At 33.9% G+C, this 57,671-nt stretch carries 54 protein-coding genes (2 of these 54 only partly in view); 30 read left to right on the top strand and 24 right to left on the bottom strand.

What is annotated here, in order from left to right; translation table 11 throughout:
• The 3 genes from ACUN3A_RS13230 to ACUN3A_RS13220 form a co-directional block, all read right to left on the bottom strand.
• Positions 1-287: the start of an RloB family protein gene (locus ACUN3A_RS13230; protein WP_445551757.1), read on the bottom strand. The gene continues 319 nt to the left of window position 1, outside the view; only the first 287 of its 606 coding nucleotides appear in the window; the start codon lies at positions 285-287; its stop codon lies off the left edge, out of view.
• Positions 288-289: 2 nt separating this feature from the next.
• Entirely contained in the window at positions 290-1,504 is a 1,215-nt protein-coding gene (locus tag ACUN3A_RS13225; protein WP_445551756.1) for an AAA family ATPase, read from the bottom strand.
• A 75-nt stretch (positions 1,505-1,579) separates the two neighbouring features.
• A complete protein-coding gene (locus tag ACUN3A_RS13220; protein WP_445551755.1) occupies positions 1,580-2,599 on the bottom strand; it encodes a 2-hydroxyacid dehydrogenase in 1,020 nt (339 codons plus the stop codon).
• A gap of 491 nt (positions 2,600-3,090) precedes the next feature.
• On the opposite strand from ACUN3A_RS13220, the gene ric reads away from it, so the two are divergent.
• The 3 genes from ric to ACUN3A_RS13205 all read left to right on the top strand — a co-directional run bounded on the left by ric (position 3,091) and on the right by ACUN3A_RS13205 (position 5,477).
• Complete coding sequence (ric, locus tag ACUN3A_RS13215; RefSeq protein ID WP_445551754.1) at positions 3,091-3,840, top strand: iron-sulfur cluster repair di-iron protein; 750 nt, start codon at positions 3,091-3,093, stop codon at positions 3,838-3,840.
• 233 nt (positions 3,841-4,073) lie between these two features.
• Positions 4,074-4,553: a hypothetical protein gene (locus ACUN3A_RS13210; protein ID WP_445551753.1), complete on the top strand. Its 480-nt coding sequence runs from the start codon at positions 4,074-4,076 to the stop codon at positions 4,551-4,553.
• Positions 4,554-4,736: 183 nt separating this feature from the next.
• Complete coding sequence (locus tag ACUN3A_RS13205) at positions 4,737-5,477, top strand: DUF3667 domain-containing protein (protein ID WP_445551752.1); 741 nt, start codon at positions 4,737-4,739, stop codon at positions 5,475-5,477.
• 105 nt (positions 5,478-5,582) lie between these two features.
• Here ACUN3A_RS13205 and ACUN3A_RS13200 read toward each other — a convergent pair whose 3' ends face one another.
• Together ACUN3A_RS13200 and ACUN3A_RS13195 are read right to left on the bottom strand one after the other, a co-directional pair.
• A complete protein-coding gene (locus ACUN3A_RS13200) occupies positions 5,583-7,100 on the bottom strand; it encodes a hypothetical protein (RefSeq protein ID WP_445551751.1) in 1,518 nt (505 codons plus the stop codon).
• Between the two features lie 275 nt (positions 7,101-7,375).
• On the bottom strand, positions 7,376-9,190 hold the full coding sequence (locus ACUN3A_RS13195) for a hypothetical protein (protein ID WP_445551750.1): 1,815 nt from the start codon (positions 9,188-9,190) through the stop codon (positions 7,376-7,378).
• A 258-nt stretch (positions 9,191-9,448) separates the two neighbouring features.
• Between ACUN3A_RS13195 and nadA the strand changes: the two genes are divergently transcribed.
• Both nadA and nadB read left to right on the top strand, forming a co-directional pair.
• The gene (nadA, locus tag ACUN3A_RS13190) at positions 9,449-10,375 is read left to right on the top strand and encodes a quinolinate synthase NadA (RefSeq protein WP_445551749.1); all 927 of its coding nucleotides are present in this window, start codon (positions 9,449-9,451) and stop codon (positions 10,373-10,375) included.
• Positions 10,376-10,377: 2 nt separating this feature from the next.
• Positions 10,378-11,919, top strand: coding sequence for an L-aspartate oxidase (nadB, locus tag ACUN3A_RS13185; protein WP_445551748.1), 1,542 nt, complete (start codon positions 10,378-10,380; stop codon positions 11,917-11,919).
• A 436-nt stretch (positions 11,920-12,355) separates the two neighbouring features.
• On the opposite strand, the gene moaA is transcribed toward nadB, so the two are convergent.
• The 7 genes from moaA to ACUN3A_RS13150 form a co-directional block, all read right to left on the bottom strand.
• A complete protein-coding gene (moaA, locus tag ACUN3A_RS13180) occupies positions 12,356-13,363 on the bottom strand; it encodes a GTP 3',8-cyclase MoaA (RefSeq protein WP_445551747.1) in 1,008 nt (335 codons plus the stop codon).
• On the bottom strand, positions 13,353-14,288 hold the full coding sequence (gene moaCB / locus ACUN3A_RS13175) for a bifunctional molybdenum cofactor biosynthesis protein MoaC/MoaB (protein WP_445552838.1): 936 nt from the start codon (positions 14,286-14,288) through the stop codon (positions 13,353-13,355). The genes moaA and moaCB overlap by 11 nt, the downstream gene beginning before the upstream one ends.
• Before the next feature lie 129 nt (positions 14,289-14,417).
• Positions 14,418-14,864, bottom strand: a complete 447-nt coding sequence (locus ACUN3A_RS13170; RefSeq protein ID WP_445551746.1) for a molybdenum cofactor biosynthesis protein MoaE — start codon at positions 14,862-14,864, stop codon at positions 14,418-14,420.
• 162 nt (positions 14,865-15,026) lie between these two features.
• Positions 15,027-16,094: a ThiF family adenylyltransferase gene (locus tag ACUN3A_RS13165; protein ID WP_445551745.1), complete on the bottom strand. Its 1,068-nt coding sequence runs from the start codon at positions 16,092-16,094 to the stop codon at positions 15,027-15,029.
• Between the two features lie 169 nt (positions 16,095-16,263).
• On the bottom strand, positions 16,264-16,506 hold the full coding sequence (locus ACUN3A_RS13160; RefSeq protein ID WP_445551744.1) for a MoaD/ThiS family protein: 243 nt from the start codon (positions 16,504-16,506) through the stop codon (positions 16,264-16,266).
• Positions 16,503-17,072: a molybdenum cofactor guanylyltransferase gene (gene mobA, locus ACUN3A_RS13155; RefSeq protein WP_445551743.1), complete on the bottom strand. Its 570-nt coding sequence runs from the start codon at positions 17,070-17,072 to the stop codon at positions 16,503-16,505. Before mobA ends, ACUN3A_RS13160 begins: the two co-directional genes overlap by 4 nt.
• A 65-nt stretch (positions 17,073-17,137) precedes the next feature.
• Positions 17,138-17,467 carry a winged helix-turn-helix domain-containing protein gene (locus ACUN3A_RS13150; RefSeq protein ID WP_445551742.1) on the bottom strand — a complete coding sequence of 110 codons (330 nt, stop codon included), beginning with the start codon at positions 17,465-17,467 and terminating at the stop codon, positions 17,138-17,140.
• Positions 17,468-17,693: 226 nt separating this feature from the next.
• Between ACUN3A_RS13150 and ACUN3A_RS13145 the strand changes: the two genes are divergently transcribed.
• Entirely contained in the window at positions 17,694-18,509 is an 816-nt protein-coding gene (locus tag ACUN3A_RS13145; RefSeq protein WP_445551741.1) for a DUF5995 family protein, read from the top strand.
• Between the two features lie 124 nt (positions 18,510-18,633).
• Here ACUN3A_RS13145 and glgA read toward each other — a convergent pair whose 3' ends face one another.
• The gene (gene glgA, locus ACUN3A_RS13140; RefSeq protein WP_445551740.1) at positions 18,634-19,860 is read right to left on the bottom strand and encodes a glycogen synthase; all 1,227 of its coding nucleotides are present in this window, start codon (positions 19,858-19,860) and stop codon (positions 18,634-18,636) included.
• A 271-nt stretch (positions 19,861-20,131) separates the two neighbouring features.
• Between glgA and ACUN3A_RS13135 the strand changes: the two genes are divergently transcribed.
• Complete coding sequence (locus tag ACUN3A_RS13135) at positions 20,132-21,241, top strand: AI-2E family transporter (protein WP_445551739.1); 1,110 nt, start codon at positions 20,132-20,134, stop codon at positions 21,239-21,241.
• A gap of 262 nt (positions 21,242-21,503) precedes the next feature.
• Here ACUN3A_RS13135 and ACUN3A_RS13130 read toward each other — a convergent pair whose 3' ends face one another.
• A complete protein-coding gene (locus ACUN3A_RS13130; RefSeq protein WP_445551738.1) occupies positions 21,504-22,163 on the bottom strand; it encodes an HAD family hydrolase in 660 nt (219 codons plus the stop codon).
• 138 nt (positions 22,164-22,301) lie between these two features.
• On the opposite strand from ACUN3A_RS13130, the gene ACUN3A_RS13125 reads away from it, so the two are divergent.
• The 5 genes from ACUN3A_RS13125 (at position 22,302) to ACUN3A_RS13105 (ending at position 25,242) form a co-directional block, all read left to right on the top strand.
• Entirely contained in the window at positions 22,302-23,384 is a 1,083-nt protein-coding gene (locus ACUN3A_RS13125) for a DNA alkylation repair protein (protein ID WP_445551737.1), read from the top strand.
• Positions 23,385-23,518: 134 nt separating this feature from the next.
• On the top strand, positions 23,519-23,911 hold the full coding sequence (locus ACUN3A_RS13120; protein WP_445551736.1) for a DUF1801 domain-containing protein: 393 nt from the start codon (positions 23,519-23,521) through the stop codon (positions 23,909-23,911).
• Between the two features lie 24 nt (positions 23,912-23,935).
• On the top strand, positions 23,936-24,298 hold the full coding sequence (locus tag ACUN3A_RS13115; RefSeq protein WP_445551735.1) for a DUF2200 domain-containing protein: 363 nt from the start codon (positions 23,936-23,938) through the stop codon (positions 24,296-24,298).
• 25 nt (positions 24,299-24,323) lie between these two features.
• Positions 24,324-24,839, top strand: coding sequence for a GNAT family N-acetyltransferase (locus ACUN3A_RS13110; protein ID WP_445551734.1), 516 nt, complete (start codon positions 24,324-24,326; stop codon positions 24,837-24,839).
• Between the two features lie 16 nt (positions 24,840-24,855).
• Positions 24,856-25,242: an RDD family protein gene (locus ACUN3A_RS13105; RefSeq protein WP_445551733.1), complete on the top strand. Its 387-nt coding sequence runs from the start codon at positions 24,856-24,858 to the stop codon at positions 25,240-25,242.
• A 3-nt stretch (positions 25,243-25,245) separates the two neighbouring features.
• Here the strand turns inward: ACUN3A_RS13105 and ACUN3A_RS13100 are convergent, their stop codons facing one another.
• The 5 genes from ACUN3A_RS13100 to ACUN3A_RS13080 all read right to left on the bottom strand — a co-directional run bounded on the left by ACUN3A_RS13100 (position 25,246) and on the right by ACUN3A_RS13080 (position 30,187).
• Positions 25,246-26,415, bottom strand: coding sequence for a molybdopterin molybdotransferase MoeA (locus ACUN3A_RS13100; protein ID WP_445551732.1), 1,170 nt, complete (start codon positions 26,413-26,415; stop codon positions 25,246-25,248).
• A gap of 141 nt (positions 26,416-26,556) precedes the next feature.
• Positions 26,557-27,843 carry a glutamate-1-semialdehyde 2,1-aminomutase gene (gene hemL, locus ACUN3A_RS13095; RefSeq protein ID WP_445551731.1) on the bottom strand — a complete coding sequence of 429 codons (1,287 nt, stop codon included), beginning with the start codon at positions 27,841-27,843 and terminating at the stop codon, positions 26,557-26,559.
• An 87-nt stretch (positions 27,844-27,930) separates the two neighbouring features.
• Entirely contained in the window at positions 27,931-28,344 is a 414-nt protein-coding gene (locus tag ACUN3A_RS13090; RefSeq protein WP_445551730.1) for a hypothetical protein, read from the bottom strand.
• A 108-nt stretch (positions 28,345-28,452) separates the two neighbouring features.
• The gene (locus ACUN3A_RS13085; RefSeq protein ID WP_445551729.1) at positions 28,453-29,268 is read right to left on the bottom strand and encodes a glucosaminidase domain-containing protein; all 816 of its coding nucleotides are present in this window, start codon (positions 29,266-29,268) and stop codon (positions 28,453-28,455) included.
• 28 nt (positions 29,269-29,296) lie between these two features.
• Complete coding sequence (locus tag ACUN3A_RS13080; RefSeq protein ID WP_445551728.1) at positions 29,297-30,187, bottom strand: 1-aminocyclopropane-1-carboxylate deaminase/D-cysteine desulfhydrase; 891 nt, start codon at positions 30,185-30,187, stop codon at positions 29,297-29,299.
• Between the two features lie 438 nt (positions 30,188-30,625).
• Here ACUN3A_RS13080 and ACUN3A_RS13075 point away from each other — a divergent pair, with 438 nt between their 5' ends.
• The 5 genes from ACUN3A_RS13075 to ACUN3A_RS13055 all read left to right on the top strand — a co-directional run bounded on the left by ACUN3A_RS13075 (position 30,626) and on the right by ACUN3A_RS13055 (position 35,929).
• Entirely contained in the window at positions 30,626-30,802 is a 177-nt protein-coding gene (locus ACUN3A_RS13075) for a DUF5522 domain-containing protein (protein ID WP_445551727.1), read from the top strand.
• 248 nt (positions 30,803-31,050) lie between these two features.
• Entirely contained in the window at positions 31,051-33,030 is a 1,980-nt protein-coding gene (locus tag ACUN3A_RS13070; protein ID WP_445551726.1) for a urocanate hydratase, read from the top strand.
• A 380-nt stretch (positions 33,031-33,410) separates the two neighbouring features.
• Complete coding sequence (locus ACUN3A_RS13065; RefSeq protein ID WP_445551725.1) at positions 33,411-33,956, top strand: DUF4136 domain-containing protein; 546 nt, start codon at positions 33,411-33,413, stop codon at positions 33,954-33,956.
• Between the two features lie 263 nt (positions 33,957-34,219).
• The gene (gene ilvA / locus ACUN3A_RS13060) at positions 34,220-35,464 is read left to right on the top strand and encodes a threonine ammonia-lyase IlvA (protein ID WP_445551724.1); all 1,245 of its coding nucleotides are present in this window, start codon (positions 34,220-34,222) and stop codon (positions 35,462-35,464) included.
• 72 nt (positions 35,465-35,536) lie between these two features.
• On the top strand, positions 35,537-35,929 hold the full coding sequence (locus ACUN3A_RS13055; protein ID WP_445551723.1) for a group III truncated hemoglobin: 393 nt from the start codon (positions 35,537-35,539) through the stop codon (positions 35,927-35,929).
• A 72-nt stretch (positions 35,930-36,001) separates the two neighbouring features.
• Here ACUN3A_RS13055 and ACUN3A_RS13050 read toward each other — a convergent pair whose 3' ends face one another.
• Entirely contained in the window at positions 36,002-37,099 is a 1,098-nt protein-coding gene (locus ACUN3A_RS13050) for a pectate lyase family protein (RefSeq protein ID WP_445551722.1), read from the bottom strand.
• 460 nt (positions 37,100-37,559) lie between these two features.
• Between ACUN3A_RS13050 and ACUN3A_RS13045 the strand changes: the two genes are divergently transcribed.
• Entirely contained in the window at positions 37,560-39,317 is a 1,758-nt protein-coding gene (locus ACUN3A_RS13045) for an aromatic amino acid hydroxylase (RefSeq protein ID WP_445551721.1), read from the top strand.
• A 165-nt stretch (positions 39,318-39,482) separates the two neighbouring features.
• On the opposite strand, the gene ACUN3A_RS13040 is transcribed toward ACUN3A_RS13045, so the two are convergent.
• Both ACUN3A_RS13040 and ACUN3A_RS13035 read right to left on the bottom strand, forming a co-directional pair.
• Complete coding sequence (locus ACUN3A_RS13040; RefSeq protein ID WP_445551720.1) at positions 39,483-40,103, bottom strand: DUF4230 domain-containing protein; 621 nt, start codon at positions 40,101-40,103, stop codon at positions 39,483-39,485.
• Positions 40,104-40,105: 2 nt separating this feature from the next.
• A complete protein-coding gene (locus tag ACUN3A_RS13035) occupies positions 40,106-41,053 on the bottom strand; it encodes a GSCFA domain-containing protein (protein WP_445551719.1) in 948 nt (315 codons plus the stop codon).
• Between the two features lie 233 nt (positions 41,054-41,286).
• On the opposite strand from ACUN3A_RS13035, the gene ACUN3A_RS13030 reads away from it, so the two are divergent.
• Positions 41,287-42,135 (top strand): hypothetical protein, encoded by an 849-nt coding sequence (locus ACUN3A_RS13030; protein WP_445551718.1) that lies wholly within the window; start codon positions 41,287-41,289, stop codon positions 42,133-42,135.
• A 155-nt stretch (positions 42,136-42,290) separates the two neighbouring features.
• Here ACUN3A_RS13030 and alaS read toward each other — a convergent pair whose 3' ends face one another.
• A complete protein-coding gene (alaS, locus tag ACUN3A_RS13025; protein WP_445551717.1) occupies positions 42,291-44,921 on the bottom strand; it encodes an alanine--tRNA ligase in 2,631 nt (876 codons plus the stop codon).
• Positions 44,922-45,326: 405 nt separating this feature from the next.
• Between alaS and ACUN3A_RS13020 the strand changes: the two genes are divergently transcribed.
• From ACUN3A_RS13020 to ACUN3A_RS12995, 6 genes are all read left to right on the top strand, one after another.
• A complete protein-coding gene (locus ACUN3A_RS13020) occupies positions 45,327-46,304 on the top strand; it encodes a M23 family metallopeptidase (RefSeq protein ID WP_445551716.1) in 978 nt (325 codons plus the stop codon).
• Between the two features lie 102 nt (positions 46,305-46,406).
• A complete protein-coding gene (locus tag ACUN3A_RS13015) occupies positions 46,407-46,748 on the top strand; it encodes a MerR family transcriptional regulator (protein WP_445551715.1) in 342 nt (113 codons plus the stop codon).
• Between the two features lie 35 nt (positions 46,749-46,783).
• Entirely contained in the window at positions 46,784-47,377 is a 594-nt protein-coding gene (locus tag ACUN3A_RS13010; protein WP_445551714.1) for a LemA family protein, read from the top strand.
• A gap of 87 nt (positions 47,378-47,464) precedes the next feature.
• Positions 47,465-47,902, top strand: coding sequence for a TPM domain-containing protein (locus ACUN3A_RS13005; protein ID WP_445551713.1), 438 nt, complete (start codon positions 47,465-47,467; stop codon positions 47,900-47,902).
• Complete coding sequence (locus tag ACUN3A_RS13000) at positions 47,902-48,750, top strand: TPM domain-containing protein (protein WP_445551712.1); 849 nt, start codon at positions 47,902-47,904, stop codon at positions 48,748-48,750. Before ACUN3A_RS13005 ends, ACUN3A_RS13000 begins: the two co-directional genes overlap by 1 nt.
• Before the next feature lie 225 nt (positions 48,751-48,975).
• Positions 48,976-49,752: a tetratricopeptide repeat protein gene (locus ACUN3A_RS12995; protein WP_445551711.1), complete on the top strand. Its 777-nt coding sequence runs from the start codon at positions 48,976-48,978 to the stop codon at positions 49,750-49,752.
• 138 nt (positions 49,753-49,890) lie between these two features.
• Here the strand turns inward: ACUN3A_RS12995 and ACUN3A_RS12990 are convergent, their stop codons facing one another.
• Positions 49,891-51,090 (bottom strand): geranylgeranyl reductase family protein, encoded by a 1,200-nt coding sequence (locus tag ACUN3A_RS12990; RefSeq protein ID WP_445551710.1) that lies wholly within the window; start codon positions 51,088-51,090, stop codon positions 49,891-49,893.
• Positions 51,091-51,716: 626 nt separating this feature from the next.
• Between ACUN3A_RS12990 and ACUN3A_RS12985 the strand changes: the two genes are divergently transcribed.
• The 5 genes from ACUN3A_RS12985 to pstA all read left to right on the top strand — a co-directional run.
• A complete protein-coding gene (locus ACUN3A_RS12985) occupies positions 51,717-52,130 on the top strand; it encodes an RrF2 family transcriptional regulator (RefSeq protein ID WP_445551709.1) in 414 nt (137 codons plus the stop codon).
• Positions 52,131-52,383: 253 nt separating this feature from the next.
• Entirely contained in the window at positions 52,384-54,972 is a 2,589-nt protein-coding gene (locus tag ACUN3A_RS12980) for a TonB-dependent receptor (protein ID WP_445551708.1), read from the top strand.
• A gap of 82 nt (positions 54,973-55,054) precedes the next feature.
• Positions 55,055-56,005 carry a PstS family phosphate ABC transporter substrate-binding protein gene (locus ACUN3A_RS12975; RefSeq protein ID WP_445551707.1) on the top strand — a complete coding sequence of 317 codons (951 nt, stop codon included), beginning with the start codon at positions 55,055-55,057 and terminating at the stop codon, positions 56,003-56,005.
• A gap of 148 nt (positions 56,006-56,153) precedes the next feature.
• Positions 56,154-57,167 carry a phosphate ABC transporter permease subunit PstC gene (pstC, locus tag ACUN3A_RS12970; RefSeq protein ID WP_445551706.1) on the top strand — a complete coding sequence of 338 codons (1,014 nt, stop codon included), beginning with the start codon at positions 56,154-56,156 and terminating at the stop codon, positions 57,165-57,167.
• Between the two features lie 5 nt (positions 57,168-57,172).
• Positions 57,173-57,671 carry the 5' portion of a phosphate ABC transporter permease PstA gene (gene pstA, locus ACUN3A_RS12965; protein ID WP_445551705.1) on the top strand. 347 nt of this gene lie beyond the right edge of the window, so only the first 499 of its 846 coding nucleotides appear in the window; the start codon lies at positions 57,173-57,175; its stop codon lies beyond the right edge, outside the window.

The raw sequence follows: 57,671 nt of genomic DNA, 5'->3' as shown, positions 1-57,671 counted from the left end.
CTTGATGCTAACCTGAAAGCTTCATCTCTTTTTGCTTGATTATCATGATCGAAAACGACGAATATTTCACCAAATCCATCTCGTTTAGCTTTTTTTATTGCTTCTTCAACAACTCCTTTGCAATCTACTTTATTACTTTGAAAAACATCCACACCAATAGTTTTAGGCAAACGAAAATCCTCTTTCATTGCATTAAAATAATTCTTCTCTGTCAATCCTTCACAAAGAATCAAAACTTTAGTTTTAAATGCTCTGGCTTTAAAAGTATTATTAGGTCTTTTAGCCATAATTATGAATTTATAAAATCAATTAATTCATGTCTAAAAGTTTCTCTAGCGATGCTAGGCACTGCACCCAATCGTCCTTCTAAATACCATTTTTCATAATTCCCTTCTCGAATTCCTTTTATATCTGAAACTGCAAACATTTCAGTTTCGCCTTTTTCATTCTTCTCTACCAAATTGATTTGATCCCTTCTTAATTTATTTTCCGGGCTTAATAAAGTGGTGTCGTGAGTAGCAAAAATAAATTGTGCACCTTTTGTATTCACTTCTGGATCATTAAATAAACTCAAAATATATTGCGCTATTTCAGGATGTAAACTTCTCTCAAATTCATCAACAATAAATACACCTCCATAACTTAAAGTTAAAAAAACCAACGGAATAAATGCAATAACTCTTTGTGTTCCAGAGGACTCATCATCAAACTCAAATTCTATCTTCTCTCCATTCGCATCCAAATGAAAGGTCTTAAGTTTTCCATTTTCCTCCTCAAAATCAACAACTTGGGTATCAATCTTTTGAATCAATGATTTAGATAATTTCAAAATTTCATCATCCATAAAAACAGAACTACTTTCTATTTTATTAAAATCATCGGAATGAAGAGTATCAGTTGTAAGTGTAAGTAATTGTACAATTTCCCAATAAACTTTTCTAGCAATTACATTGTTCTCTAAAGCCACTTTACCCAAAAATAACTGATTTTCTGTTGTACGCTGTTTTATCGTCTCAAAAATTCCTTCATAACCATTTCCTTTACTAAATTCTTTACGATTTCTCTCAAACACTTTTACCTGCATTCCTTTCGGATAAAACAACAGTGATTCTTTTAGGATTTCATTTCTAAAAACCTCAACAGAATAAACATACAAAACATTATCAATTAATATATCAATTGAAAAAGATGAGGGTTTATTAATATTTTTTTTATTAAGTTTAAACGGATTAAACAATGTAATGGAATCATTAGGCTTATTATCAGTAGAATTTTTTACAAACTCTTTGAATTCATATAAAGCTCTAATAATATTACTTTTTCCACTTGCATTTGGTCCATATATAGCCGCAGAAGTAAGACCATAATAATCTTTATTCTTTGTTGCATTGGGATTTGTCTTTATGATTCTGTTGACTGGATTTTTCAAATCACTAGGAATCATAGACAATTCGACCATTTCATTGATTGACCTGAAATTTGCTATTCTGAAGTTTAACAACATTAGCTAAAGGTTTAATTTGTAAATATATTGCAAATATACACTTTAATTGATTCAACAATACACATATATTAACTTTCAAATCAACTGTGCAGCTTTGTTTTCAATTTCCTTATTCTTTAGTAAGTCTTGAATATTTCCTAATGTTACCAAAGCAATCTGAGTTAAAGCTTCGTTGGTAAAAAAGGCTTGATGCGCCGTTACCAAAACATTTGGAAAACTCATCAATCTTTGTATATCATCGTCCTGAATTATATTTTCTGACAAATCTCTGAAAAACAATTTTTCTTCCTGCTCGTAGACATCAATGCCCAAATAACCAACTTTGCCTTTTTTTAGTGCCGCAATAATATCAGAAGTATCAATTAAACCACCACGGCTCGTGTTAATAATCATTACATTATCTTTCATTTGAGCCAATGAATTTTTATTGATAATATGACTCGTTTTATCATTTAAAGGACAATGAAGCGAAATAATATCACTTTCCTTAAAAATGGTTTCTAAAGTAACGAAACGAACGCCATCAGCTTCCATTTCAGGATTTACAACAATATCATACGCTAAGATTTTACAACCAAAACCTTTAGCTATTTTAGAAAAAGCTTTACCAATATTTCCCGTTCCAACTATTCCAATTGTTTTGCCATGCAAATCAAAACCTAATAATCCATTGAGAGAAAAATTTTGTTCACGCACTCTATTGTAGGCTTTATGAATTTTTCTGTTTAAAGTTAAAATCATTGCCATAGCATGTTCGGCAACAGCTTCGGGCGAATAAGCCGGCACTCTACAAACTCGAATTCCATGTTTTTTCGCTGCCTCTAAATCAACATTATTAAAACCGGCACAACGTAAAGCGATTATTTTAACCTGTTTTTCAGCCAATGCTTCTATAACGGTAGCATTTACTACATCATTCACAAAAACACAAACTATAGTAGTATTTTGAATAAGATTTATCGTAAGGTCGTTTAATTGCGTCTCAAAAAATTCCAATTCCAAACCAGTATTGTGTTTTTCAAAAAATATCCTATCGTAGGGTTGTGTTGAAAAAAAAGAGATTTTTTGCTTCGATAAACTTATATTTTCTTTCATATTTATATTTCTTAATAACTTTTCTTAAAATTTTATTGGTAAATGATACAACCTATAAAGTCGTAAAATCACACACTAGTATATTATCATTTAAAACTACGAATAAAAACAAATCTTACCCAATAATATTAATAATTAGCACAAAAAAAATACTGTCAAAATCTAACGATAAAGAACTAAAAGCATGATAAAGGTTTATTTTAAGATTAGTAGAATAAATCAAAACATTATATAAAAAAGAAAAAGCTGTGTAAATAAAGTTTTTTTGGGGCTTATAGATTTTTGTTTCTTTTTCAGTATTATAAAATAATGTTAATATGATAAAAATCATGTTTACCGTTTTTAAAAAACAATAATTTTACATTACAATTAATTACTACAACCTGATTAACAACTATTTAATCAAATAACAAATTCAATTAAATAAAAAATATTTCTAATTAAAATGAACATTAATTTTTGCAGTCTAACTTTTAATTTAAACGAAAAACATGGAGATTTTAGAAAAAACAACAGTAGGAGAATATGTTGCAAAAGATTTTAGAACCGCAGCTTTATTTTCAAAATATGGCATTGATTTTTGCTGTAAAGGAAACAGAACTATAGAAGAGGTTTGTGATAAAAAAGAGTTAAATCCAGACAACTTATTACATCAAATTGAAACAATTTTGAATACAAAAAATGAGTCAACGATTGATTTTAATTCATGGCCAATCGACTTATTAGCAAATTATATCGAAAAAAAACACCACCGATATATTGCCGAAAAAATTCACATTCTTCTTCCTTTCCTGAGCAAATTATGTAAAGTACATGGTCAGCAACACCCTGAGTTATTCGAAATCAACGAATTGTTTATTGGTAGTGTAGAAGAACTATCTCAACACATGAAAAAAGAAGAAATGATTTTATTTCCTTTTATCAAAAAACTGGTTAATGCTATTATTGTAGATGAGCTAATGGAACAACCTCATTTTGGAACTGTCGAAAACCCAATTGACATGATGAAGCACGAGCATGATGCCGAAGGGGAACGTTTTAGAAAAATAGCCGCATTAAGCAATAATTACAATCCTCCCGCCGATGCTTGCACTACTTATAAAGCAACTTTTGCAATACTTCAAGAATTTGAGGAGGATTTACACAAACACATTCATTTGAAAAACAATATTTTATTTCCAAAAGCAATCAGACTCGAAAAAGATTATTCAGCACAATTTATAAACAATCTCAAAAATTAAAATTAAAGCTAATTTGAGCAATAAAAATAGTAGATTATAAAACTAAAAAGGAACTTCATAACGGAGTTCCTTTTTTAGTTTTTAGGCTATAAAACACACGAAAAAACATGTGCTATTTAAATATTAAAAACTCGTAATCAATAATTTAAACAAATAAAAAAGTGATAAATTATTATTAACAATTAAACCTTAAACAATATCACAAGTCTTAACTTAAAACAAATCTATTTACTATGAAAAATTTAATTACTGCTGCATTAATCGCTTTTATGAGCGTAACCGGTTTTGCACAAGAAAAACAAGATGTGCAAAAAAAACATCAAGGACACCAAGGAAGTCCGATGGAAAAATTCACCCCTGAACAACGCAATCAATTAATGTTAAAAAAAATGACATTAGAACTTGATTTGACTGCATCACAACAAAAAGAAATGGGTACTATCATTGCTGAACAAAGCGCAAAAAAAGAAGCCTTTTTGAAGAATAAAAAAACTACAACAGAAAAACCAACTTCTGATCAGATTTTTGAAATGAAGATGAAAATGCTTGATGAACAAATTGCTACGAAAGCAAAAGTTAAAAAAATTCTTTCAGCAGATCAATATAAAAAATGGGATGAATTAAAAGAGCATCACCGTGAAGGTATGAAAAACCATTACCGTCAAGAAATTAAAAAAGATACGACGCATAGAAAAGAGCAAATAAAAAAATAATTGCATCTCAATCCCAATGATAACAAACAGGCTGTCTAGTTTTAGATAGCCTGTTTTATTTTCAGCCTAGACTAAATTTATTATTTCAATTTACCTAAATTTCTTTCATAAAAGCATAATACTCGACCTTTTTTTGTTTTTAAAAAAAAGTTATATTTACTAAAAATAGCTTAAAATCAAAAAATGGAAATTATTTGTAAAAACTGCCATCAATCTTTCAAAGGTCATTATTGCGGTAATTGCGGACAAACCGCAGAGACTCATCCTATAAATTGGCACTTTTTATGGCATGATATTCGAAAAACACTTCTCCATTTTGACGATGGGATAACCTATACTGCCAAACAACTATTTACTAGACCTGGTCATTCGATTCGAGAATTTATAGAGGGAAAAAGAGTGCGCTATTTTAAACCTATTTCTCTAGTGATGCTATTAGCAACAGCTTATGTCGCTTTAATTCATTTACTTAATATTGAGACAATCGTAAACGCAAACCATCCGGATCCCAGTACCGGTATTGATGCTAGAAAAGTTGCAGAATGGCTACAAGAACATTTTGCTTGGATTACGCTAGCCTTTATCCCCATACATACTATTGGCACTGCTATTACTTTTAGAAAACAAGGCTATAATTTTTTCGAATATTTTGTTCTCAATACTTACAAAGCGTCACAAAAATTATACATCTCAATACTTTTTATCCCCGTATTTTATTATTACAGTGGAACCCCAGCTATTAATACAATAACCAAAATAATTCTTCTCATTGATTTTGTGTTGTATTTTTGGACCAATCAGCAATTTTTTAATCATTTATCAAAAACAAAAACATTCTTTTTGACACTATTAACTCATTTGATATTTTGGTCTTTTATCTTGATAATTGCTTGCATTGGAATATTTATTAATAATCGTCTCTAAAAAAATTCCATCATACAAAAAAGGCTTGATGAAAATCAAGCCTTTTATTATTTTAAGTAATACAAACGTTTTTAGTTTACATTCATCCCCACTGCTATAAGAAGTTTAGCGCGCTGATAAAAGCGAAAAATTATAATTAATACCAAAATTTACAAATGTGTTATTTAAATCTCCTCCATGGGTTTTTACATAACCAACTGCTGCATGCAAATTTAATTTATCACTTACTTTAAAATTCAAGCCAGTACTTGGTTTTATGACAAAACCCTCTCCAGTATTTATATCACCACCTCCAGCTGCACCACCTAAAATTTGCGCAAAAACAGTTGTTGTTTCATCAAAAAACCTATTGGTTTCAACACCTAAGCCAACAGTACCTTCTGCGTATGCACCTGCATTACCAAAATTAGCAAAAGAAGTCTGACCTGCTGCATAAATATTCTTATTTAAAAAGAAGTTAAATTCTACAGAAATCTGGTTCATGTTTTGTGTGTGCTTACCGTACATTCTCTGTACATTGAAATAGATTTCTTCTGCAATAATAACTTCTACCCCTTTGAATTCAGCTGTGGCCTTTGTATTTCCTTCGGATGAAATACCATTTATATCTTCCAAATATTTCAATCCAAAACCAAAAGTTGATGCATTAAAACTTTTATCAAAATTCAACATAAAACCCTTATTTACTGTAAGATAAATGTTTTTCAAAACCTTTTGTTCTAAAGAGATATCGGGGTTAATTAAAAATCCTCCCTTGGTATCAACACCACCACCACCACCAGCACCAACACCAAATTTTGCTAAAATATTGGTTCGGTTTTTATTCATTGACAGATGATAACCAGGTCCTACAAAAACATCCATATAACCCGAAGGAATTCCGCTATAAGCTCCATCAGCTTTTATAAAATAGAACCAATTTTTTCTAAAGTAAGACTGTATTTCAAAACCTGCTAACCGTATTGTTGTGTTCTGCTTAAACTGAGAATTTTCATCAAACGATAAATTATCAAAATGAACAAACAAACCGAAACGATTACTTGGCTGATTCCAAGCAGTTTCTTTTAAGCCTTCAATAGAATAATCGTTTCCATTTTCAGTAAAATCAGCATAATCAAACGATAAAGGAATTTGGATAGCAGCATTGAATTGATGACTTTTTATTTTTCCGTAATCAAAAAAGTTGATGTAACTATACCCTAAAGTAACATCAAAAGGTTTAAAATGATATCCTAAATTTGCATGAGGTATTATGTATGCTCCTCCACCATCTGGCGTAAGGGCTCCTCCACCTCCTCCAAAATGCAAACCAGCATCAACAAATAGATGATTGGTAATATTTTGTTTTATACCAGCATTAATTCCTAATCCAAAAAAACCACCGCGTTCACCACTAACTGCACCATATAAACCTACACCAGCATAGCTGTATTTATTAAGCATTACGTTATAATGAATACCCGTAAGAGTCATGTTTTTTTCTTCAGGATCAGGCATTTTTACCGATAAAAAATCTAGTTGAGCAAATCCAAATTGGGATTTTTTAAGAGGAATCTCTTTTTGCTCTTGAGAAAGAACTATTGAAACATTCAGTAAAAGGATAACTAAAATCAGGTTTTTCAAAACTACTTTTCTTTAATATAAATAATTATTGCTTTTTGAATTGGTGTGTTTTACACTTCATTCTTGCCGCCAAAAATAGTTGAAAAATAGTTATAACGAAATGATTTCACATTTTATCACAATACAAAAGAGCGTATGCCAATGTTTTTCAAATAGTTAAAAAAGCACAATACACCAATAAATAGCCCAATTACTTCATTTGATAAAAAAACTTCACAGATTTTAAAATATTTAAAAAATCCGTGAAGCTTTAGTAAAAAACAAACCCCTTTAATTTAGACTACTTTTAATTCAGGGATACAAAGCTCAAACAGCTCATTCTTATATTGATTTAATTGATTCTCGATATTTTGTTTGCTCTTTTCAAACCAATTATTGGAAGAAATTAATGATTGATAATAGTCAACTCCATCATTCAAATTACTTTTAAAAGCCTTCAATTTCTTTATCTGAGGTGCTGTGATTTGCTCTGAAAACTCATTGATTTCATTTTTCAGATAATCCATATACATTTTCAATTCATTGATAAGCACATTCGGACGGTCATTATTTCCAAGTACCGAAGCATTTCCGTAAATATGTTTTACCATATTTGAAAGAGAAACTTCTTTATCGAAATAAGCTAAATTGGGACCTGGACAAATAACAACACCTTGGGATTGTCCTTTAATCTTAATGTTATTTTCAAGATAAGAAGCATTGGCTAAACCTACGCATAAACATGATTTCTCAGTAATGCTGTTTTTCTTTTTATCGAAAGCCTCTTTAGACAATGAATCTTTTAAAGCATCCAATTTGTCTAATTTTAAATCTTGATAACTTTTAGAAGCGGGGCACATTCCTTTTGGACCATATTCTTTGCTCAGTGCCAAGAACTTTTTCGGACATGAACTTCCTGCTTTCTCTTCTTGAATGCGTTTTTGTTTAAAATATTCATTGGTTGTTCCTTTCACTGCATTAAACGGAATTCCCAAAGGCGAAATATGACTCAAATAAAAATCGTCTTCTTTTGCTTTTTCCAATAACCTCCTTGTTTCCAAATCTACTGAAGTTGCTTCGGGAACCAATAAAAATGGCGAACCCCAACCTACAGAATCTACTTGGTAGTGTTCTAATAAAAAATCATGCTCTTCAGCCGTTCCCACGCCGCCTTGTACAGTTATCTTTAATTCTAATGGGTTTTGCGGAACTGGAAGTCCTTTTATTTCTAAAGTTTTTATCATCAACTCATGAGCCGATTGGATTAATTGTTCTTTCTTTTGTTTGAATTCTTCCAAAATTGGTCCTAATAAATAACCATCGGTAGCAAAAGCATGACCACCACAATTTAACCCTGATTCTATACGATATTCAGAAACCCAAAGTCCTTTTTTTGCCAAAAAATTCCCTTGGATCATCGCCGAACGAAAATCACTTACTTTCAGAATAATTTTCTTTTGCAGCTTATTATTAGCATCCGGATAAAAAACAGGAAAATTTTCAAAATAAGCATACAATCTAGGATTCATTCCCGCCGAAAGCACTACCGATGAAGACAAATTACTATTCGCAAAACCACGAAGCGAAGCATGAGCATCATTAAACTCAACTGGCAATTGTTCGTTTTTATTAAAATTATCTTTATCGACTTTGGTCATGATATTCACATCAATCTCACCTGGAGAGAGATTTTCTTCAAGGTAATTTTTGATAGTTTCTTTAAAAGCTATTCCATCGTCAATAAGGTTTTGAAGCCCTTTTTTAATTTCTGATTTATTGGGTAACATGGCTACGTAATTTTCCAAAGCCTGTTTGCTTTCTGCTAATTCTGTTTTGAATTTTTCAAATTTATCTTTTACAATTGTATCCATTAAATTCAAATATGAAGTAATGCGTTCTGCTCTATAATCATGTATCTTTTCTGTGATTTCCTGATAAGGCATTTTGAATTTTTCGCTATAAAAAGCATTCATTTTTTCAATCAAATCGTCATCTATAATAGAAACAACAGAAGATATACCATATTGCGCCACACGAATTGGGCTATCAATCGTATAGGCTAATCCCATTACAGGAATATGAAAAGTGTGAAGTGTTTTTTTAGTTTTCATAAGTTAAAAATTGGTCTATTACATTTTGTACAAATATCTCTATCCTAATTAGCTTAAAAGCTGATAATTATCATACTATCAAAAAACAGATAAGAATACATTTGGAGGTTACCAAAACCCTAACGTCATTTTTTTAACAAAAACATCTTTTTTGATAATTTTAGAAAGCTTGTGAAAACGTGTAGCTTCAAAGTTTTACCTTATATTTGCAAAGAATTAAACTTCAATTAAAAACAACACTATTAAAGTTTTTACAAAATGAAAAGTCTTAAAGAGCGTATATTGGAATTAAAAAAAGAAAAAAATGCAGTTATTTTAGCGCATTATTATCAAGAATCCGATATACAAGATGTAGCTGATTATGTAGGAGACAGCTTGGGATTATCTCAAGAAGCAATGAAAGTTGATGCCGATATTATCCTTTTTGCAGGAGTTCACTTTATGGCCGAAACAGCCAAAATATTAAATCCCACTAAAAAAGTAATTTTACCAGATTTAAAAGCGGGTTGTTCCCTTGCCGAATCATGTCCTCCTGAAGATTTTAAAAAATTTACAGAGGCACATCCTGATCATATTGTTATCACTTATGTAAACTGTTCTGCCGAAGTAAAAGCATTAACAGACATCGTAGTTACTTCATCAAATGCTGTTAAAATCGTAGAATCTATTCCAAAAGACAAGCCTATTATTTTTGCTCCAGATAAAAATTTAGGTAAATATGTAATGGAACAAACCGGTAGAGAAATGCTACTTTGGGACGGATCTTGTGTGGTTCACGAAGCATTTTCGTTAGACAAACTGATTGCTTTGTACAAACAAAATCCAGATGCTCAAATTATTGCACACCCAGAATCTGAAACCCATATTTTAAAAACTGCCAACTATATTGGTTCTACCGCAGGAATGATTAACTATGTAAAAACCAATCCAAGCAACAAATTTATTGTAGCTACAGAAGCTGGTATTTTGCATAAAATGAAACAAGAAGTACCTAGTAAAATTCTGATTCCTGCTCCATCAAACGAAGACAATACTTGTGCTTGTAGCGAATGTGGATACATGAAAATGAACACTTTACAAAAAGTATACGATTGTTTATTGAATGAAACTCCTGAAATTAATGTCCCAGATGACATTAGAAGAAAAGCATTAATCCCTATCGAACGTATGCTCGAATTATCTTAAGAATGATTACAACCAATTATTTAATTATAGGTTCTGGAGTAGCAGGTTTAACATTTGCACTCAAAATGGCCAATCGTTTTCCTGAAAGAGACATTACCATTGTAACCAAAGCAAATGCTGACGAGTCTAACACCAAATATGCACAAGGTGGTATTGCTATTGTTACCGACAAAACCGAAGATTCGTATCAAAAACACATAGAAGACACGCTCATTTGCGGTGACGGATTGTGCGACGAAGAAGTAGTTAAAATGGTTGTAACCGAAGGCCCTAAACGATTAAAAGAATTAATTGAATGGGGAGCTCAATTTGATAAAAATGCCAAAGGAACTTTTGACTTAGGCAAAGAAGGCGGACATTCTGAAAACAGAGTAGTGCATCACAAAGACCAAACTGGTCATGAAATTCAGCGTGCTATTTTAGAACAAGTAATGCAAAAAGAAAACATTACCGTTCTGGATCATCATTTTGCATTAGAATTAATTACACAAGACAATCGTTGTGTTGGTGCTTATGCGCTTGATGAAAAAACTAACGAGATACTCACGTATCAATCTGATTTTACATTACTGGCTACTGGCGGTATTGGACATTTATACGGACACACCACCAACCCAATCATAGCAACAGGAGATGGAATAGCCATGGCGTACCGCGCCAATGCTGTCATTCAGGATATGGAATTTATACAATTTCACCCAACGGCTTTATTTGATAAAGGCAGCGGTTCAAAATTTTTAATATCTGAAGCTGTTCGCGGTTTTGGTGCTCGTTTGAGAACCAAAAAAGGCGATTTTTTCATGGAACATTACGATTCAAGAGGTGATCTAGCTTCGAGAGATATTGTTTCTCAAAGCATCGATTTGGAACTCAAAAAATCGGGGGACGAATGTGTTTATTTGGATTGTACCCATTTGGATATAGTAGGTTTCAAAAACCACTTTCCAATGATTTACAACCATTGTAAAAAAGTAGGTATTGACCTTGAAAAAGAGTGGATTCCTGTAGTTCCTGCCCAACATTATTTGTGTGGCGGAATAGTGGTTGATATTAATGGAAAAACATCTATTAAAAATTTATTTGCTTGTGGCGAATGTTCTCGAACAGGTTTGCATGGTGCTAATAGACTTGCTTCAAACTCTTTATTGGAAGCTTTGGTTTATTCGGATAAAATATATCATTATTTGGCCGCAAATCCTTTTATAGAACCAAAAACTACCAACGCCATTCCAACATGGCCTATTCAATCTAAAGAAAAAATATCTCCTGAATATATTGCACAGACTAAAGCAAAACTGCAATTGTTGATGCGTCAAAATGCGGGTATCGTTCGATTTGATTCGGATTTATTAAAAGCCAACGAAGCTCTTAAAAACATGCAAAGCGAAATCGATAAGGAGATTCAAAATCATATCGCCAGCACCGATTTATACGAACTGAATAACATGATTGACATTGGGAAACTTATTGTTCAGCAATCCATTAACCGCAATGGCAATTGTGGTGGATTTGTGAAATATGATTCAAAAGATATTACAAAGTAAAGAGTTTAAAAAAATAAATACTAAAGTCCCTTGACAGAAATGTTGAAGGACTTTTTGTTTTACCAAAATCTTCCTTAAATAAAAAAAACTATTTACAACTATTACTATCGTTGTCTTCTATTCCCTGTTGGTAAATAGCCAATGAGTTTTTTTAACCGAAGAAAAAAGTCATTTTATATTATTTCTTTATTAAAATTTTACTTCAACTTGGCATAATAGAAGTATTTATATACCAGTAAATTTACAACAGGAATACAAGTTTTCTCGTTTCCCTTAAAGTTCTTGTGTGTGCGTGAGGGATAGAAATAAGCTACCGAAGTAGCATGGATAGCCCGACCCCCGATAGAGAAAAGGGCAATGACGACAAAGTAACTAGCCCTTTTTTCTATCGGGGGTCACGCCCAAATTATTTTTATAAGTTTAAAATAAGAGGTCGTTATCCGCCAATTTTAATCATACTTCTGTTTTTAGAAAACAGTTCTGGATTTTGAAATTTAATATCATTATCCATTCCGCCTCGCATGGCGTGTTTGGATTTTATATTTTGAAAAATAAGTGGTTCAATTGGTTCTCCTGCTCTTAAAGTATCGAGCAAAGAGGTTTCGGTATTCGAGAACAGGCAGTTTTTTAGTTTTCCGTCAGCAGTTAAACGGATGCGGTTACAGGTGCTACAAAACGGATTCGTCACCGAACTAATCACTGAAAAACTACCTTTATACGATTCAATTTTGTGATTTTTGGCTGTGTCGTTTGGTTTGTCCTGAACACGTAATACATTTTCATTAAAATAAAAATTTTCTACTTGTTCTATAATTTCGGCATAAGAAACTAATTTTTCTTTATTCCATTGATTGCCGTCAAAAGGCATAAATTCTATGAAACGAATTTGGATATCTCGCTCTTTGGTTAGCTCAATAAAATCGACGATTTCGTTATCATTAAAGCCTTTAATTACTACAACATTTAGTTTAACATTAAAACCATTGGCGTCAAGCAAATCTAGATTTTCTATTAATTTTTCAAAATAATTTCTACGAGTAATACTATTGAATTTGTCTTTTTGCAAGCTATCAATACTTACATTCAGAGTTGTAATTCCAGCTTCCTTAAAAGTATCTATAAAATCGTGAACCAAAATTCCGTTGGTTGTTAAAGTCAACTCAACATCTAGTTTTCCTAAACGTTGAATAATGTCTTTGGCATCTTTACGTACCAAAGGCTCACCGCCAGTTAATCTAATTTTGGTCACACCCAAGTTCACAAAAGTTTGGGCAATGGTAACAATTTCATCTGCAGTCATCAGGTGCGCTCTTGGTGTGAGTGCAATCCCTTCGGCAGGCATACAATATGTGCATCTCAAATTACAATGTTCTGTAATCGAAATGCGGAGGTAATTGTGTCCTCGACCGTGAGTATCCTGCATTTGAATTGTTTTATTTTCCATGGTTGAAACCATTAAGTATTTTGAATAAATGCAATATTGACGGAAAAACAGCATCCATAGATTCGCTGGCTCCTGCGGTAGAACCTGGTAAAGCCAAAATCAATGTATTTCCTTTGAAACCTGCTACACTTCTGGATAACATCGCATAAGGCGTTCTGTCCTGACCATAAGATCGAATGGCTTCCTCGATACCTGGAATACGTCGGTCTAACAATGGAATAACCGCTTCGGGAGTAACATCTCTATTCGACAATCCTGTTCCTCCAGTAAGAATAACCAAGTCTTTATTCCCATCACACAACTTATTGATCGTTTCCTGAATATCGCTTACCTCATCTGGAATAACTGTATAATTTGAAACGCTTAATCCAAGGTTTTTTATTTTATCAGAGATCACTTTTCCAGCTCTATCTTGTTTTTTACCGCTTGCTACACTATCCGAACAAACAACTACCGCTACCGACAAATCGAGATCTTTTTTGACCCCATAATCTGATTTTCCACCTTTTTTGTGAAGCAGTTTTATTGTCGAAATTTCTACTTGTTTGTCAATTGGTTTTAGCATATCATACATCGTCAGAGCTACAATCGAAGCGCCGTGCATAGCTTCGACCTCAACACCAGTTCTGTAAATTGCTTTAACGGTTACCTTTATCAATACTGAATCTTCTAGTAATTCGTATTCAATTCCAGTAAACTCAATCGGCATTGGGTGGCAATCCGGAATAGAGTTCGACGTGTTTTTAACCGCAAATAAACCTGCAGTTCTTGCCACTTCTAATACATTTCCTTTTGGAACAGTGTTATTCAAAATAGCTTGCATCGTTGCTGGAGAACCAACTTTTACGATTGCTTGGGCTGTTGCTGTGCGTTGTGTAATTATTTTATGGGTGATATCTACCATAGAGATTTCAGATTTACTTATTTTAGATTTTAGATTCGTATATGTTTTACTAATCTATTTTTTTGCCAAAGATTATAATGATTAACTCAGATTTACCAAATAATAAAAATAAAATCTGTGTTTATCTGTTCCATCCGTGACCAATATTTTTTATGTGTTTTTTTTCCAGGTATAACTTTCGTCTTCAAAAATTTCTTTTCCAAAAACAGCTGTCTTTTCTTTTATTTCTTCTACCAAAAATTCCAAGGCTTTATAAACCACTTTTCGTCTTGGTGCCGAAACAAAAACAAACAAACAAATCTCTCCTGTTTTTACCGTTCCCAAACTGTGGTAAATATGCAAACAGGATAATTCATATTTGGCGAAAGCGGCTTCTCTAATTTCATAGAAAGTCTGTTCTGCCATTTCTTCATAAGCAGTATATTCAATGGCGGCAACTGTTTTTCCGTCGATTACATCGGCACGAACTTGTCCTAAAAATATATTGTGAGCACCGATAGTCGTTTTACTTTGATGCTTGGCAATCGAATTCCCAATGAATTCTGATGTTATTTGTCCCTGAATAAAGGAACTTTTCTTTGGTTTATCTGTTGACATATTTTAGTTTTTCAGCCACTGATGACACGGATTAAACGGATTTTCACTGATTGTTTTTTAATTGATTTATAAAATTTTATAAATCCGTCTTTATCTGTTCAATCCCCATTGTCTGTGGGTTATTTTATTATTTTATTGAAATTGTCATTGCTATTGACATTGTTATTGAATTTGATCTTTTAACGATTCAATCCCTTTTCCTAAATGAAAGACACCTACAAAGCCTGATTTTTGCAAATAATTCATCGCTGCCAGGCTTCGTTGACCGGTTTGACAAAACAAAACAATCTCTTGATTTTTATCTAATTTCTTACTGTATTTTTCTAATTCGCTCAACGGAATCTGAATGACATTTTCCCCTTTAAACTCAGGCAATTCATCCGATTCCCGAACGTCAATAACAACGATTCCTAATTGATTACATTTTTCTAAAAAAGCCTCAGGGCTTAGGTTTTCTATTGCTTTTTTATGATGCAAAAGCGTACTTCCGTTTATAAATCCTTTTTCGATTGCTTTTGGATTTCTGGCAAAATCAATGATTTGAGTTTGAAAATTCAAAGCATCATAAATCAATAATTTCCCCGATAATACTGTGCCTATTTCTAAAATTATTTTTAGCACTTCGGTAGCTTGCAAGGCACCTAACGTATTAGGCAAAACTCCCAAAACTCCAGATTCCACACAATTTGAAACTCCATTTAAACCTTCTTGTTCTGGAAACAAACAACGGTAACTAGGTCCATTTTTATAATTAAAAACCGAAACTTGTCCTTCAAATTTATAAATCGAAGCATAGACAACCGGAAGCTTTTTAACCACAGCCAAATCATTTATCAAATAACGAACGGCGAGCGTATCTGTACAATCCACAATAATTTGATAGTCCTGAATAATTTCTAATGCATTTTCTGTACTGAAAAATTCAGGAAACACATTTGCGTTCAATTCTGGATTGAGTTCTAGAATGGCGCTTTTAGCTGTTTCTGCTTTACTCTTTCCACAATCTTTTAATGTATAAAGCAATTGTCGATGCAAGTTAGTTTCATCTACCACATCACCATCGACAATTCCAATGGTTCCAACTCCTGCAGCTGCTAAATTTTGCAAAACAGGACAACCCAAACCTCCAGCTCCAATTACCAAAACACGAGCGTTTTGTAATTTAAGCTGACCTTCTTCTCCAATCTCTTGAAGAGAAATTTGTCTGGAATATCTAGTTGTGTTAATCATTGTATTTTTTTTTATTAATACTGTTGTTTTGCGTGAGGGATTGCAGTGGAGCTCTTTTTTGAGGCGTTTTTTTCGCCTCAAAAAAAGCGGGAACGAAAAGCCCGACCCGTAGTTTTTCACGGAGGGTCACGCCCACACGAGCGATAGCGAACTGACGAAGTAAATAAAATTATCCCCCAGCAAAAGGTGGCAAAAAAGCAATTACATCCTGATCTTTAATGGTGTTATCCAAACTACTCATCGCTTGATTTACTGCAATAGAATAGTTGGTGTTTTTCAATTTCTCGTAAGTCGTTTCCATTTTGGATTTCAAAAAAGAAACTGACATCTTATTTTCTTCCATAGAAAAAATCTCCTCTTTTTTCTGGGTAATATCTACGAGAGAACCAAAATATTTTAATGTTATGGTCATTTTATTAAATTTTGATATTCTTCTTGTGTATTTATATTTTGAATTTGATCACTCCATTTCTCTGGAACAACAATCGTTTGGTGTTTTACATCTTCAATTACAGTTCTTAATTTCAATTGTTTTCCTGCGATATGCTCGCCAAAAACAACTCGCATAGAACGATCGTAAATTGCAATAAGCGGACTGGTTTTCCCTTCGATTGTTGTTTGCGTAACCATCAAAGTCTCTTCGTGACTTGCTACCAGCCATTCTAATAATTCAGTAGAAACCAATGGAACATCAACACTTAAAACCAAATTGACTTTGGTCTTAGACGAATTCAAAGCAGCATAAAGCCCACCTACTGGGCCTTTGTTTTCTATAATATCTTCGACTCTGGTAAAGCCAAAAGCATCATACTCCTTATTCCCTGAAACAATTAAAATATTAGAACCAACAATAGGTTCCAAAGCCTCACAAATATGTTTAATAAATGGTTTCCCATTTAAATCTAACAATCCTTTGTCAGTCCCCATGCGCTCGCTCTTTCCGCCGGCTAATACAATCGCTGTAATGTTTTTTTCCATCTTCTTATTCTACTTGGTTATTTTGGTTTTGGTTAGTTAATTTAGAAATTATAGTATTCAAATATTTATAACGAATGTTTCTCTAGTTGCATATCCAGAAATTTCCAACAAGCACTATTGATTTCTTCAAAAGATTCAATAAGTAACTTACCATAAGGAGTAAGAACCGTCCCTCCACCTTTATTTCCGCCAATTTGAGTCGCAATTAATGGCTCTTTCGAAGCCTTGTTGGATGCATCCACTAACTTCCATGCTTTTTGATAGGAAATATTCATTTCCTTAGCAGCTTTGTTAAGCGAACCTGTAGATGCTATCAGCTTTAATAACTGAATTCGTCCTTCACTAATGACAATTCCTTCATCAGTTTCAATCCATATTTTACTTTTGATTTTCAAAATTGATTGTTTTCGTTATACTAATGCAAATATAACGAAATGATTCTTTCTAAGAAACAAAAAAAGGTATAAGAACCTGTTTTTTTGTTATAAACCTAATCTGGTTTTAATAGCAAAAAAAGAAGCAAGACACACTAAACCACATCATTTTAAATTCTATTTAATATCAATAAATTATTAAAAATTAATTACATTCGCTTCCTTTAACAACCATAACCAATTAAAAATGAACACCAAACAAGCCACAACCATAAATGAAGTTATACAATGTTTAGACGAAATTATTGCAGCGTCAAAAATAGAACAATGTGCCATTGGCTTGTTTACCACTTTATATAGGGAAGTTACGATACAAATAAAAAACGGTATCGAAACGGGTTTATTCCAAAATCCGGAGCGAATGGAAAAACTGGATGTAATTTTTGCCAATCGCTATTTAAGAGCTTATTACCAGTTCAAAGCCAAAGAAAAATGTTCAGAATGCTGGGGATTTTCGTTTACGAAAGGCGAAGAATATTGGCCTATTGTAGTACAGCATTTATTACTTGGAATAAACGCTCACGTCAATTTAGATTTAGGAATTGCCTGTGCACAAGTCAGTACTCCCGAAAGTATTTTTGACTTACATTCTGACTATAATAAAATCAATGAAATTTTAAGCAATCTAGTGGAAGGAGTTGAAGAATGTTTAGTTGAAATTTGGCCAACGCTAACCTATATATTGAAATTATCCGGCAAAATAGACAATTTCTTTATTGATTTTAGCATGAAAACCGCAAGAGATGGTGCATGGAAATATGCTACTGAATTTGTCCTTCTTCCAGAAAACGAAAGAGAAGCTTCCGTACAGCAAAGGGATATTAAAATCACTAAAATAGCCAAATTAGTTTCAAATCCTGGTTATTTTGTAAGCGGCATTTTTAGGCTCATTCGATTATTTGAAAGAGGGAACGTAGCTCAAAAAATTATTGAATTAAGCAAAGTAAAATACAACCCAGTGACAGAAACTGTGGCAACCCCTGAATGTGCTGTCTTAGTTTAGCCTATAACAACAACTCAAATTATTGTAATGCAAAGTTCACAAAGAAAAAACCGCAACGTTCGCAAAACTTTGCGAACCTTGCGGTTAATTATCTAATTTTCAAATTACCTAATTATCATATTATCTAAGCCTGTTCTTTTTCGAATCTAGCTATTACTTCCTGATAATAGTTAAATGTGGTTTTTGCAATCGATTCCCAACTGAATTTTTCTAAAACTCGCACTCGGCCTGCTTTACCCATTTTTGTAGCTAACTCTTCATTATCTAACAATGCATTCACTTTCGCAGCTAATGCTTTTTGGAAAGCTGTCGGATCTAACGGATTGAAATTAGTTCTGGAAATACTTTCCAACGGAATCAAATATCCTGTTTCTCCTTCAACAATTATCTCTGGAATTCCACCCACGTGACTACCTACAACAGGAGTTTCACAAGCCATCGCTTCGAGGTTGATAATCCCGAAAGGCTCATACAAAGAAGGACAGGCAAAAACTCGTGCATGACTGTATAACACTTTGACTTTTTCACGAGGCAACATATCAGAGATCAAAATCACGCCTTTTCTTTTAGTTTTCAGCTCATCAATAAGTGCTGAAGTTTCCAGAGCAATTTCTTCGGTATCGGGAGCGCCAGCGCAAAGCACAATCTGGCAATCTTCATTAAAATATTGAGCAGCTTCAATCAATCCTGAAATTCCTTTTTGGCGGGTAATTCGACCCACAAAAAGTACAAACGGAATATTTGGATCGATTCCATATTCTTTCAATAAAGCTTCGTCAAAAGTAGGTTTGTAAAATTCAGGATCAATTCCGTTATGGATTACAGTAACTTTTTTTGGATCCACGCCATAGGCTTCTACCACATCGGTTTTCATTTGTTCGCTTACGGCAATAATACCATCGGCAGATTTATATGCGTTGGTTTCAATCCATCGGGACATAAAATAACCATTCCCTAATTGTTCTACTTTCCAAGGACGATGCGTTTCTAAACTGTGTGTGGTCAATATCAACGGCACTTGTAATAATTCCCTAGTAAAAACACCAGCCAAATGTGTGTACCAAGTATGGCAATGAACAATATCGGCTTTCGGAGTGGCTTGAGCCATTTCTACATTTCGACTTAAATTATGAAACATCTTAATATGTTCATTTTCGGGATCAACCATTTTGGTCAAACAAGAATTTATGCCTTCTACATGCATAGAACCCTTATCTTCATTTTGATCTCCAAAACATCGAACTTCGACTTGCGCCAACTTAGCCAATTCATGGCTTAAAAAATCAATATGTACTCCTGCTCCTCCATAAATATTAGGTGGAAATTCATTACTATAAAGCGCTATTTTCATTTGGCAGCTAATTAAAATTTAAAAAATAATTTAAGTGCAACTCATTAAAACTTTGAAACACACTTTGACTCTCAATTTAGTAAAAATACAAAACGACAATGTATTTTATACAGAAACTGTTCATTATTTTTTTGACATTTTTTTAGCTTCATCTACAAAAAACATAAACTTTTCACAAAAGACATTATTATTTAATGATAATAATTACTACATTTTAACTAGTTTAGCATAATAATACTGTTTCTTTTTTATTTAACTAAAAAAATCAAAAATGAATCAAAACGACTCACATTTCTACGGATATAATTTTGAAAAAATTGCAGATACACTTATTCGCCTTGGCGTACTCTTTCTGTTAATTGGTTGGTGTTATGACATCTTAAAACCCTTCGTTTTAATAATAATCTGGGCGATAGTTATTGCCATAGCCTTTAGTCCAATTTATGAAAGGGTAGTTCGATTATTTAAAGGTCGAAAAGTATTAGCCACCATATTTGTCGCACTGATATTGCTTACTATTATAGTCTTACCCAGTGTACTCATAACCCAATCTTTATACGAAGAAATCAATAATTTTGCCCATTACTACCAGACCAATGAGCACCTGATTCCGCCTCCTGGTGAAACCACCAAAAATTGGCCAACCATAACAAAACCAATAGTAGAAATTTGGACAGCCGCCTCCGCTGACATTTCCAAAGTAGCTCTTAAATATACTGATGAATTAAAAGTTGCTGGTGCATGGCTACTGCTCTCTTTAGCAGGAATTGGCAAAGGTATTCTACAATTTATAGTATCGATTGCCATTGCAATGGGCTTGTTATTATATACCGAATCATTAGTCAAAGTTTCTAAAAACATTTTTATCAAACTAATAGGTTCCAATGGTGAACATTATGCCGAAGTTACCGTAATTACTATTCGTAATGTTGTAAAAGGATTCTTGGGCGTAGCGTTAATTCAGTCGTTAATGATTGGAGTTGGATTCTTTTTGGCAGGAGTGCCTTTTGCTGGAATTTTTACAATTATCTGTCTTTTTCTTGCTATAATACAAATAGGAATTGGTCCAATCGCCATCCCGGTAGTCATTTATATGTATTCTGTTACCGATGCCACAACCTCAACCATACTGGCTGTTTGGGTAGGAATCACTTTAATTTCAGATAATATCCTAAAACCAATATTCCTAGGAAGAGGCAATCCACCTGCACCCATGCTTGTAATATTCTTGGGAGCCATCGGTGGTTTTATTTTCAACGGTTTCATTGGATTATTCTTGGGAGCAGTGATCCTAACATTAGGTTATAAATTCTTCCTTTCGTGGATAGACATCAATGAAGAACCTCAAATAGAAGAAACGCCAATAGAGGCAGAAGAATAATTTACTTAATCAATTTGCCAAACGTCATCTGGGCGTGCCACCATAAAGAAAAGGGAGCTACTCATCACAGCGGTGAGTTGCTCCCTTTCCTTTATACTGTCGGGTCATCCGTGCTACTTCGGTAGCTTACTCCTACCCCTCACGCAAAATTTGTCATTGCGAGGAACGAAGCAAACTCACTATCACAATCAAATTCAGTAAATAATCAGTCAGAATGGAAGTACAGAGAGAGATTGCTTCGTTCCTCGCAATGACACACCTATTAACTATTCAATAATTCCAAAATCTTGTCCACATTTACTTCACTGTAATCGTTGATGTAAAAGTCACAAGGAGGCAATTGCTCTTTTGTATGTGAGCTCAAAACGCCAACTACTTTCATTCCTGCATTAAGACCTGCCGTAACTCCTGAAAAAGAATCTTCAAAAACAACACAGTCAGACGGAGCAACACCAACACGCTCTGCCGATTTTAGGTACACTTCCGGATTGGGTTTATGATGCTGAACGTCCTGACTTGCCATCATAGAATCCATTTTGTCTCCAATTTTTAAGGCATTAATAATCAAGTCGAGATTGGCACGCGGAGCTGATGTCGCAACGGCAGTTTTAAAACCACGAGATTTCAGTTCTTCCAAAAACTTCAGATAATTCGGAATTGTCTCTACTTTATCTTTATAAATTTCGCGAAACATCAATTCTTTTTCGTCTTCCAATTTTTTAAGTTCCTCTCCAGCAATGGGACGCTTAAAAAAATGCGTCATGATATAACCATTGTGTTTTCCGTACATATGTTCTTCAAACTCTTTTTGGGAATGAGAAATTTGGTACTTATCAAAAAATGCTTCAAAAGCCTTCCCATGATCTGGATTGGTGTGACAGATTACACCGTCCATATCAAAAATTACACATTGCTGTTTCATTATATTTGTAGTTATTTTAAAAGACTGCAAGATACAATCATTTGCATTTTATTGAAAGCTAAAACAAAATTTAAACAATTCTTTAATTGAAGAAATACTACTTTTACAGAGACAATTTCTAATCCTTAAAGATAAAATATGGCAACAGAACTGAAGGAGATGTTCAATACAAAATTCTACGAGCATTTGGCAACCCAATTTAATAAAGCGGATGCCCGTTTTAACATTCAACAATTTGTTGACTCGGTTACAAACGGATTAGAAAACAGGTCATTAAATGAACGATTACGATTTACAACGATAACACTCAAAAATCATCTTCCAGCAGATTTTAAAGAGGCTGTAAAACTATTAAACGCTGTAATTCCAAACAGCCCCAGAGGTTACACATCGCTTATCTTTCCTGATTATATTGGGCAATTTGGCATTCACGATTTTGAAACTTCAATGGAAGCATTGGCTTATTATACACAGTTTGGTTCTTCTGAATTTGCCATTCGTGAATTTTTAAAACATGATTTTGACAAAACCCTCGCAGTAATGCAACTATGGGCCGAATCTCCCAATCATCATATTCGAAGGCTTGCTTCCGAAGGTTGCAGACCTCGTTTGCCTTGGGCGATGGCAATTCCGGAGCTCAAAAAAAATCCGAATCCTATTTTGCCTTTATTAACGATTCTAAAATCAGATTCATCCGAATATGTGAGACGAAGCGTTGCTAATAATCTTAATGACATTGCGAAAGACAATCCACAAATTGTAATTGAAATTGCCAGTAAATGGAACGGTCACGCCAAAGAAACCGATGCGATTATTAAACACGCTTGCCGGACGCTTTTAAAACAAGGAAATACTGAAATTTTAAAACACTTTGGACTTGACAGTTCAAAAGTCGCCGTTGCCAATTTCAAAATAAACACACCAAAAGTGGCCATTGGTAACCATTTGGAATTTTCATTTTCTATTCAAAACAATGATGAAAAACCACAAACCATAAGACTTGAATATGCTGTTTATTATCTTCGACAAAACGGGCAGCTTTCAAAGAAAGTTTTTAAAATCAGTGAACGAATTTATCAGCCAAATCAATCTTCGCATATTAACCGAAAACAAAGTTTTAAACTGATTACCACCCGAAAATTTTACATTGGACAACAAAAGCTTTCTATCATCATAAACGGAGAAGAAAAAAATAGCATTCCATTCGAACTGACAAACTAAAAGAGTCAAAATTTCAAATCAATCCAAGCAAACGAAACAAATATTCATAAGGATTTATTAAGCTTTTATTATATTTGAAGTAAATAAACTGAGAACCTTCACTGACTGACATTATAAACAATATTCAGAAAGACATGAACGAAGAAATCAAATTATACAATGCCAAACAAAATTCAGGCGACAAGGAAATTTGCGATCAACTTGCTACAATCATTTGTAACGAATTGCCTGAATCCGAAAATAAAATTTGGCACGCACATCCTGTTTGGTTTTTAGACGGAAACCCAATTGTTGGTTACAGCAACCAAAAAGCTGGAATACGACTAATGTTTTGGAGTGGAGCTGACTTTGAAGAAGAAGTTTTAAACGTTCGAGGTCAAAAATTCAAAGATGCTTCTATATTCTACAATGCTATTTCTGAAATAGAAGCCAATGATTTAAAACGCTGGCTGAAAAAATCAACAGAAATACAATGGGACTATAAAAACATCGTAAAAAGAAAAGGTGTATTAGAACGATTGAAATAAAGTGCGAGATTAAATTTAAAAATCATGAATAACACAAGCCATCACGATGAACGAATTGCAAAAATGATATTTGCTTCCGTATACCCCCATTATGTTGCAAAAGTCGAAAAGAAAGGCAGAACTAAATCAGAATTACATCAAGTAATCGAATGGTTAACTGGATATAATGATGTAAAAATACAAGCGCTAATTGAAGAAAAAGTAACGTTTGAAAAATTCTTTCAAAATGCTACATTACATCCTAATGCTCATCTTATCACTGGTGTAATTTGTGGCTATCGAATAGAAGAAATCGAAAATACATTAACACAACAAGTAAGATACCTAGACAAACTGGTTGATGAATTGGCCAAAGGAAAAGCCATCGAAAAGATTTTAAGAAGTTAATTAAACAAAATTAAATATTTGTAAAATGAATTATTCATTTAGAAAAGCTACGGCTACCGAAATTCCTGCAATATGGGACATTTTACAACAGGCGATAGCACGCAGAAAAGAAGATGGAAGTGACCAATGGCAAGATGGATATCCCAATCCCGAAGTGATTAAAAAAGACATAGATGCAAATCAAGGATTCGTTTTAACCGATGGAGAAATTATTATAGGATATACAGCCGTATTGATAAATGACGAACCCCAATACGCAAAGATAATTGGCGAATGGTTATCGAATGATGACTTTGTTGTATTTCACCGAGTAGCCATTTCAGAAAATTATTTAGGCAAAGGTTTATCTAAAAAAATACTGGAATTTATAGAGGAATTTGCCCTAAGCAATAACATATACAGCGTCAAAGCTGACACCAATTTTGACAATATTGCCATGCTGAAAATCTTTGAAAAATCGGGTTACAAATATTGTGGCAAAGTATATTTTAGAGGAGGCGAAAGAAAAGCTTTCGAAAAAGTTTTGGCTAAAACCAGCTAAATTGTAAAATAAAAACATGGAAAAAAACTACCCTTCGGTATTAGACAGAACTAAATCAACCTTAATTGACACTATTCTACTAATTGCTTGCATGCTCCTATTTACGGATATTCTTGATATGTTTGAAAAAGTGCCTGATTGGACAAGAGCTGCATTATTTATATCGTTATTAATGTATGAACCAATCTGCACAACTTTTGGAGCAACCTTAGGTAATGACAAAATGAAAATAAGAGTAAGAAAAAATTCAGACACAACCAAAAGGCTTAATATTTTTCAAGCTATTATTCGATACTTTTTTAAAATTGTACTTGGCTGGCTTTCTTATATCAGTATTTTTATAAGTCCAAAAAGCAGAACTCTTCATGATGTAATTTCAGGAAGCATAATGGTCAAAGCATAATAATTACAGTAAATAAACCTCAACTTTATCCCCTTTTTTTAATTCATAATTCCCATCAGGAACATAAACCAATCCGTTGGCAACAGAAAAAGAATTAAGCATCGAAGAATTTTGGTGAGACAAAATTTCTGCTTCCCCATTATTAATATTTGCTTTTAAAAACTGCGAACGTGAATTTTTCACATCATAATCATGGGCAATTGGCAATAGAATTGCTTGCTGATAATTGACTTCAGCGCCCGATAAAATATTTAGCGTAGGCAAAACATAAACATAAAAACAAGTCAGGCAAGCGGCAGGATTTCCTGGCAATGCAAAAATCATTTTATTGTTTAACTTTCCAGCAAATAAAGGTTTCCCCGGTTTTTGATTTACTTTGTAAAATAAAGTTTCTACTTCCAGTTCTTTCAAAGCCCTTGCTACGAAATCATAATCTCCAACCGATATTCCACCAGAGACTAATACTACATCATTATTTGTTAGAGCTTCGTGCAATTTATTTTTAGTATTTTCAAAATCATCATTGACTTCGTACAAAGTTACGGCATCATAATAACCATCCATCAATGCCGATTGCAACATAATTCCATTGCTTTCATACACTTTTCCGTATTCGAGTGGTGTTCCAGGTTTAGACAATTCATTTCCTGTTACAACAATTCCAACGTTTGGTTTTTGATACACTTTAACTTTTGTAAAACCAAGTCCTGCTAAAAATCCAATTGCAGCAGCATTCAAAAGGGTTCCTTTTTCAAGTGCCAAATCTCCTGCCGAAATTTGCTCGCCTATGGGTCTAACATTGGTTTCGGATAATACTAATTCATCCAGCAACAACTGTGTTCCGTCTGCAGTAACCTTTTCAATTTGAATAACTGCTTGTGCCGAATCGGGCACTGCAGCTCCTGTAAAAATCTTTACGGCTTGACCAGGAAGCAATTCGACAATATGAGAATCTCCCGCTTTCACTTCACCGACAATTTCATACTGCAAATTATCATGCAAACACAAAGCATACCCATCCATCGCCGATTGACGAAAAGGAGGCATATTAATTGGTGATAAAAGTGATTTTGCCAAAATATGTTTTCTCGCTTGAAAAAGAGAACATTCTACTTCGGTCAACACTGGTAAATTTGCTTGTAATATCGAAAAGGCTTCTTGAGCAGAAATCATATGTATAAGATTAATTTATTTTCAAAAATACAATTCGAAAATGAATTTAGCGAACTGATTCAAATAAAACACAAATTCCACCAATTTACACAAATTGATTTGTGTAAATTGGTGGAATTCTTGTTTATTATTTGATGTTATTTAGAACGTTTTAGAAATTTTATCAATTGCATTAATAGTAAAATCTAAATCTTCATAAGTCAATGCATCTGTGATAAACCAAGTTTCATAGGCTGATGGTGCGATATACACTCCTTCGGCTACTAATCCGTGGAAAAATTTCTTAAAAGTTTCATTATCACCTGCCGCAGCAGATTTAAAATCAGTTACTGGATTTGCATCAAAATGGACTGAAATCATAGACCCAATTGTATTGATAGTGAATACAACATTATTGGCTCTCAAAACTCTCTCGATTCCTGCGCCTAAATAAGCTGTTTTTTCTTCCAGTCTTTTGAAAATATCACGATCACTGTCTAATGCTTGCAACATCGCCAATCCCGCTGCCATAGCTAATGGATTTCCTGATAAAGTTCCCGCTTGATAAACAGGTCCAAGCGGTGCTAAGAAATTCATAATTTCGGCACGAGCTGCAAAAGCACCAACTGGCAATCCTCCTCCAATTACTTTCCCGAAGCAAACAATATCAGCTTTGATATTAAAAAGTTCCTGCACTCCGCCTCTCGCCAATCGAAAGCCTGTCATTACTTCATCGAAAATCAATAAAATTCCATTTGCAGTACACAACTCACGTAATCCTTCCAAAAATCCTTTAACTGGTGGAATACATCCCATATTACCAGCAACTGGCTCAACAATTATTGCTGCAATCTCATTTTTGTTAGCTTCAATTAAAGTCTTCACATTTTCCAAATCATTGTATTTGGCTAGCAAAGTGTCTTTAGCTGTTCCTTCAGTCACACCTGGACTATTTGGCGTTCCAAAAGTTACTGCCCCGCTCCCCGCTTGAATCAAAAATGAATCGGAATGACCGTGATAACAGCCAGCAAACTTGATAATTCTATCTCTTTTTGTAAATCCGCGAGCTAAACGCACCGCACTCATACACGCTTCTGTTCCCGAATTCACAAAACGGATTTTATCGATATTCGGAACCATCGAAACAGCCAATGCAGCAATTTGAGTTTCTAATTCAGTAGGCATTCCAAAAGAAGTTCCCAATTTTGCTTTTTCAATTATTGCTTCCACAACAGGCTCATAAGCATGCCCTAAAATCATTGGTCCCCAAGAGTTAATGTAATCAATTAATCGGTTTCCGTCTTCATCGTACAAATACGCTCCTTTGGCACTTTTAACAAATATTGGCGTTCCGCCCACGGCTTTAAAAGCTCTTACGGGTGAATTTACTCCTCCTGGGATTACTTTTTCTGCCTCAGCAAAAAGGGCACTACTTCTTTTATAGATCATTATATTTAGACTTATAGATTATTAGAATTTTAGATTATTAACTTTATGTTTTGAAAAATCACCCAATCCTTGATGATAGCAATTAGCTTATTTTTCAAGCTTACTTATTAATTCTTCGCCATTTTCAACACCATTCAATATATAAAATGTTCCATTATTAGATATAATTCGGTGTCCACTAGGAATTTTGGTTATTTTTTTAATCGATTGTAATTCTGTGGTCTTTTGTTTTCCATTTTCTGTAATAATTAATTTCCCGTTTAGGATTTCATATTCGGAATTCACTTTATTTCTAAAGTTTCTGTCAAAATACCACCATGCAATAGGTGCAATTAGGATTATTCCAAAGAAAAAAAACAACTTTTCTATTGGCAATGTATTAAATTTTGTTAAAATTGCTATACTTGCAATAATAACACCTACTCCGTAATTAAGGGACATAAATACCCTGTTCTTTTTAATCGCTTTTGCTTTTCTTTCTTCGGAAATCAAATACTTCATTTTTATTTTTTTTTAAATCACTTACCATCAAATAACTGACAAAACTAATTGAATTGATAAAAAATACTCCTTTTATTATTTCTGTAAAAACAACTGAGAATTGCCAACTTACTTCACAATCAGCTTCTGTCCTATCGAAAGTGTATTCTCTGTTAGATTATTTTTTTGCTTTAATTCTTCTATTGATAAATTGAATTTCTTAGAAACCGAATAAAAGGTATCTCCTTTTTGAATCTCATACGAATTGGTTGAGTTGGTACCAAAATCATTTTGTGCTACTACTTTAGACTCTTCTTTTTTGATATCTTCTTTTTTATATTCTTTCCCTAAAACTTTGGAATCATATTCATGTAAATTATACAATTCAATGTAACCAATTAATTTTTCAGGATATTTTGGGTCGGTAGCATAGCCCGCTTCACGCAACCCTTTTGCCCATGCTTTGTAATCACCTTTCGGCAATTTAAACAAACTGGCATATCTAGTTTTACCTGTTAATACCATGGCATGGTCTTTATACGATTCAGAAGCCTGATTGTATTTTCTAAAACATTCATTCGCAGAATCATCATCCTTATAGACTTTATTACCTGTCCAATCGTTATGACATTTTATTCCAAAATGATTATTAGCATTTGTTGCTAAATCACTTTGTCCCGCTCCTGATTCCAGAATTCCTTGTGCCAAAATAATACTAGCGGGAATTCCGTATGTTTTCATATTGCTCATCGCAACGCCATTGTATTGAGCAATATAACCATTAACTATTTCGGTGGTTGACTTTGTTTTACCACTACCGCCGTTTTGGATTGGTTTAGAATATTTCCATCCTACCGGTTTTTTTGTGGTTTGAATTGTTGATTTTGAAGAACCACAACTTATAAGAGTTGTAATTAAGAGAAATAAAAATATTTTCTTGATCATATTTTGATATTTGATATTGATTTTGCTGTTATACATCAATCAATGTTTTGTTTTTATTTTTCAAAAGCGTATTCATCCCTTGAATTCCCTGTAATCCTCCAGTATGAATCAATAGAATTTTGGAATTTTCAGGGAAATAGTTTTTTTGTATTAAATCTATAACGCCAAAAACCATCTTTCCTGTATAAATCGGATCCAAAGGAATTTTTGTTTGTCTATAAAACTGATTAATAAACTGAATCAATTCTTCATTTACCTTTCCGTAGCCCCCAAAATGATAATCGGTTATTAATTCCCAATTTTTGTTGGTGGCAAAATTACGAATTTCATCTTTTAAAAAGTCCCCTTTTAATGCTGGAAATCCCAAAACTTTTTGGTGTGGCAACGCACTATTAATAATCCCCGAAATCGTTCCGCCAGTTCCTACTGCACAGCATACATAATCAAATTTAGAGTCTTCCTTGGTCAGTATTTCTTCGCAGCCTTTTACGGCATATTCATTCGTACCGCCTTCGGGCACCAAATAGAAAGAACCGAATTTATCTTTTAGATTAACTATAAAATCGGGTTCGGTTTTCATTCGATAATCTTCCCTTGTTACAAACTCAAATTGCATTCCGCATTCCTGAGCAAACAATAAAGTCGGATTTTCTGAAATTTTATCAGCTAATTCATCACCACGAATAATACCTATAGTTTTAAAACCCTGTTCTTTTCCTGCATAAGCTACTGCGGCAATATGATTGGAATACGCTCCGCCAAAAGTCAATATGGTTTCCTGATTTTCAGATTTCGCCTGAAGCAGATTATACTTTAGCTTCCTGAATTTATTCCCCGATATAAAAGGATGAAGCAAATCTTCCCGCTTTATTTCGAGTGAAATTCCATTCGGCAGTTTGTATGTTATTTTTTGATTCAAAGTTTAGGATTTATTAGTTTTTAAATAGTTCAAAAAACTAAAAAAAGTTCTCGTTTCAAGGTAATTCAAATTGATTTCATTTGCATAAGCTTCCCTTTCAAAACTTATATTCCTATAGGCTAAATTAGCATTTTTGTACTGTAGCAAACGTACCGCATATTCGACAAAATACCAAAGAAAAAAAGGCAAAACGAGTAATTCTAATTGCTGTCTGATGTGTATTTTTTCGTGATTAACCAATACTTTATTTTGAGAATCAAAGGAGTGTTTTATTAATACGAAAGGAAAGATTGTTAACCCTCGAAATCCTTTAGGAATTAAATATTTGACAACAATCACAAACATTGTTTATAAAATTTATAGATTTGTACTGATAATAGAGTCAAAATTAAAGAAAAACACAATCGACCAACAACAAATTTCAAGTATAAAAACAGAATGGCAGAGCAAAGTAGTGAAAATAAATTAATAGAAGGAGAAGATTTTTATTATACGCCCGAAGGATATAAATGTTTTACCGAAAAATACCATTTGAAAAGAGGTCATTGCTGCAAAAGCGGTTGTCGTCATTGTCCTTATGGATTTGATAAAAAGACTGGTTCGATAAGAAAATAGATTACAGAAGGCAGAATTTAGATTTCAGTATTATCATTAAACATTCGAAAGCAGAAATGGATATTCTTTCTTTAAAATATAGAATTAAAATTCACAAGTCCTACCACAGGTCGGATATACGGTATCCCTAGTTTACCATATAAATTCTGCATTTTAATTAAAAAATGATTATTCGCTTTTTAGATTATTCGACTATTCCAAAAAATCTAAAAATCGAACAATCTGAAAATCTAAAAATCTAAAAAAAAATGACTTTTCAAGAACAAATACAACAAGGAATCCCTTCTATATTACCACAGCCAAAACCGTATGAAACCAACATTAACCACGCGCCGAAACGGAAAGAAATCTTGTCTGACGAAGAAAAAAAACTGGCACTTCGAAATGCTTTACGCTATTTTGAGCCAAAAAATCACGCCGAATTAATTCCTGAATTTCGCAACGAACTAGAGACTTACGGCCGTATTTATATGTACCGTTTGCGTCCCGATTATAGAATGTATGCCCGCCCAATTTCGGAATATCCTGAAAAATGCGAGCAAGCCAAAGCCATTATGCTAATGATTCAGAACAATCTGGATTACGCGGTGGCACAACATCCGCATGAATTGATTACTTACGGCGGAAATGGTGCGGTTTTCTCAAACTGGGCGCAATATTTATTGACGATGAAATACTTATCGGAAATGACCGATGAGCAAACGTTGACAATGTATTCTGGTCATCCAATGGGATTGTTTCCTTCTCATAAAGAAGCGCCAAGAGTCGTGGTGACCAACGGAATGGTAATCCCAAATTATTCGCAACCCGACGACTGGGAGCGAATGAATGCCTTAGGCGTTTCTCAATACGGGCAAATGACCGCTGGAAGTTATATGTACATAGGCCCGCAGGGAATTGTCCACGGAACGACAATCACAGTTTTAAACGGTTTCCGAAAAATAAAACGCAGTCCAAAAGGAGGTTTATTCGTGACTTCTGGATTGGGAGGAATGAGTGGCGCGCAACCGAAAGCCGGAAATATAGCAGGCTGTATCACAGTTTGCGCCGAGGTAAATGCTAAAATAACACATATTCGCCACAGTCAAGGCTGGATTAATGAAGTGGTAGAAGACATTGACGAATTGGTCAAAAGAGTGGCATTGGCGAAAGCCAATAACGAAACCGTTTCTATCGCCTACCTCGGAAACGTGGTCGATGTTTGGGAACGATTTGACGAAGAAAATCTTTATATCGATTTGGGTTCCGACCAAACTTCGCTTCACAATCCGTGGGCTGGAGGATATTATCCGTTTGGGATTTCATTTGAAGAAGCGAATGAAATGATGGCCAATAATCCTGATTTATTCAAGGAAAAAGTACAGGAAACATTGCGTCGCCATACAAACGCCATTAATAAACACACAGCCAAAGGAACGTATTTCTTTGATTACGGAAATGCCTTTTTACTGGAAGCTTCGCGTGCCGGTGCCGATATTATGACCGAGAATAATATTGATTTCAGATACCCAAGTTATGTGCAGGACATTATGGGTCCTATGTGTTTTGATTATGGTTTTGGCCCTTTCCGCTGGGTTTGTACTTCTGGAAAACCTGAAGATTTAGCCAAAACAGATGCTATTGCCTGTCAAGTTTTGGAAGAAATGGCCAAAACTGCACCAATAGAAATTCAGCAGCAAATGCAGGATAATATTCAGTGGATAAAAGGCGCACAGGAAAACAAATTGGTTGTGGGTTCTCAAGCCCGAATCCTATATGCAGATGCCGAAGGTCGTGTAAAAATTGCCGAAGCTTTCAACCAGGCTATTACCAAAGGTCAAATAGGATTGGTAGTTTTAGGTCGTGACCATCACGACGTTTCGGGAACCGATTCGCCTTACAGAGAAACTTCCAATATTTATGACGGTTCACGCTTTACAGCCGATATGGCGATTCAAAACGTGATTGGCGACAGTTTCCGTGGCGCTACCTGGGTTTCCATACACAATGGTGGTGGCGTTGGCTGGGGTGAAGTTATCAACGGTGGTTTCGGAATGGTGCTTGATGGCTCCAAAGAAGCTTCCCGTCGCTTAGCTTCTATGCTTTTTTGGGATGTCAATAACGGAATCTCAAGGCGCAGTTGGGCTCGTAACGAAGGCGCTGTTTTTGCCATAAAACGTGCAATGGAAGTCGAACCGCTGTTAAAAGTAACATTACCGAATTTGGTGGATGATAAATTGTTGGAATAAAACAAAAGCAAATCTAAAAATTTTTAAATCTGCTGCATCTGCTAAAATCTGCGTATTAACCTTTTTGGTCACGCAGATTTTTGCAGATTCACCAAATAAAAATAAAATCTAAAGAAATTTTCAGTAGCTAATCCTGCTTTCCGCTACAAGATTTTTCATAAACTCGTTTTTTTCTAAGAACAAAAAAGAGCTTCCGTTGGTCGCTTTTTTTATTCAAGAAAAAAATACTCGTTTATCAAAAAATGCTTTCCGCTACTATCAGGGCTAACACAGCTAACTACAAACAAATGCATTTTAAAAAATCTTTTTTTTAACTACCTTAAAACAACCAAATTGGTACGATTTTTGCAGTTGCATACACCAATATAAATCAAATAAATATGAAAACACTTAAGCTCCTTCCCATATTATTACTTTTCATACTTGCATCTTGTGATACAGTCCAAGTATATTCAGATTATGACAGATCAGTTGATTTTGCACCATATAAAACGTTCGCTTTTATGAAATCCGGTATTGATAAAGTCGAGATATCTGATTTGGATAAAAAAAGAATTCTAAACGCCATCGACCGACAAATGCAAGCCAAAGGTTTTACGAAGAGTGAAACTCCTGATTTATTGGTAAATATTTTCACCAAATCTCGCGAACAAGTGAGTGTTAACCAATTCAACGCTGGCTGGGGATACGGTTGGGGTTATGGCTGGAATCCTTATATGTATGGAGGACAAACCACCGTTAGCTCATCAACAGAGGGAACTTTGTACATTGACCTTATCGATGCCAAAAAGAAAGAACTTGTCTGGCAGGGTGAAGGAACTGGAACGCTCAGCAAAAACATGGACGAAAAAGACGTAATTGTTAATGATATTGTTACCCAAATTTTGGCACAATACCCACCGACCCTTCCTAAAGCTAAAAAGTAATAGTTTATTTTCTTAGTCACTTTAAAAATGAATATATTTGTAATCTAAGCACAAAAAATGAAAAACTTAATTAACATCATCATTGCCATTATCATAATTATCATTCGATAGCTATGGCGAGGTGTTGTATAAATAAGTAATCAATATATTTATGAAGCCTCCCACATCGGGAGGTTTTTTTATTTTATAAAACCAAGAAAACTCTATCAACAACAAATTGTCGAATCATTAAAATATGATTCTCAAAAGTAAAACACAATAAAATGGAATTATTTACAGCAATACAACAAGCACAAAAACAATTAGAAAATGTAGTTCCTACAACTCCCTTGATTGAAAACTTAAATTTATCAGAAGAATTTGGAGCAACAGTTTTACTAAAACGTGAAGACCTGCAAGTGGTTCGATCCTACAAAATAAGAGGGGCTTACAATAAAATGAGTTCCTTAACTGATACCGAAAAAGAAAATGGAATTGTCTGTGCCAGTGCTGGAAATCATGCTCAGGGAGTGGCGTATTCTTGCCATCTTTTGAAAATAATGGGCAAAATTTACATGCCAAAAACAACACCCAAACAAAAGGTAAAACAAGTACAATTGTTTGGAAAAAATTATGTTGAAATTGTCTTGACTGGCGATACTTTTGATGATGCTTACGGAAAAGCCGTTACTGATGCCTCCCAAAACAACAAAGCATTCATTCATCCTTTTGATGATTTGGAAGTTATCGCAGGACAAGGAACTGTTGGATTAGAAATTCTGGACACGTACCACGAACCTATTGATTATGTATTCATTCCCATAGGTGGTGGTGGCTTGGCATCGGGACTTTCGACAGTTTTTAAACAATTGAGTCCTAATACCAAAATCATTGGAGTAGAACCTCAAGGAGCTCCTTCGATGAAAACTTCAATTGCCAATCATAAAAATACTCCGCTTGACACTATCGATAAATTTGTCGATGGCGCAGCAGTGAAACAAGTAGGAAATCTGACTTTTGACATTTGCCAAAAAAACTTAGAGGACATCATACTGGTTCCCGAAGGAAAAGTATGCACCACCATATTGCGTTTGTACAATGAAGAAGCCATGGTAGTAGAGCCTGCAGGAGCATTAACGATAGCAGCTTTGGATTTTTACAAGGAAGAAATAAAAGGAAAAACCGTAGTCTGCATTGTTAGTGGCAGCAACAACGACATCGAAAGAACCGCAGAAATAAAAGAACGTTCCTTGCTCTATGAAGGATTGATGCATTACTTTATGATACAGTTTCCGCAACGTCCTGGGGCTTTAAAGGAATTTGTAAACGACATCTTGGGTCCTGATGATGATATCACCTATTTTCAGTTTGCCAAAAAGAATAGCCGCGAAGTAGGATCGGTCGTTGTGGGATTAGAATTGAAGAATCCAAATGACATTCATGCTATCAAAAACAATATGAATAGTAAAGGATTTGAATACCAATATCTCAATGAAAGGCATGACCTTTTTACCCAATTGATAGGATAAATTAACAATTCATTTTCTATCGCTTTTTTAATTATAACGTATCTTTGAAAGAGCATTTTACATCAAAATATCATGATAAACAAAGACATTTCAAACATAGAAGACATTCAATTATTAGTTAATACTTTTTATTCAACAGTACAAAAAGACGATTTGATTGGCGCCATTTTTAATGAAAAAATAGGTGATCGCTGGACAGAACATTTAGAGAAAATGTACCGCTTTTGGCAAACGATTTTATTGGAAGAACATACTTATTCCGGAAGTCCTTTTCCTCCTCACAGACAGCTTCCTGTTGAGAAAAAACACTTCAATCGCTGGATGGAAATTTTCACTAATACCGTAGATAGCTTATTTACTGGACCACTTGCTGAAGAAGCCAAACTTAGAGGGCAAAATATGGCAGAAATGTTCAATTATAAAATTGAATATTTTAGGCATGAAGGAAAGCATCCACTTTTGTAAAAAAACGAACGGCATTAATTTCAACCATAATAGGTTTAAAATTAATGCCGTTTTATCTTAAAAATTATTTATCTAATTTCCAGTTAACTTCCCAACGCCTGCATAAGTTGTTACTATACTTTTTACATCAGCTGTTGTATTGGTTAACACCGTTGAATAATTGTACGGAATAGTGGCAATACAATCTGCAGGATAACCTTCTTTACTAGTGCAATCTATTTCTTTATTATCAATACGTTCCGCACTTCCAACAATCTTGCTGTTTTTAGAATACACTGTGTTTTTACATTTTTCGAAATAGTTTTTCTCAACACGTATGCAAGCCCCTACACGGGAATTCACAATACCTCCATAAATATCATAGGCATAATTATTGAAAAAATGTGCCGTACCCCCTCTATACAACGGCACTCGCTCTTGAATAGTTTTATAGTAATTATGATGAAAAGTAATCTTTCTATCCGAATACAAGTCTTTATCAGAACTACCTATTAAACTGCATTTATGATGGTCATGAAAATAACACCAAGAAATAGTAATAAATCCACTATTATCTTTCACATCAACCAATCCGTCATATAAATCCTGATTGGTTTGTTTGTATGGATCTTCTTCAAAAAACTCACAATGATCAATCCAAATATTAGTACTAGTCTGCGATATTGAGATTAAATCACCTTCATTGACCAATATCTGAGGGCGACCTTCGTCTCCTAATTTACTATAGGTTCTAGGAATATTTTCTGAATCAGCTGGTATTGCTTTAGCAACAGATATCAATGAAAATTTAATATTTTGAATAATAATATTTTTGGAATTTTTTATTGTAAATCCTACACCATCCAAAAATGCTTTATCCCCTACCCCAATAATACTTTTATTTGAAGCAACTTTAATGGATCCAACATAGTCTTTATTAGCAATACTTCCTGATCCTTTTATGGTATCAGAAAATTTAATTATGTATTTAGTATCTATAGTTTCGGCATATTGTTTAAGTTCGGCAAAAGTTGTTACTGTTACTTCGGTACCACCAGCTCCACCAGTAGTTCCGCCATTTTCGGTAGCAAAACCAACTAAAGAAAAATCAGGTGTTTGAGAATATGTGCATGTCGTTACCGTAAGTAAAAAGACCGCTGAAAAGAGTGCATTTAGCAATTTTGAATTCATAATTTGGTTTAGTTAATGTGTGGTTTTATTAACGTTTCGAATTTTGTAATCGATTACAAAGTCCAAAATTAATTTTTTTTTTGACAGCACACTATTATTTTAACTTTATTACTATCATTTTATTACTTTGAATCAAATTGTATTAAAAAATAACACCAAAAGAATCTCTTTCTCATCTGACTCTAATACACTAAAGACTGGAACATAAACTCATTTCAATATATAAAAGTAGTAAAGATTATGATTGAAAAATATTTGTTAAGTCTCCGTCTATCCTAGCCCAGATAGCAGTGGAAAGCATTTTGCTAAAAAAAGCTAATTTTTGTTGCCCTAAAAAAGCGACCAACGGAAGCTCTTTTTGGGGCTTACAAAAATGCTTTTTTTAGCAAAATCTTGTAACGAATAGCTGGAAATAGCTCCTGAAAATCGTACTTTTACATACAACCATATCGTTTTCGCTATGACTATAAAAATAAAAACCAATCCGTTATTAGACCGTTTGCCTAAACATCTAAAACAGTTTATCAAGCCTCAGGATTATAGCGATTACACTCCTATTAATCAAGCGGTTTGGCGGTATGTGATGCGCAAAAATGTGAATTATCTCTCGAAAGTAGCTCATGGTTCGTATTTGGATGGTTTGAAAAAAACGGGAATTGAAGTTGACAACATCCCAAGTATGTACGGGATGAACCGCATTCTAACCGAAATTGGCTGGGCTGCTGTGGCGGTTGATGGTTTTATTCCGCCGAATGCATTTATGGAATTTCAGGCGTATAATGTTTTGGTGATCGCATCAGATATTCGTCAGCTGGAACATATTGAATACACTCCCGCTCCCGATATTATTCACGAAGGTGCCGGTCATGCTCCTATTATTGCCAATCCCGAATACGCGGAATACCTTCGTCGTTTTGGCGAAATAGGCTGTAAAGCAATTTCATCTCATAAAGATTATGAAATGTATGAGGCGATTCGGTTGCTTTCTATTCTAAAAGAAGCGGAAGACACTCCACAATCTGAAATCGAAAAGGCAGAAAAAGCGGTGGAAGATTTACAAAACAATATGGGCGAATTATCGGAAATGGCGCAAATCCGAAACCTGCATTGGTGGACCGTAGAATATGGCTTGATAGGAACATTGGAAAACCCAAAAATATATGGCGCTGGTTTATTATCATCCATTGGCGAAAGCGCTTGGTGTATGACGGATAACGTGAAGAAAATCCCTTATGATTTCTCCGCTGTCAACCAAAGTTTTGATATTACCAAATTACAACCTCAGCTTTATGTTACTCCAGATTTTGCTTATTTGAGTTTAATTTTGGAAGAATTTGCCAATACGATGGCTTTGCGCACAGGAGACTTGTCGGGTATTGAGAAACTCATTCATTCGAAAGCATTGGGAACTGTTGAATTGAGTACAGGCTTACAGATTTCGGGTGTTTTTACCAATGTTATTGAACACGAAGGAAAACCAATTTACTTTCAAACCACAGGAAAAACTGCTTTATCCTATCGTGAAAAAGAATTGGTAGGACACGGTACGAGCACGCATCCTGAAGGCTTTGGAAGTCCGATAGGAAAACTAAAAGAAATCAATCTGGCTATTGAAGATATGAGCCTGAAAGACTTAAAAATATATGGTATTTATGAAGGACAAACCAAAACTTTAGAATTTGAAGGCGATATAAAAGTGGTTGGTGAAATTATTACCATTAAGAGAAATCTTCACGGAGAAATCATTTTAATTTGTTTCAAAAACTGCAAGGTTACGCACGGAGAAACCGTTTTATTTCAGCCAGAATGGGGTAATTATGATATGGCTGTGGGCAAAAAACTGGTTTCGGCTTTTTCAGGTCCAGCTGATGTTAGTAGTTTTGACTTGATTTCGCATGTTCCTTCCAGTAAAACCATTAAAGCCAAACAAACTGCCGAAAGAGACGACTTGGAAATATTATATCAAACGGTAAGAAGCATTCGGGAATCAAATGATAATACTACTTCATTGGAACCCATTTTTATAAAATTGCAGCAAAATCATCCGAATGATTGGTTGCTTTCTATTGAGTTGATTGAGCTTTTGAATGCTAGAAAAGAAACTGATTTTATACAACAAGTGATTTTACATTTGGAAAGACTAAAAAAACAACGTCCCGAACTCGGAAAATTAATTTCAAACGGATTGGAGTTGATTTTTGAAAATGAAACTATTTAAAAACACAGATTTCACAGATTAGCACAGATTAAAAATATAGTAACTGACTTTATTTTGCCACAAGGTTCGTAAAGATTTACGTAATGAACACAAAGCTTTGCGAACCTTTTGGTATATCATAGATTCCAGATTAAAAAATCTGTGTCAATCTGTGAAATCTGTGTTTTACAACTTCAAATCCTGTTGCAGTTCTTTTTCGTTTGTAATTTCTTTTCCCTCGTATTGTAGTTTCCAACCCATAGTATTAGTTAGAATCAAAATCTTGGAGAGCTCACTTATCAAACGGTTTTGAGCATTAGATTTTAACGAAGATTTTTCGATTTTTTTAGCCAAATTTGCCCTTACCGTTTTATTGATTTTATTATAATCATCACCCGTAAACTGATTCATTTGACTTTGTTCTACATCATAAAACTTGATGTCTGGGCTTATTTTAATTTCTTCTTTTGGTATACTTAATATCGTGATAGTTTTATTTGCTTCATCAATATCGTATTTCATTTGGTGCAAATCATAGGAAACCGTAACATCAGCATTGACAATAACAAGGGCTTTTTTCTCAAACGAAAGCATGTCCATCATGTATTTTTGCTGGTTTTTATAGGTAATGACTTCTGAAAAATGTCCTTCGGTAACTACTAATTTGCCAACATTCACAATTTGTTGTTGTATCAAGTTTGTATTATAATCCAAAGTTGAATCATCCTCTTTCTTGAACGTACAAAATTTGAAAGCCAAAAATACTCCGACAACTATTATTATTCCAACTATAATTCTCTTTAGCATAATTAAAATTTCATAAATAAATATTGAGATACTAATTTAGTCATTTTTTCCTTCAATTTTGATTCAAATTTTTTATGACTTTCTGAATTGGGGTTAAAAGATCTGTGAGAAAGACCTTTTTGAATGCTTCCAACTTCATCCATTGTAACATAAGCTACCTCAGAAATTGTAGTTTCTTTGAATCGTTGCCAAATATAATCTATAGCCACTTGACTTGGATGTAACATGTCTTCGGCATAGAAACGATAATCCCGAAGTTCGTCCATCATGATTTCGTAGGAAGGAAAGTAATCAGTGGTCAGTTTTAAGTGGTCAGTTCTCAGTTTGGTTTGAATTGCAGTAATCAGATTGGCTTTACTCCATTGATTTTCGACAAAACCGTCTTTAATATGGCGTACTGGTGAAACGGTAAAAATGAAACTGCAATTTGGATTTATTGATTGTATCAAACGGATTGTATTTTCAATACTTTCCTGAATTGTTGCAACGGTTAGCAATTCTTTTGTAAACTGTTTTTGGGGCACTTTATGACAATTGGCAACTATTTCAATCTTTCGATACACCCAAGAAGTTCCATAGGTAATAATGATATGTGTTGCTTCTTCTAATTGCTTTTTTGCCTTCCTTAGAATTTGATTCAGATTCACCAATAATTCTTCTGCATTCAAATGGCTTAAATCCGAATGAACTTCAAAGCAATGCCAGCGTTCATTATGAAAAAAAATATCATCCTCGGTAAATAAAACATCATTGATAACTCGATTAATAATTCTTTCAATCGAAACCGGATTAAAAATAATTCCGAATGGATTCGTTGCGCTTTGGAATTTAAAATACTGAAATTTATCCCCCATATTTTCGGCAAAGCAAGAACCCAACGAAACAATTTTGGAGTTGTAGTCTATTGACGAGGGATTTTGTGGGATATCGATTTTGGTTGTAAAGTTCATTTTGCATTTTTAACCTTTCAAAAATACGAAATAAAAAATACAGAATTTGCATCCATAATATTTTAATAGACCAATTAAATTGATTAAATTTGATAATAAGGGCTATTCTTTACATAAACAGCAAAAAACCTTAAAATTCATAAAATAAAAAAATATTTAATTCTGAATAAATATGTAAAACATTTCTTGATTTGAAAACAAATTAGGAATTCTAATAATTAAATTTTAAAACAATGACTCTAAAAAAAGTAATTACCGTATTAATGTTAGTTTTAATATCAGTATCCTCTTTTGCACAAGCAAAAAAACTTGACAAAATCATCACAAAAGATTATCAAGTTATTGAATGTACGATTTCAAAAATGTCTGACAAAACAGTAGACTATTCAATGCCAAATGAAACAATGACTATCGTAATTGATGTTTCAAAAATTGCCCGAATTGATTTTGCCAGCGGAAGATCGCAAACTTTTGCCACTGCGGAAAACACAATAGACAGTGCTCCAACTTCAACAATAAGTGTTTCAGCAAATAGTAATGCAACTTTCAGAGTGAATACAGTGGCTGTACTACCTGTGCCTTTTGTAAATTCTGAAAATATGACCAACTCAGAAGAAATGGCAAAATTTGCACAAAACGATATCTATGACAAACTTTTAGACAAGTCTTCTAATATATTGCCGTTGACAGTTCAGGATTTAAGAACAACAAATAGCTTACTGCGAAAAGCTGGCATCGATTATAAAAACATAGACGAAACTCCGATAGAAGAACTTCATAAAATTCTTGGAGTAGACAATATTGTTGCAGCAAAAGTATCTTATACAGTTACCCAAAACCAGACCTCAGCCGCTTATTCTTCGCAAAATGCAAAAGTAAACGACAATAAAGTAAAAGCAAATGAATCCACTGTTGCCAATACCAATACCCAACTATTGTTTGATTATCACGTCTATTTTGATATGTATAAAAATAATTCCAAAATATATACCCAAAACAGAAAGCCTTTATTTAAATTAAAAGATGCCTGGATGGACTCCGTTAGTTACTTATTAAAAAGAAGTCCCATTTATGTAAAATAAAATTATAAAAAGGTAATTTGATCAAGAATGGTTGCTTTAAATATACGATAGCTTGAAAATTATAAAGCCTTAAACAATCCGCTAGAAACTGATTCTTTAAGGCTTTTATTTTATCAAACACCTTTATAAAAAGGTAATGAATAATTTCTTGAAAACTACTTCACAAACTCAACCGCTTTAGTCAAAGCCTCTGCAATTCCATCTGCATTTTTTCCTCCTGCGGTAGCGAAGAAAGGCTGTCCTCCTCCTCCACCTTGGATATATTTCCCTAATTCACGAACCACCTGGCCTGCGTTTAGCTTTTTATCAGCAACCAGTTCTTTAGAGATATAACAAGACAATGTTGGTTTCCCTGCATCGGCTGTAGCCAATACCAAGAATAAATTTGTTCCTGCTGTTCCTAATTCATAGGCTAGATCTTTTGCTCCTTCTGGGCTCAAATCTACCTGTTTCGCTAGGAATTGAATTCCATTGATTTCTTGCAATTCTTTTACCAATTCGCCTTTCATGTTTTTGGCTTTATCTTTCAACAAAACCTCCAATTGTTTTTTAAGCGAAGTATTTTCATCCTGAATGGACTGAATCGCTTTTACAGGATCAACTGCATTTTTCAAAACTTCTTTTATCTCAGCAAATGAAATTAATTGTGATTCAAAAAATTCTTTAGCAGCTTCGCTAGTAATTGCCTCAATACGTCTAATTCCTGCCGCAACAGCACCTTCTGAAGTTATTTTGAAATGCCAAATATCACTTGTGTTAGGAACGTGTGTTCCTCCGCATAATTCTACCGAATCACCAAATTTGATCATTCGAACCAAATCACCATATTTTTCTCCAAACAATGCCATTGCACCTTCTTCAATAGCTTGGTCTTTTGGAATCGCTCTTTTTTCTATCAATGGCAAACTCTCACGAATCCTTGCATTCACGAAATCTTCAACTTCTTTAAGTTCATCATCTGTCACTTTAGAAAAATGAGAGAAGTCAAAACGCAACGAAGCAGAACGCACCATCGATCCTTTTTGCTCAATATGAGTTCCTAATATTTTTCTTAAACCTTGATGCAACAAGTGGGTTGCCGTATGGTTTGAAGATGTTTTTGCTCTTTGAACAGCATCCACAACAGCCGTAAAACTATCAGTTAAATTATCCGGCAATGATTTTGCAAGATGAATTGTTTGATTGTTTTCTTTTTTAGTGTCAATAATATAAATAATGTCACCATTTTGAGCTTCCAAATAACCTTTATCTCCCGTTTGTCCTCCACTTTCACCATAAAATGGCGTAGCATTGAAAACCAACTGATAAATCTCACCATCTTTTACACTGTCCACTCTACGGTATTTAGTGATTTTTACATTGTGTTTCAATCGATCGTAACCCACAAATTCCTGAACATCATCTTCAACCAAAACATTCCAGTCACCGGCAGTCACTTTAGAGGCTGCACGAGAACGTTCTTTTTGCAATTGCAATTGTTCCTGAAATCCTTTTTCGTCCAATTCCAATCCTTTTTCAGACAAGATCAAAGCCGTTAAATCGATTGGAAAACCATACGTATCATATAATTCGAATGCTTTTTTACCATCAATTATAGTACCAGAATTGGTATTAATAACAGCATCCAACAGCACCAATCCTTGATCCAAAGTTCTCAAGAAAGAACTTTCTTCCTCACGAATCACATTCGAACACAATGCTTTTTGCGAACGAATTTCAGGGAAAGAACCTCCCATTTGAGCGCTCAAAGTATCAACTAATCTATATATAAAAGGTTCTTTGGTATCTAAGAAAGTAAAACCGTAACGAATAGCACGACGCAAAATTCTACGGATTACATAACCAGCTCCCGTATTCGATGGCAACTGACCGTCAGCAATCGCAAAAGCCACCGCACGTACGTGATCCGCAATAACACGAATCGCAATATTTACTTTTTCCTCTTCTTCGTCTTTTGCTTTAATCGTATATTTAGTTCCAGTAATCGTTTCGATTTCTCTGATTAGCGGTGTAAAAACATCAGTATCATAATTCGACTGAACCCCTTGCAAAACCATGCAAAGACGCTCAAATCCCATTCCAGTATCCACGTGCTGAGCTGGCAATTTCTCTAAAGAACCATCGGCTTTACGATTGAATTCCATAAATACGTTATTCCAAATCTCCACCACGTGCGGATGATCTGCATTCACCAAATCCTTACCAGAAACCAAAGCTTTTTCTTCAGCAGAACGAATATCAACGTGAATTTCAGAACAAGGTCCGCAAGGTCCTTGGTCACCCATTTCCCAGAAATTATCTTTTTTGTTACCAAGTATAATTCGGTCTTCGTCAATCAACGTTTTCCAAATATCCCAAGCTTCTTGGTCAAAAGGCACATTCTCATCAGCATTTCCTTCAAAAACTGAAACATACAATATATCTTTCGGTATTTTATACACTTCCGTCAACAATTCCCAAGCCCAGTGAATCGCTTCTTTCTTGAAATAATCTCCAAAAGACCAGTTCCCCAACATCTCAAACATCGTGTGGTGATACGTATCAATCCCCACTTCCTCCAAGTCATTATGCTTTCCAGAAACACGAAGACATTTTTGCGTATCGGCAATTCTCTTACTTTTTGGAGTTCCCAGGCCTAAAAAATATTCTTTAAACTGCGCCATTCCCGAGTTGTTAAACATCAGGGTTGGATCATCCTTAAGAACAATCGGTGCAGATGGAACAATTAAATGCCCTTTACTTTCAAAAAAATCTAAAAATTGTTTACGTACGTCTTGTGATTTCATTTTGCTGTATATATACTGTAATTCGTTTATTTTTTTTGTTTCTGAGTTACTGAGATTCTAAGTTACTAAGCCTTAAAAAAACTTAGAATCTTAGTCTCTTAGAAACTTAGAGTCTTTCCTCTGGACGTGCCACCATTAGAAAAAGGGGCCAAATTTAGCAACCGCTTACTCGGCCCCTTTCCCTAATGCTGTCGGGCTATCCGCGCTACTTCGGTAGCTAGCTTCTATCCCTCACGCGAACCAGTATTATCATGAACTTTATTCTAAGCTAAAAAACTCAGCCTCTCTATAAAGACAGACCGCATTTATTTATTATTTAAAAAAAAGAGTCGAACAACTGAAACATTTATTAAATTTGTTCGACTTACCTTATATTAAGTTTGCAAAAATAGGGTATTTTAAAATATGGCGAAAGTAAAATATTATTACGATTCAGTAAATCTGGCCTATCGGAAAATAAAAATCAGAAAAAGAAGAAAATTTGGCTATGTTGTTCTGTTTTTATTAGCCTCGGCGCTGTTTGGTTTTTTGACTTTTGTACTATTATTGAATACACCTTATTTTGACACACCAAAAGATCGTTTGCAGGCTCGTGAAATTGAAAATTTAAAGTTGAATTATGCCATTTTGAACAAAAAAATGGATCAGGTTGATGATGTAATCGAAGATATTGAAGATCGGGACAATAATTTATATCGTGTTTATTTCAACACTGCCGCCATTCCCTTGGAAGAAAGAAAAGAAGGATATTCTAAAATAAATCGGTATGCAGCATTACAGGGTTATGACAATTCAAAATTAGTAACTAGCACGACCGAAAAAATTGATGCATTGAGTAAAGAATTATCGATTCAATCCAAATCATTGGACAAAATTGTAGAATTAGCTAAAGCAAAAAACAAATTATTAGCAGCAATTCCAGCAATACAACCTGTAAAAAATGAAAATTTAAAGCAAATGGCCTCTGGTTTTGGATATAGAACCGACCCATTTACGAAAGCCAGAAAAATGCATGAAGGAATGGATTTTACTGCCAAATCGGGAACTCCAATTTATGCCACTGGCGATGGAGTTGTAGTAAGAGCCGATAATACGGCTTCGGGATATGGGAATCACATCGTTATCAGACACGGATATGGATACGAAACTTTGTATGGACATTTGAGCAAATACAACTGTAGATCTGGACAATCCGTAAAAAGGGGAGATCTTATAGGATATGTTGGCAGCACGGGACGTTCAGAAGCGCCACATTTACATTACGAAGTACATAATAACGGAAAAGTAGTAAACCCCCTTAATTTTTATTATGGCAATATTTCGGCGGTAGAATACGTTGCTATTTCAAAAATTGCAAATCAGGAAAATCAATCTTTGGATTAAAAATTTTAGAAGAAAAAAAAGAATTATAGACTAGAAGTAAAAGTGATTAGTTAAGTAGCATAGCTAACAACTAAAAACCAATAACTAAAAACTAAATAAAACATGCATATTGAACTTTCACCAGATAAAAGATACTACAGCATAGGCGAAGTCGCCAAAGCATTTGACGTTAATGCTTCTTTAATTCGTTTTTGGGACAGTGAATTTGATATCCTGAAACCAAAGAAAAATGCTAAGGGAAATAGAATGTTTACACCCGAAGATATTAAGAATTTAAAACTTATTTATCATTTGGTTAAAGAAAGAGGGTTCACATTAGAAGGCGCCAAAACCCATTTGAAAGAAGGACAAAAGAAAACAATGGATAAATTTGAAATTATCAGCAAATTAGAAAGCATAAAAATGCAACTGATTAGCATTAAAAACGAATTACAACAACAATAAATAAAAACAACAAACAAACCTTAAATTAAACAATTATGAATTTTAAAAGATTTTTACCTTGGATTATAGTAGCTGTAGTAATCATTGGACTTTACAGCTGGGCATCTGGAATTTATAATACAGCAGTGACACTTGAACAAGACGTGAAAGAAAGCTGGGGAAATGTTAACACTTCTTATCAAAGAAGAAATGATCTTATCCCAAATTTAGTAAACACCGTAAAAGGATACGCAGAACATGAAAAAAGCACTTTAACAGCCGTTATCGAAGCTCGTGCAAAAGCAACTGGAATTACAATTGACCCAACAAACGTTACTCCGGAACAACTAGCTGCATTCAATTCGGCACAATCAGGAGTTTCTTCTTCCTTATCAAAATTATTGGTTAGCGTGGAGCAATACCCAAACCTGAAAGCTGATGCAAGCTTTATGAAATTACAAGATGAACTAGCAAGTACAGAAAATCAAATCCTAACAGCTAGAACGCGTTTTAATGAAGCCGTTAAGCCTTACAACAACAACATTAATACTTTCCCAAGAAATATCTTGGCTGGAATGTATGGTCTTAAACAAAAACCATATTTCGAAGCTGTAGCTGGTGCAGAAAAACCTGCTGAAGTAAAATTCTAAAAATAAAATCTGATACAGATTTCACATATTCTCACAGATTAAAATTTGTGGAAATCTGTGAAATCTGTGTTTTAAAAAATAATTTCCATGTCAAAAGTAGAAGATTTTTTAAGCACAGAAGAGGAACAAGAAATTGTTGAAGCTATTCGTATAGCCGAAAAAAACACTTCGGGTGAAATTAGAGTACACATAGAAAAAACAACTTCACTTGACGCTTATGACCGCGCCATGGAAGTGTTTCATGAATTAAGAATGGATGAAACGGAACTGCAAAATGGTGTTTTAATCTATTTGGCGGTCAAGGATAAAACTTTTGTTATTTGTGGAGACAAAGGCATCAACGATATTGTTACCAATACTTTTTGGGACAGTACGCGTGATGTGATGATTGCTCATTTCAAACAAGGAAATTTTAAACAAGGATTAATCGATGGTATTTTGAAAGCTGGAGAAAAACTCAAAGTGCACTTCCCATGGCAGGAAGGCGATACCAACGAATTATCAAATGAAATATCAAAAGGATAATGAGAATAAGTCAGAAAGTCGAAAGTCGAAAGTCAGAAAGTCAGAAAGCAAAAACACAATGGAAGTTATTTCTTTATGTTTTAGTTTTCTTAAATAGTGGTTTTCTATTTGCTCAATTTACCATTCCGGAAAAACCTAGTTTTCAAACTTCGGTTTATGATTATGCCAATGTTTTAAGCGCACAGGAAAAATCTCAACTCGAAGAAAAACTCATCAAATATTCTGATTCTACAACTACTCAAATTGTAGTAATTACAATAGAGAGTCTCAAAAATGAAAACGTAAACCAGTTAGCAACAAATTGGGGACAAAAATGGGGAATTGGCGGTACTAAAAAAGATGATAATGGAGTCATTATTCTTTTGGCTAAAAACGAAAGAAAAATAGCAATCAACCCTGGTTACGGTTTAGAAGATCGATTGACTGCTGGAATTGGAGGGGAAATAATCCGAAATATTATTATTCCCGAATTTAAAGCAGGTAGTTATTACCAAGGTTTAGACAAAGGAACTGATGCTCTTTTTGATGTTTTTAAAGGCAAATACAAAGGAGAACGCAAGCAACAAACCCAAGGAAAAGATTTTCCAATTTTTCCAATCATTGTAATCGTGATCATTGTTTTGATATTACTATCCAAAAATAAAGGTGGTGGTAATGGCAATTCGGGTAACCGTGGCGGTGGTGGCCCTAGCCTACTCGATGTCATTCTACTAAGCAGTCTTGGAAGAGGTGGCGGAGGTGGATTTGGCGGGTCTTCAGGCGGTGGCTTTGGAGGCGGTGGCGGAGGCTTCGGTGGAGGATTTGGCGGAGGCGGATTCTCCGGTGGAGGTTCTAGTGGAAGCTGGTAAAATATACAAAACATAAATGAGAGCTACAACGGCTCTCATTTTTTTGACCTTCAAAATTAGCACATTAATAACAAGAATTAAACAAATTTTTATTCAGTATACTATTTTCATAATTAGCCATACATTCAAAAAATTTTAGATATCATTTAAAAAATAAAAGATAAATACACTAAAAAATATTGTTTTGAACTAAATTTAAAAACAATAAATTCAAATCATTACTATATGAAAATCCATCTCTTTTTACTTCTTCTTTGTTCTTACTTTTCGGTTTATTCGCAAGATTTATCCAATATTGACGAAAAAGAAATTCCCAAAGAAATTGAGGAGATAAATTCTTTAATCACTAAAGAGCCAAGTGCTGACAACTATTATCTTAGAGGATATTACTATTATCAAATTAAAAATTATTCACAAGCAATATCTGATTATGACAAGGCAATATCATTAAATCCGAATAATTATAAATTTTATTATAGTAAAGGCAATACAAATATTAAATTAAAAAATTATAAACAAGCAATAGAAGAGTATACAAAATCTATTGCTTTAAATGATAATTTACAAAAAGTCTACTTCAATAGAGCTTATTCAAAGTCAATGATTAACGATTCAAAAGGGGCAATTGACGACTATTCCAAAAGCATTTCTATTAATCCCAAATATCTGCAAGCCTATGAAAACAGAGGAATTCTAAAAAGGAAATTAAACTTGCACAAAGAAGCTATTCAAGATTTCGATAAAGTAATCGAAATTAACCCCAAATTTGTTGAAGCGTATCAAAATAGAGCCATTTCAAAAGCCACACTTAATATTAATGCTACGAACGATTTTGACCAAGTAGTAAATTTGACCCCAGAAGACCCAGAAGGATATTACAATAGAGCAATCTATTTTATTAATTTTAAAATCAAAAGAGATTATTGCTCCGACATAAAAAAAGCAGTTAGCCTTCACTATGAACCTTCAATAGAATTAGCTGTCAAATATTGTAAAAAATAACACAACAGATATTCTAAAGCTGGATAAAATTTCAAAAAAAATACCATTACATTTATAAATTGTAATACCACAAGAGTTACAGTTTGTTTCGAAAAATTGAATTTAAAAGTACAGCTTAATACTGTACTTTTTTTTGTTTTACAAAATGATGTCAAATTCAGGTAATGATGTCAAAATAGTTATTTTCAAAAACATCATTAAAAAAAAACTCCCCTTTATTTTCGAAAGAATAGACGTTTTCAAATCTTTAGGATAAGATCTATGTCCTATAAAAACATCCACCATCGCATCAGACAAGTGCTGTCCATATTTTTTAATAAAAAGATTTCGAAGTATTTTTTGCTCATAGAAAAATTTAGACAAAATGACTCCTGTTTTTATTTCAGGTAACATTTTTTGTTCTAATTTTTTGTGATATAATTCAGAAGCTAGATCAGCATCCAGATTACTTTCTACAATGGATTGTGCCGCTAGAATTCCACTTATTATTGCATTCGAAATACCTTCAGCAACAACAGGATCAGCAAATCCTGCAGAATCACCAATTAAAAAAACGTTCCTTTTCACAAAAGAATCTGTTCTAGGAGAAATCGGAATTACAAATCCATGAGATTCTTCATTTCTAATCTCATTAATCCCTAAAACTTTTAAATATTCATGATAACATTTTTTTAAATCAATTTTTTGTTTTGCTTTTATAATACCAACCCCAATTGATAAATGCTTTTTTTTAGGAAAACACCAGCCATAACCATAAGGGACAATATCGACATCAAAACGAACATTTTTCGATAATCTTTCAAAATCAGCAGAACAAACCTCTACTTCATATTCTAAAGCTGGAATTATAGTTCGGGTTTCATTCCATCCTGCCATTTTTGCAATAGGACTTAAGGCCCCATCTCCCGCTATGATAAATTTTGCTTGTATATCACCTTCAGAAGTATGAATGGTTTGAATATCTCCAAATGAAATAGCAGTGACTTTATGATTTTGTAAAAGAGTAACTCCGTTTTCTTTTGCCTTTTCTACAATTAAACTATCAAAAGCATCACGCATAATCATACTGATAATAGGCTTATCATTCTTTGTTGTAAATTTTAAATCAGTTTTTCCAAAATAAATATCAACTTCGTAAAACTCCTTCTCTATTACAGTTGCAATATCAAAAGGAACACTTTTTCTCCCTCTAAAAACCAAACCACCACCACATGTTTTATATCTTGGTAAAACTTCTTTTTCAATAATAACGGTTGAAATTCCATTTTTAGATAATTCCAATGCTGCCGAAGCTCCTGCTGGACCACTACCAATAATAGCTACATCAAATATTTTCATTTGCTTATATTTAAAAACTAAAAGAATATTTGGCAAACAAAGATCTTTCAATCCTTAGTTTACTACTTTTTATTTAATAAAAAATCATCTTTTACTTCTCACTAACCCTAAATCGATGTGCTGAACATGTAACTTAAATATTAGTGCAGAATTACATTCTGTCCCAGAGAAGCAAAATAAACAAAATGTATACAATTAAACCATTCTAAAAGTACCGCTTTATTTAGTTAAAAAAGTTTACTTAACATCATCTTTAAATAAAGGAATAATCATTCTGATTTCACAGTACCTTTTACGAACTGAAATCCTTTCTTGTTAAAACTTATGTTCCTTAATATAAAAACTTTAAAATTAAAAAATATTAGTGCTATTTTATTAAAAAGAAATCGGATTTACGTTAAAAAATATAACAGTATTAATGTGAAAATTATAATATAAAAATCATTTTATTTGCAAAGCGGCTTTTATATTTTATCGATAAGTACTCTATTGATAGGTTTAAGCCAATACTTTAAAGAATTAAATTTTTAAAATTTAAAAAAAAAGCTATATTTGAGTCTTAAAAACTTATTTAAAAAGAATTCAGCCAATGTAGGCATTCATTTTAACCGTTAATCCAGCTCATAATGCTTTCACATAAAACCAAATATGCTCTTAAAGCACTTCTTTATTTAGCACAACAGGATGAAAACCATATTTCAAAGACTATTGAAATTGCAGAAGAAGCCAATATTCCTAAAAAATTCTTAGAACAAATTCTTTTGGATTTAAAAAGAGGTCATTTTGTTGGTAGTAAACAGGGGAAATATGGTGGTTATTATCTTTTAAAGGACAAAGAAACAATCACTTTGGCCGATATTCATCGCCTTTTTGATGGTGCAATTGCATTATTACCTTGTGCTTCATTAAATTTTTACGAACGCTGTTCAGATTGTAGTGATGAGGAAGAATGTCATCTACGACACGGGCTGATGGCTATTCGAGATGAAACTTTAAAAGCTATGCAAGGCATTACAATAGCCTCATTAGTAAAAAAATAAAAAAATATTTCGCTAACCCTACTATTTTTATAGAATTAATTATATCTTTGCATCAAGTTTAAAATATGACTAACGATCAAAATTAAAAAAATGCAAACAAATTACTTTAAAATTAATGTTGTCAGGAAAAGCAACAAACCATCAAATTTCCAAACTCTTAAAAAAGATAGTATAAAAATGTGTTGTATGTGCATGTGCTAGATATAAAAAATTTAATTTAAATTCTACTAATTACATATAATATATTAAAATAATGAAAAATACATTTATAAAAACAATTGCAAGTTTATTCTTTTTACTAATTTTCTCGACTTCATATAGTCAAAACGTTTTGCAGGGAGTCGTAAAAAACGATCAAGACACACCTATAGAAGCTGTCAATATAATTCTAAAAGGAACCACCAATTCAGTAACTACTGATATTAATGGTAATTTTAGCATTGAGTCCAAAGTACTTCCATTTACAATTATTGTACAATACTTAGGCTACACAACCAAAGAAATTAAAATAAACGAACTACCAACTGCTGCTAAACCCTTTCAAATAACGATTAGCACTGGTGAAGAAAAAGTGTTATCTGAGGTAGTTGTAACATCAAGACGTAGAATCGAAAAAGCACAAGATATTCCAATTGCAGTATCTGTTGTTACTGGAAAACAAGCTGAAGCAGCAGGAGCTTTCAACGTTAATCGTATCAAAGAACTAGTTCCATCTGTTCAATTATACTCTTCAAATCCTAGAAATACAGGTATAAACATTCGTAGTCTTGGTTCTCCTTTCGGACTTACCAATGATGGTATCGATCCTGGTGTTGGTTTTTATGTTGACGGTGTTTATTATGCTCGTCCAGCAGCAACAACTTTAGATTTTATTGATGTAGAAAGAATTGAAGTATTGCGTGGACCACAAGGAACTTTATTTGGTAAAAACACAACTTCTGGAGCTTTTAACATTACCTCACGTAAACCAAGCTTTACATCAGGTGCTGATTTTGAAGTTAGCTATGGTAACTATGCGTTTCTTCAAGCAAAAGCTTCTGTTACTGGAGCTTTGAGCAAAAAAATTGCAGGACGTCTATCTTTCTCAGGTACACAACGTGATGGTTTAATCGACAATATTGTAACAGGAAGATCAACAAACACATTAAACAATCAAGGTTTTAGAGGTCAATTACTTTATCAACCAACTGAAAACACTGACATTACATTTGCTGCCGACCTTACAACTCAACGTCCAGATGGATATGCTCAGGTAGTAGCTGGTGTTGCTCCAACACAAAGAGATCCAAAACGTCAATTTAACGCAATTATTGCTGATTTAAATTATCAACTTCCAAGTTTAAATGCTTTTGACCGTAAGATTGATCACGATACTCCATGGAGATCAGGACAAGATTTAGGTGGTGCATCTCTTAATATTGATACCAAAATTGGAAAAGGAACACTTACTTCTACTTCAGCTTGGCGTTTTTGGAATTGGGATCCATCTAATGACAGAGATTTCACAGGTTTACAACAACTTGCAAAATCGCAAAACCCATCTAGACAGTGGCAAATCACTCAAGAAATTCGTTACGCAGGTCAACTTACATCTAAAATAAGTGGTGTTGGAGGAGTGTTTTTTATTGACCAAACATCAACTACAAAAGGTACTGAGGAATCTGGTAATGCTCAATGGAGGTTTGCTCAGGATTCTTTTACTCCAGCAAATACTGCATTATGGAAAACTCCAGGTCTTCTTGATGGATACGGAATACACACATTGGCCGAAATACACTCAACAAGTGCTGCAATTTTCGGACAATTAGACTGGGAAATTACTAATCGTTTGCATATATTACCAGGTTTAAGATACAACTATGATAATAAATCAGCAGATTATGACCGTAAAACTTACGGAGGTCTTCAAAATCCTACTGCTGCACAACTTGCCTTGCAACAGAAAGTTTATACGAATCAAAACTTTTCATCAGATATTGACAACACAGACTTTTCTGGAAACATAACCCTAACCTATAAAGCATCTGACAAAATTAATGCTTATGCAACTTATGCAAAGAGTTACAAGCCAGTTGGTGTAAATGTAGCTGGGCTTCCAACACCTCCTGCAGGTCAAACTCTAGCTGATCTTGCAGTAGTTAAGCCAGAAAGTGTAAATCACTATGAAATAGGAATTAAAACTTCTCCACTAACTAACTCAATATTGAACTTGACCGTTTTTAATACTGATATCAAAGACTTCCAAACCAATGTTCAGGCTGCTGAATTAGGTGTTAATCGTGGATACCTTGCTAATGCTGATAAAGTACGTGTAAGAGGTGCAGAACTAGACGCTAGTTTTTTCATTAACAAACACTTGACTATTAATGGAGCTGCCACATATACTGATGGTAAGTATGTTAAATTTACAAACGCACCACTTCCATTAGAAGAAACTGGTCTTGTTGTTGATGGTAAAGCTGTAAACTATAAAGATGTTTCTGGAACTGATTTACCAGGCGCTTCAAGATGGGCTGGATCATTAGGAGGAGAGCTTTCTAATAATGCAAAATTCTTCGGAAACTATGGAAAAGTATTCCTTGCTCTTGATGGTTACGCTCGTTCAGAGTTCTCATCAAGCCCTTCAGCTTCTAAATATTTAGTTGTTCCAGGTTATGCAATTTTCAATGCTCGTGCTGGTTTCCGTGCAACAGATGGTTTATCTGTTTACTTCTGGGGACGTAACCTTTTAGACAAAGATTATTATGAGCAATTATTGCCTGCTGGTGGAAATGCAGGACAATATGCAGCTGTACTAGGAGATCAAAGAACGTACGGTATTACATTGCATTACTCTCTATAAAAACATATTTCAAACAACCAAAAAATTAGTAGGCCGTCATATCCTGCTAATTTTTTGGCTTTGAAATAAAAAAAAGGACAAGATGAAAAGATACAAAAATGGATTATTAGCATCTATAATTCTAATAATCGCAGCAAACCTAGTTCCTACTAAAATTTCGGCTCAAGATTTATCAGGAAACATCAGTATCTCAGGAGCATTTGCTTTATACCCTATTACGGTAAAATGGGCAGAGGAATTCAAAAAAACGCATCCAAAAGTTAAAATAGATATTCAAGCTGGTGGAGCAGGAAAAGGAATAACGGATGTTTTATCTAAAGTAACAGATATCGGTTTAGTCTCTCGTGACTTAAACAATGCCGAACTTAAAAAGAAAGCATATGCCATTGCAGTGACTAAAGATGCTGTAATTCCAACTATAAGCACTACAAGCCCTTACAAAGCTGTGTTATACAAAAGAGGTATAAAAAAAGAAGCTTTAAATAATATATTCATTACTGGAAAATACAAAACCTGGAATACTTTGGGTTTCAAAAGTACGGCTGCCATACATGTTTATACTCGATCTGATGCCGCTGGAGCTGCTGAAACTTGGGCACAATATTTTGGTAAAAAACAAGAAGACTTACAAGGAGTTGCTGTTTTTGGAGATCCTGGATTGGCAGAAGCTGTCAAAAGAGATCCTACAGGAATAGGCTTTAACAACATCGTTTACATCTATGATACAAAAACGAACAAACCAACTAATGGACTTGTACCTATTCCTATCGATCTAAACAATAATGGAAAACTAGATCCAGCTGAGAATTTTTACAATGATATTGACCAATTAATTGCTGCTATAGTTGCTGGAAAATATCCATCACCGCCTGCTAGAGATTTATATTTTGTTACTAATGGAAAACCAAATAATCCTGTTGTAAAAGCCTTTATTAAATACATCCTTACCGATGGTCAAAAGTATGTTACGGAAGCTGGATACATCAAACTTCCTAACGAAAAACTAAAAAAAGAATTAGAGAAGGTAAAATAATATCTTCTTAGCAATTAATTATTTTTTTTTAGGAGCAGAATATCAGATGTTTTTAGAAACATGGGACTACTTTTCGCTAAATCTTTGCTTCTTTAAAAAAGCAAATCATAAGACTTCGATTAGAGCTAAGGACAAAAACTGTACCATTATGTCAACATCAACAAATACAATTAGACTTAGGGCTTTAAAGAAAAAATCCACCCTAAAGCAAGTATTGAAAATCATGAGGGGTTTTCAAAAGCTTAGTCGGGTGGTTTTCTACAGCCCAATAAAAAATAAAAGATTACTCAAAGACCGGTTGGTTAGCAAAACATTCCTTGCATTTACAATCTTATCCATCTCAATGGTTGTGCTAATTGCCATAGGTTTGTTCTATAAATCAATACCTCTTTTAAACAGTACTTCACTTTCTAATCTACTATTTTCTTCCGAGTGGAAACCCTTCAAAGAAGCTTTCGGTTTTTATTCATTTATAATAGGTACACTTTGGGTAACTGCTATTTCTATTATAATTGCTTTGCCTTTATCGCTACTTTCTGCTATTTATCTTTCGGAATACGCACATGCACGCGTTCGTAAATTAGTTTTACCCTTAATTGAATTATTATCGGGTATCCCGCCTGTACTTTATGGCGTCTGGGGAATTTTGGTTATTGTTCCTTTAATTCAAGACATTATAGCGCCTCATTTTGTAGAATTTACAACGGGCTATTCAGTATTGGCAGGAGGAATAGTTTTGGCCATTATGATTTTTCCACTTATCATAAGCATCGTTATTGAGGTATTTGACAACATTCCACAGGACTTGCGAAATGCATCCTTATCCTTAGGAGCGACGCAATGGCAAACAACTAAAAAAGTTGTGCTTCGCAAATCTTACGACGGAATTGTAGCAGCGGTAGTCCTTGCTATTTCCAGAGCCTTTGGAGAAACGATTGCTGTTTTGATGGTCTGCGGAAATTTGGCACAAATCCCCCAAAACATTTTTGAATCCGGTTATCCATTACCTGCTCTTATTGCTAATAATTATGGCGAAATGATGTCTATTCCAATGTATGATTCGGCACTTATGTTTGCAGCTTTACTCCTATTCGTCATTATCTTTTTATTTAATACAATTTCGAGAGTTATTTTATATCGAATCGAAAAAAGAAATACCTAATTCTAATGGAAGCAAGAAAAATAGAAGAAAATATATTTCGATTTCTGATGATTTTAAGTACTATAATCATCAGCAGTACTTTATTTATGATAGTCTACACACTTTTTTCAAAAGGGATTGGATCACTGAGCTGGGATATGGTTTCTAAAATTCCAGAAGGTGGTTTCTACATTGGTAAAGGTGGTGGGATTTTGAACGCAATAGTTGGTTCTATTTATATTACATTGGGTTCAACTTTTTTAGGACTTTTAATTAGTCTACCAATAGTAATTTATATTAATGTGTATGCTAAAAGAAATGCTACTCTGGCTACGCTTACCCGATTAAGTTCGGATATTTTGTTTGGTATTCCATCTATTGTATATGGTGCATTTGGATTTACAATCATGGTGTATATGGGACTGAAAACCTCTTTACTTGCTGGAATCATTACCGTAACATTAATGATAATTCCAATACTGGTTAGAGCCATTGACGAAGTAGTTCGTGTTGTTCCGGAAGATA

The sequence above is a fragment of the Flavobacterium sp. WC2509 genome (assembly GCF_052683105.1).
Note: the sequence above shows the minus strand (reverse complement) of the source record. Positions and strands in the feature narration are given on the sequence as shown.

What these genes read in the sequence shown, in the direction of transcription:
- ACUN3A_RS13225 (WP_445551756.1), bottom strand. Translation starts at nt 1,504, where the DNA reads ATGTTGTTAAACTTCAGAATAGCAAATTTCAGGTCAATCAATGAAATG.
- ACUN3A_RS13220 (WP_445551755.1), bottom strand. Translation starts at nt 2,599, where the DNA reads ATGAAAGAAAATATAAGTTTATCGAAGCAAAAAATCTCTTTTTTTTCA.
- ric (WP_445551754.1), top strand. Translation starts at nt 3,091, where the DNA reads ATGGAGATTTTAGAAAAAACAACAGTAGGAGAATATGTTGCAAAAGAT.
- ACUN3A_RS13210 (WP_445551753.1), top strand. Translation starts at nt 4,074, where the DNA reads ATGAAAAATTTAATTACTGCTGCATTAATCGCTTTTATGAGCGTAACC.
- ACUN3A_RS13205 (WP_445551752.1), top strand. Translation starts at nt 4,737, where the DNA reads ATGGAAATTATTTGTAAAAACTGCCATCAATCTTTCAAAGGTCATTAT.
- ACUN3A_RS13195 (WP_445551750.1), bottom strand. Translation starts at nt 9,190, where the DNA reads ATGAAAACTAAAAAAACACTTCACACTTTTCATATTCCTGTAATGGGA.
- nadA (WP_445551749.1), top strand. Translation starts at nt 9,449, where the DNA reads ATGAAAAGTCTTAAAGAGCGTATATTGGAATTAAAAAAAGAAAAAAAT.
- nadB (WP_445551748.1), top strand. Translation starts at nt 10,378, where the DNA reads ATGATTACAACCAATTATTTAATTATAGGTTCTGGAGTAGCAGGTTTA.
- moaA (WP_445551747.1), bottom strand. Translation starts at nt 13,363, where the DNA reads ATGGAAAATAAAACAATTCAAATGCAGGATACTCACGGTCGAGGACAC.
- ACUN3A_RS13170 (WP_445551746.1), bottom strand. Translation starts at nt 14,864, where the DNA reads ATGTCAACAGATAAACCAAAGAAAAGTTCCTTTATTCAGGGACAAATA.
- ACUN3A_RS13165 (WP_445551745.1), bottom strand. Translation starts at nt 16,094, where the DNA reads ATGATTAACACAACTAGATATTCCAGACAAATTTCTCTTCAAGAGATT.
- ACUN3A_RS13160 (WP_445551744.1), bottom strand. Translation starts at nt 16,506, where the DNA reads ATGACCATAACATTAAAATATTTTGGTTCTCTCGTAGATATTACCCAG.
- mobA (WP_445551743.1), bottom strand. Translation starts at nt 17,072, where the DNA reads ATGGAAAAAAACATTACAGCGATTGTATTAGCCGGCGGAAAGAGCGAG.
- ACUN3A_RS13145 (WP_445551741.1), top strand. Translation starts at nt 17,694, where the DNA reads ATGAACACCAAACAAGCCACAACCATAAATGAAGTTATACAATGTTTA.
- glgA (WP_445551740.1), bottom strand. Translation starts at nt 19,860, where the DNA reads ATGAAAATAGCGCTTTATAGTAATGAATTTCCACCTAATATTTATGGA.
- ACUN3A_RS13135 (WP_445551739.1), top strand. Translation starts at nt 20,132, where the DNA reads ATGAATCAAAACGACTCACATTTCTACGGATATAATTTTGAAAAAATT.
- ACUN3A_RS13130 (WP_445551738.1), bottom strand. Translation starts at nt 22,163, where the DNA reads ATGAAACAGCAATGTGTAATTTTTGATATGGACGGTGTAATCTGTCAC.
- ACUN3A_RS13125 (WP_445551737.1), top strand. Translation starts at nt 22,302, where the DNA reads ATGGCAACAGAACTGAAGGAGATGTTCAATACAAAATTCTACGAGCAT.
- ACUN3A_RS13120 (WP_445551736.1), top strand. Translation starts at nt 23,519, where the DNA reads ATGAACGAAGAAATCAAATTATACAATGCCAAACAAAATTCAGGCGAC.
- ACUN3A_RS13115 (WP_445551735.1), top strand. Translation starts at nt 23,936, where the DNA reads ATGAATAACACAAGCCATCACGATGAACGAATTGCAAAAATGATATTT.
- ACUN3A_RS13110 (WP_445551734.1), top strand. Translation starts at nt 24,324, where the DNA reads ATGAATTATTCATTTAGAAAAGCTACGGCTACCGAAATTCCTGCAATA.
- ACUN3A_RS13105 (WP_445551733.1), top strand. Translation starts at nt 24,856, where the DNA reads ATGGAAAAAAACTACCCTTCGGTATTAGACAGAACTAAATCAACCTTA.
- ACUN3A_RS13100 (WP_445551732.1), bottom strand. Translation starts at nt 26,415, where the DNA reads ATGATTTCTGCTCAAGAAGCCTTTTCGATATTACAAGCAAATTTACCA.
- hemL (WP_445551731.1), bottom strand. Translation starts at nt 27,843, where the DNA reads ATGATCTATAAAAGAAGTAGTGCCCTTTTTGCTGAGGCAGAAAAAGTA.
- ACUN3A_RS13090 (WP_445551730.1), bottom strand. Translation starts at nt 28,344, where the DNA reads ATGAAGTATTTGATTTCCGAAGAAAGAAAAGCAAAAGCGATTAAAAAG.
- ACUN3A_RS13085 (WP_445551729.1), bottom strand. Translation starts at nt 29,268, where the DNA reads ATGATCAAGAAAATATTTTTATTTCTCTTAATTACAACTCTTATAAGT.
- ACUN3A_RS13075 (WP_445551727.1), top strand. Translation starts at nt 30,626, where the DNA reads ATGGCAGAGCAAAGTAGTGAAAATAAATTAATAGAAGGAGAAGATTTT.
- ACUN3A_RS13070 (WP_445551726.1), top strand. Translation starts at nt 31,051, where the DNA reads ATGACTTTTCAAGAACAAATACAACAAGGAATCCCTTCTATATTACCA.
- ACUN3A_RS13065 (WP_445551725.1), top strand. Translation starts at nt 33,411, where the DNA reads ATGAAAACACTTAAGCTCCTTCCCATATTATTACTTTTCATACTTGCA.
- ilvA (WP_445551724.1), top strand. Translation starts at nt 34,220, where the DNA reads ATGGAATTATTTACAGCAATACAACAAGCACAAAAACAATTAGAAAAT.
- ACUN3A_RS13055 (WP_445551723.1), top strand. Translation starts at nt 35,537, where the DNA reads ATGATAAACAAAGACATTTCAAACATAGAAGACATTCAATTATTAGTT.
- ACUN3A_RS13050 (WP_445551722.1), bottom strand. Translation starts at nt 37,099, where the DNA reads ATGAATTCAAAATTGCTAAATGCACTCTTTTCAGCGGTCTTTTTACTT.
- ACUN3A_RS13045 (WP_445551721.1), top strand. Translation starts at nt 37,560, where the DNA reads ATGACTATAAAAATAAAAACCAATCCGTTATTAGACCGTTTGCCTAAA.
- ACUN3A_RS13040 (WP_445551720.1), bottom strand. Translation starts at nt 40,103, where the DNA reads ATGCTAAAGAGAATTATAGTTGGAATAATAATAGTTGTCGGAGTATTT.
- ACUN3A_RS13035 (WP_445551719.1), bottom strand. Translation starts at nt 41,053, where the DNA reads ATGAACTTTACAACCAAAATCGATATCCCACAAAATCCCTCGTCAATA.
- ACUN3A_RS13030 (WP_445551718.1), top strand. Translation starts at nt 41,287, where the DNA reads ATGACTCTAAAAAAAGTAATTACCGTATTAATGTTAGTTTTAATATCA.
- alaS (WP_445551717.1), bottom strand. Translation starts at nt 44,921, where the DNA reads ATGAAATCACAAGACGTACGTAAACAATTTTTAGATTTTTTTGAAAGT.
- ACUN3A_RS13020 (WP_445551716.1), top strand. Translation starts at nt 45,327, where the DNA reads ATGGCGAAAGTAAAATATTATTACGATTCAGTAAATCTGGCCTATCGG.
- ACUN3A_RS13015 (WP_445551715.1), top strand. Translation starts at nt 46,407, where the DNA reads ATGCATATTGAACTTTCACCAGATAAAAGATACTACAGCATAGGCGAA.
- ACUN3A_RS13010 (WP_445551714.1), top strand. Translation starts at nt 46,784, where the DNA reads ATGAATTTTAAAAGATTTTTACCTTGGATTATAGTAGCTGTAGTAATC.
- ACUN3A_RS13005 (WP_445551713.1), top strand. Translation starts at nt 47,465, where the DNA reads ATGTCAAAAGTAGAAGATTTTTTAAGCACAGAAGAGGAACAAGAAATT.
- ACUN3A_RS13000 (WP_445551712.1), top strand. Translation starts at nt 47,902, where the DNA reads ATGAGAATAAGTCAGAAAGTCGAAAGTCGAAAGTCAGAAAGTCAGAAA.
- ACUN3A_RS12995 (WP_445551711.1), top strand. Translation starts at nt 48,976, where the DNA reads ATGAAAATCCATCTCTTTTTACTTCTTCTTTGTTCTTACTTTTCGGTT.
- ACUN3A_RS12990 (WP_445551710.1), bottom strand. Translation starts at nt 51,090, where the DNA reads ATGAAAATATTTGATGTAGCTATTATTGGTAGTGGTCCAGCAGGAGCT.
- ACUN3A_RS12985 (WP_445551709.1), top strand. Translation starts at nt 51,717, where the DNA reads ATGCTTTCACATAAAACCAAATATGCTCTTAAAGCACTTCTTTATTTA.
- ACUN3A_RS12980 (WP_445551708.1), top strand. Translation starts at nt 52,384, where the DNA reads ATGAAAAATACATTTATAAAAACAATTGCAAGTTTATTCTTTTTACTA.
- ACUN3A_RS12975 (WP_445551707.1), top strand. Translation starts at nt 55,055, where the DNA reads ATGAAAAGATACAAAAATGGATTATTAGCATCTATAATTCTAATAATC.
- pstC (WP_445551706.1), top strand. Translation starts at nt 56,154, where the DNA reads ATGTCAACATCAACAAATACAATTAGACTTAGGGCTTTAAAGAAAAAA.